The sequence below is a fragment of the Catenulispora sp. GAS73 genome, assembly GCF_041262085.1.
GTDB lineage: Bacteria > Actinomycetota > Actinomycetes > Streptomycetales > Catenulisporaceae > Catenulispora.
On record NZ_JBGCCM010000017.1, the window covers coordinates 114,984 to 171,260 of the forward strand.

The window sequence follows — 56,277 nt, forward strand, 5'->3', positions numbered from 1 at the left end:
CGCCGGCCGCAGCCATCCCGACCATCGTGGCCGCACCTGCCGAACCCTGGGCCGGCAACTGCTGCGTCTCAGCGCTCGACGCCGCCACCTCGGCGAGGGCCGCCGTGACCGCTGCGGCACTGGCCGCCTCGATCGCAGCAGCCTGGTTCGCCTCGGCAGCCGCGGCGGCCTCAGCGCGTGCCGCCTCAAGCTCGGCTTCGTGCGCGACCGCCGCCTCGGCGAGCGCCGCCACCACCGCCGCGGCCGTCGCCGCCTCGATCGCAGCAGACTGATTCTCCTCGGCAGCCGCGGCGGCCTCAGCGCGTGCCGCCTCAAGCTCCGCCTCGTGCGCGACCGCCGCCTCGGCGAGAGCCACCGCCACCGCACCCTCGATCGCGGCGGCCTGCCCGACCTCGACGGCCTCCAGCTCCTCGTGATGCCGCGCCTCGACCTCGGCCACCGCGGCCGCGACGGCCGCGGCCAGCACGACTTCCTCGGCCTCGACGTGGCTCTCGGAGCGCACGGATTCCGACGCGTGCCGCTCCTCGACCGCGGCCAACGCGGCACGATGCCGTTCCTCGGCCTCGGCGATCGCAGCGGCGACGGCGGCACCGGTCGCAGCGGCAAGCGCCTCCTCGCCGAGCGCCGCGTGCTCAGCCCGCGTGGATTCGAGCTCGGCGACGTGCCGCTCCTCGACGGCGGCCAACGCGGCGGCCGCGGCAACGGTCGCGGCTTCGAGCTCCGCGGCGTGCGCGGCACGAGCCGCCTCGGACTCGGCGCCGTGGCGCTCCTCGGCCTCCGCGACGGCGGCGGCCACAGCCACCCCGGTCGCAACCTCAAGTTCAGCAGCGTGGGCAGCGCGCGCGGCCTCCAGCTCCGAGCCGTGGCGCTCCTCGGCCTCGGCGACCGCTGCCGCCACCGCGACACCAGTCGCAGCCGCCAACGCCTCCTCGCCAACCGACGCATGCTCAGCCCGCGTCGACTCCAACGCCGCCGCATGCTCAGCCCGCGCAGCTTCCAGCTCTGCGGCGTGACGCTCCTCAGCTTCCGCAACCGCTGCGGCCACCGCCACACCAGTCGCAGCCGCCAACGCCTCCTCGCCAACCGACGCATGCTCAGCCCGCGCCGACTCCAACGCCGCCGCATGCTCAGCCCGCGCAGCTTCCAGCTCTGCGGCGTGACGCTCCTCGGCCTCGGCAACCGCTGCGGCCACCGCCACACCAGTCGCAGCCGCCAACGCCTCCTCGCCAACCGACGCATGCTCAGCGCGCGTCGACTCCAACGCCGCCGCATGCTCGGCGCGCGCCGCTGCCAACTCCGCCGCGTGCCGCTCCTCGACCGCGGCCAGCGCCGCAGCGGCGGCGGCTGTCGCCGCCTCAAGCTCCGCGGCGTGCCCGGTGCGGGCGGCCTCCAGGTTCAGGCCGTGCCGCGCCTCGGTCGCGTTCAGCTTGTTGCGATGCCGTTCCTCGGCCTCCGCGATCGCCGCCGCCACTGCGGCACCAGTCGCCGCCGCCAGCGCCTCTTCGCCGACCGATGCGTGCTCGGCCCGGGTCGACTCCAGCGCCGCCGTGTGCCGTGCCTCGGCGGCCTCCAGCTCCGAGTGGTGCGCGGCCTCCGCCTCGGCGAGTGCCAGCGCGACCGCCGCTTCCGATGCCGCCGCCACCGCCTCGTCGTTCGAGGCCGCCTGCGCCGCCTCCACTTCTGCGAGCGCCTGCGCCACGGCCGCCGCGATGGCCGCTTCTGTCAGCTCCGCGGTCGCGGCCTGCTGGTCGGCCAGGGCTGTGGCGACCGCCGCCTCGCGTTCGGCCGCGTGCCGTTCCTCGGCCTCGGCCAGGGCCGTCGCGATCGCCGCCGCCGACGCCGCCGCGACCGCCTCGTCGCTGACCTGCGCGTGTGCCGCCTCGGCCTCCGCCAGCGCCGCGGCCACCGCGGCCGACGTCGCCATCGCGAGCACGTCCTCCGACGCCTCAGCCATTGCCGCCTCGGCGTCTGCCACAGCCGCGGCGACCGCCGCCGCCTTGGCGGCTTCCGCCTCGGCGACCGAGATCATGTCGCCCTTGCGCGCGCCGCCGGCCGTCGGGCTCACCGCGGGCGTCCACGCACCCGAGTCCGCGTCCTCGACGCTCGCGCCCAACGACTCCGACCGCGCCGCCGCCAACGCCAGCGCCGCTTCGGCCGCCGCCGCACGCTCCGCCACGATCCGCGGCGTCGCCAGCTCCGCGACCGGCTGTGCCTTCAGCGCCTCGACGACGTCCGCCATCGACGGCCGCGTGCCCGCCTGCTCCGACAAGCTCAGCGCGAACGTCTCCGCGAGCCGGGAACCGCCGCCGAAGTACTCGGTCAGACGTCCGACGGCTATCTCACGCCGGTACGCCAACAGAATCGCCGCATCGTGCGCCGCCCCGGAGACCGCGATGCCCGCCGCACCTTCAGCACCGGCCGCTCCGGCAACCAGTCCCACGCCCGCCGCCGTGCCGGCGGCGCCCGCCGCGCCGGCCGCCCCGGCAGCTCCAGCGGCCCCAGCCGCCGAGCCAGCGCCCGCGACCTCGCCCCGCGCACGCACCAAATCCTCGTGCACGAGCTCCCAGCCGAACACGCCCACATAAAGCAGCCACGCCAGCCCGTACACGTCATCGGCAGCCGTGGCCGCCGCCCCGCCGAGCCGCACCTCCGTCAGGAACCCGCTCGGAACCTCGGCGGCCACCGCGGCCGCGTCGCCCTCGAAAGCGAGCCCCAACGCGAGGTCCAAGAAGATGTCGCTCTTACCGCCCACCCACACCGAGTCGGTGTGCAGCCAGCCGTGCACGAGCCCGACGGAGTGCACGCGCTCGAAGACCTCGGCGACGTTCAGCGCGACCGAGCCGATCTCCGCGGACGTCAGCGCGCGCTTCATCAGCCGCGACGTCAGGGACGAGCCCTTGTCCTGGTCGTAGACGGCGAACTCGATGTAGCTGTCGCTCTTGTGGATCAGCTTGTGGGAGTGCTGGTCATGGTCGGTGACCACGCGGTCCTCGTGCGCGATCCGCTTCTGCCCGGCCTCGCGCACCACCGCGATCGCCGGGTGCTCGACGTGCGTCAGCGCCGCGACCGCGTTCTCCAGCCCGCCCGAAGCCGTGATCTGGATCCACACCCGGCGCCGGCGCACCGAGTCGGAGGCAAGCCACAACTCGCCGATCCCGCGGTGCCACAGCCGCCGGGACAAGGTGTAGCGACCAGCCAGGACGATGCCCGCGGAGACTCCCGATATACCTGCCACGGCGGCTAATTGTGCACAGTGTTCGAGCCCTTGCACAGCGCGCGGACAGCGCCCAGAAGCGTATTTTCGTCTAGACGCCCCGGGCGTTCACCGAACCGTCTCTCACCTGCGTTCCGTCGCTATCACCACGGCCACTCCGACCACCACGATCAGGCCTCCGACAACCACGGCCAAGGTGATGGTCTCGCTCAGGAACAGCGCGCCGAGTGCGACAGCCACAACAGGGTTGACATATGCGTATGTTGCGACAGTGGATATCGGCGCGTTCTTCAACAGCCATACATAGGACGAGAACGCCACAAGGGATCCCGCGCCGACGAGATAGACGGTCGCCCAGACGGAGGTTCCGGTGACGGCGCCGGGATGGAAGTGCTCGCCGTGCAGCGCCGCCGCGATCGCGCAGCCGATGCCGCCGAACACCATCTGGTACGCCGAGGCCACGAACGGGTCCTTCGGCGGCGTGAGCCACACCTTGGACGCCACCGAGCCGAACGCCCAGCTGATCGAGGCGATGAGCACGAGCACGACGCCCAGGACGTAGTTGTGCGCGCCGCCGCCTCCGGGCCGCATCAGGACCACGAGCCCGGCGAACCCGATGAGCACGCCGACGAGCATGCGTCCGGTGGGCCGGTCCTTGGCCACCGCCCGCCACACCACGATCCACAGCGGCACGGACGCCACCAGCAGCGCGGACGTGCCGGACGGAATGTACTGCTCGGACAGGACGACGAAGCCGTTGCCGCCGAGCAGCAGCAGCGTGCCGATCAGCGCGGCGGAGGCCAGCTGCCGCCCCGTGACACGCAGCGCCGACGGGCCGCGGCGGATCGCGAGGAAGGCGAGGAGGATCAGGCCCGCGAGGGTGAAGCGGAGCGCTGCGGACGACAGCGGCGGGATGGACTCGATGGCGTAACGGATCGCGAGGTAGGTGGAGCCCCAGACGAAGTAGACGGCGGCGAGGGCGATCCACGCCGTCGTCGTCATGTGCTGGGTGGGGGCGACCGGACGCTTCGGCTTGTCCGGCTTCTGGCTTGCCTGTGCCGCTCCGTCCGAGTGAACGGCGCCCGAAGCGATCGTCATACCCCTGATCCCTTCACGGTCCTGACCATATGCCGCCAGCCTGCGGGATTCGCGGGGTCAACGACAAGGGCCACTCGCATACGAGTGGCCCTAGCGGCGTTCGGACGCGACGTTCTGTGCGCCCCGGCAGATCAGCGCCCGGTGGCTCAGCCCAGCGCGCGCAGCAGGTCGGCCAGCAGGTCGTCGACGGACTCGATGCCAACCGAGAGCCGGATCAGGTCGTTCGGCACCTCCAGCGGGGAGCCGGCGGCGCTGGCGTGGGTCATGCGGCCGGGGTGCTCGATCAGGGATTCGACGCCGCCGAGCGACTCGCCGAGCGTGAACAGCTCGGTGCGGCCGCAGACGTCGACCGCCTCCTTCTCGCCGCCAGCCACCCGGAAGGAGATCATGCCGCCGAAGCCGGACATCTGCTTGGCCGCGACCTCGTGGCCGGGGTCGTCGGGCAGGCCCGGGTAGTGGACGGCCGTCACCTTCGGGTGCGCGACCAGGGCCTCGGCGATGCGCTGGGCGTTCGAGCAGTGCCGGTCCATGCGCACCGCCAGGGTCTTGACGCCGCGCAGGACCAGCCAGGCGTCGAAGGGGCCGGCGACGGCGCCCATCGCGTTCTGGTGGTAGGTCAGCTCCGCGCCCAACTCCTCGTCGGCCACCACCAGGGCGCCGCCGACCACGTCGGAGTGGCCGCCCATGTACTTGGTGGTGGAGTGCACGACCACGTCGGCGCCCAGCGCCAGCGGCTGCTGCAGGTAGGGCGTGGCGAACGTGTTGTCGACGACCAGCAGCGAGCCGGTCTCGTGCGCGACGCCGGCCAGCGCGGCGATGTCCGCGATCCCCAGCAGCGGGTTCGAGGGGGTCTCGACCCAGATCGCCTTGGTCTTGCCGGGCACCACCGCGGAGCGCACGGCGGCCGGGTCGGACATGTTCGCGGCGGTCCAGCCCAGACCCCAGCGCGACAGGACCTTGGCGAACAGGCGGAACGTGCCGCCGTAGGCGTCGGCCGGGATCACGACGTGGTCGCCGGGCACGCACACCGTCCGCAGCAGGCAGTCCTCCGCGGCCAGACCGGAGGCGAAGGCCAGGCCGAGGCGGCCGCCCTCGATCGCGGCGAGGCAGTCCTCCAGCGCCTTGCGCGTCGGGTTGGCACTGCGGGAGTACTCGTAGCCACCCCGGAGGCCTCCGACACCGTCCTGCTTGTAGGTGGAGACCTGGTAGATCGGGGGGACGACGGCGCCGGTCAGCGGGTCCGGGTCCTGGCCGGCGTGGATGGCCAGGGTCTCGAAGGCGGCGTGGGCGTGGGCGTCAGATGCGGACATGGTCTTTAGGTTACGCGTTCGGGGCCGGCCGACCCGGTGTGGCAGGCGTGGTGCGCGGTGGCGCGGACGCGGTGCGAACGGGATGCGGCGCGTGGACGACGTGGGGGGTGTGCGTCGCGTGGGTCAGCTTCGCGGCCGGGGCGATCTGGGCCAGGGCGGAGGCGGGGCCTTCGGCTATCCGGGCGTCGGCCATCCGACGTACCCGCCGCCGTTCCAGGAGCCGAGCCCGCTGCCGCACGGCGTACAGCAACACGGCGGCGCCGATGACGATCACGAGGCCGAACATGACGATCAGGTCCTGCCACGAGCCGGCTTCCGCGACCCCGTGGTGCGGTCCTGGCGTGCCTATCTCCACCGGCGCGCTGGGGACGTAGGGCGTGTTGTCCCCGGCGAGGCCGAGCACTCCGCGCGCAGGGCCGAGCCCGTTCAGCGCTCCCGCGATCAGCGAACCCATCGGCAACCTCCCGAGCCCCAGCCATATCACCTGAAGAGGACAATACCGATCTTTATGGACACTGCATCCTGACGCAACCTTGCGGACAGCCGCGCGTCAATGCAGGTGACAGAACATTAATTCGGAAGGGAACGATGATGCGCTCACGCATCGCCACGGCCGCGGTCGCCGCGTCTCTGGTCGCGGGTCTCGCGGCATGCAGCACCACGTCGAAGGCTCCGGCGGGCGGTGCCCCGGCCGCGCCGAGCGCATCGTCGAGCACGACGGCACCCGGCGGGGACGCCACGTCGTCGGCTCCGGCCGTGCCGGCGGCGGCAAGCTCGTCAGCCACCACGGCTGCGGCGGCTTTCACCCCGGCCCAGCTGGAGACGATGCGCGCCAGAGTCGCCGCCGTCTACGGCCAGGCCTACACCGCTACCGGCTTCCACCACGCGCAGCCGCCCGTGAACCCGAAGGAACTCGCCGCCGACTTCGCCGACAAGGCGACGATGGACGCCGTCTTCGGCACCGGGGCCGCCGGCTCGGACCGCCCGATGGACTGCGGGACGGCGAAGTACAACGGCATCGTCCTCGGCGCCGTCCAGTCCTCCGGCGACGCCGCGACCATCCCGGTCGCCCTCTACGACAACGCCAAGGCCGGCGCGGCCGAGATCACCGTGACCGTGGATCCGACCTCCGGCGTCATCAAGAGCGTGGCGTGCGGCGGCGCACCCAAGCCGGCCGACTTCCCCGGCGTCGCGCCGGTCGCGGCGTACTACGGGGCGATGGTCTCCGGGGACGCCACGGTGCTCAACGACAAGTCGGACCCGTACTTCACGCCCGCGTTCGCCGCGTGGAAGCCCGCCGACGCGAACTACGAAGTGGCCTCGTGCTCCCAGTACGTGCCGGACCTGTGGGCGGTCGCCCTGACTGGAACGTCCGCCTCGACCAGCACCTGGGACTTCGACAAGGGACAGGTCACGACCCTCTCCTTCCCGAGCGCGCCGACCGCCCCGACCGGCTTCGACTCGTCGCTGGCCGTCGACCTCGGCGCGGCCAAGATCTCCCGCGTGAGCTGCTACTCGAACCCGCCGAAGGCCGACCCCACGCACGCCGCGGACTACGTGAACCGGCTGATGGAGACCTACCGCCTGGCCGCGGACCAGAAGTCCCTCGGCGTGGACGCGCAGGCCGAGATCCGCCCGTTCTTCGTCTCGGACGCAGCCTTCACCACGGCCTGGAACAGCACCGGCACCGTTCCGCTGTTGTGCAGCAGCACCGTCCCCGGTTTGGTCGAGACGGTGGACAACCCGACGGGAACCGCCTCCGGCTCCAGGACCACCTTCAGCATGGCGACCTGGCGGCAGTGGCACCCCGACACCTCGGGCCAGGAGCTGAGCAAGTTCACGCTCGTCATGGACGCGAGCACGTTGAAGATCGTCTCGGTCACCTGCACCAAGTAACCGTCAAAACACAGAACCCGGCCGCCTCGCTCACGATGAGCGAGGCGGCTCTGTCTTCGGCGCGGCAGCGCGCGCCTCATGCAGCTCCCGATGAGCCTGCGCCAATGGCTGACCGGCGAGCCGCGCCCTGATCCCGGCGTCGAAGTTGGGACACTGTGTGACGTCCTTGTGCCGACAGCGCAGCCCGTGACTGATGGCGTCGCGTGCCGCCTGCGCGCGGGCGATCTGCTCGTCGAGTGCCGCGAGCTTGCGCCGGGCGATCCGCTGCCATTCGCCGGCCTCACCGGATGCCATCAGCGCTTTCTGCTCGGCGAGGCTGAAGCCGGCGTCGCTGTAGAGCAGGATCATGCCGACCGCGTGGGTGGCCGATTCGGGATAGCGCCGCTGCCCGGAGACCCTGGCCGGCGCCGGCAGCAGGCCGAACTCCTCGTAGTAGCGCAGGGCCGAGGCGGTAACTCCCGTACGACGTGCCAGTTCGCCGATGGTGAGTCGGTCACCAGACCTGTTGACTTCAAGTGGACTTGAAGTCTTTGACTTCCGGCCATGAGAAATCGCCATGAGGGAAGCGTCCCACGACCCCGGCCGCGGCTGGATACCGCCGCCGCGGAGTACCTGGTCGGACGTGTCGGAATCGCTGCCGTCCGCGCGCTGGACCGCGACGTCGTCGGCCAGGGTCATCATCCGCACGGCGCGGCCGGCAGCGTGTCCGGCTGGGTCTTCGCGCACCGTCCGTCCAACCGGCAGCGGAACCGGTGGGTCGTCTCGCTGCTGCACTTGGGGCCGACCAGCCGAGTCCTGGAGATCGGTTACGGCCCCGGCGTCGCGGTCAAGGAACTCGTCCGCAGCGGCGCCGGCCACGTCTACGGCGTCGACCACTCCGCAGTGATGCTCCGCCAAGCGTCCAGGCGCAACGCCGCCGCGATCCGCGCCGGCCGCGTCACCCTGGTCCGAGCGCCTGTCGATCAGCTCCCGGCATCCTTCAACGGCCCCTTCGACGCCATCTTCGCCGTCAACTCCCTCGGGTTCTGGCCCGCACCTGTCGACCAGCTCACGGAGCTGCGCCGACGCCTCGCATCCCAAGGCCGCATCGCCATCGCCTCACAACCCCGCTGTCCCGGCGCGACAGCGGACACGGCCCGCGCCGCAGCCCAAGAGATCGAGAACCTGTTGCGCAGCGCAGGCTTCACGCAGATCGCCACCGAGACCCTGCCGCTCAGCCCGCCGGTGATCTGCGTCCTGGCCGCAGAGTAGAGCGGAAGAGAAGAGTTCGGACCAGACAAGCCCGGCTCAGAACAACGTCGGTGGCCCCACCGGCATCGGCTCCGCCAAAGCCTCCACCTCCGGCACCCGCCGCCGCACATCCTCATGGAACCGCCGAGCAAGCACCGGGGCGTCGGCATTGTCCGGCGTATGAATGAACACTGTCGGAGAGCGCCCCTCCCGCAGCCAATCGGCGGCGATATCAGCCCACGGCTGCCACCCGGCGACAGTGAGCTCGGCATCATCACGCCCGATATAGCGCACAACCGGAAAGCGCGTCAGAGCACGGGTACGGCGCGGAAGACGCGGCTTCTTCGTCCACGCCTCACGTTCCGCATCGGTGGTCGGCGGGGTTTCGTAAAGCACTGTCGTGTCGAACGGAACCCACTCCGCATCTGCCTCGCTCAGTAGCTTCTCCAGCTCCTGCACACTCTGCTGGTTCTCGAAGAATGCAGGGTGACGTACCTCCACCGCATAGCGGTAGCCCTTCGGAACGCGGCTGAGGAAAGCGGCCAGCGTCGGGAGCTCCGCAGGACCGAAAGACGCCGGTAACTGGATCCACAAAGCGGCATGGCGGCCTAAGGGCTCGATCGCTGTAAAGAAGTTATGGAGAGCGCCCTCAGGAGCGAACACATCGGGAGCCAACCGTCGTTCGTGCGTCACCGGCTTCGGAAGCTTGAGCAGAAAGCGGAAGTCCTCCGGGGCTTGCGCGGCCCACATCTCGACCGTGGCGCGGGACGGCGTCGCATAGAAGGTGGTGTTGCCCTCCACGGCGTTGCACCACGTCGCATAGGCGGCGAGACGCTCGCGCGGCGGCAGGGGATGCGGCAACAGCCGCCCCTGCCACGGCCCCAACGTCCACATCGCACAGCCGACGTGCAATTTCATGCCGTCGAGCGTAGCGAACCGTCGTCGGCGTCGAACTGTACGCATCCACCCTGGCGTTCCCCAGAGCGTCCACCCGCCGTCCGCGTGGTTTGGGCAAACCGGCCGCGCACCAGTGCTTATATGAGGGGCATGGCGCTCTTGTCCCTGCTGCGTGCCCAGGCCGCGCGCATCGATCGTTTCCAGCAACGCCACCGCGTGCTGGCGTTCCCGGTGGCGGTGTACCGGGAGCTGCAAGCGGCGAAGGCCGGCTATCTGGGCGCCATGCTCACGTTCTACGCGTTCGTCTCGCTGTTCCCGCTGCTGCTGATCCTCACCACCGTGCTCGGCACCGTCCTGCGCTCGAACCCCAAACTCCAGCAGGATGTGCTGAACTCCGCCCTCGTCGACTTCCCGGTGATCGGCGACCAGCTGAAGAACAACATCCACAACTTCGGCCGGAACGGCGTCGCGCTGGCGATCTCCATCGTCGTCACCGCGATCGGCTCGCTGGGGCTGGCCAACGCCGCGCAGTACGCGATGAACCTGCTCTGGGGCGTCCCGGAGGACCGGCAGCCGAAGTTCCCCCAGGACTGGCTGCGCAGCCTCGGCATCATCGGCACGATGGGGCTCGGGGTCCTGTCCACGACCGTGTTGACGGCACTCGGCGAGTGGGCCGGCGGCCACGTCTTCACCGGCAGCCTGCGGGCCGGCCTGCTGGCCGCCTCGTTCGTGCTCACCGCGCTGCTGTTCTGGCTGGGCATGCGCGCCGCCACCGCGAAGGAAGTAGACGCGCGTGACCTCCGTCTCGCCGCGATCCTCACCACGTTGTTCTGGCAGGGCCTGCAGTACCTCGGCGGCTTCATCGCCGCGCACCAGCTGCGCCACGCCTCGGCCCTCTACGGGGTGTTCGGACTGGTCCTGGGGCTGCTCGCCTGGATCTATCTCCAGGCCCGGCTGACCCTGCTGGCAGTGACAACAGACGTGGTCAGGGCCCACCGCACCTGGCCGCGGTCGATGTTCGACTGATCGGATCGTCCGTCAGTTGGCGCATGGCGATATACGCTCCGTGACCCTCGACAAATCCCGATCAACACCAGATGATCGCTACACGAGTCCGGATCTTCCATGCGTTGATACCGGGTTCTCTCTAAGAGGCGATCAAGCGAGCCGGTCCCGTGGTACTGCACGGATCGCGTAGGATCGCCTGAATCCCACCTAAGTTGTAAGGAACCGATGCGATGCGCCTGCTCGATTCCGCCCGCATCGGCCTGGCCGCGTTGTGGCCGCACAGCCTGCGAGAGCAAATCGACCACTTGCGTCCCGGCAAGATCATGCCGAACAGCATCCCGCGCAAGACGCTGGCGGTGTCCATCGCTCTGAGTGCCGCTCTGGTCACCAGCGGTCCCGCGCACGCCGCGATCGCCTTCAGCCCGCTGCCGAAGCTGCCCACGCTCAGCGCCTCCTCGCTGACCGAGCGCTACGACCTGAACCGCGCGGCGATGGCCAAGGCCGCCGACGAGGCCCAGTTCGGCGGGGAGCCGGCGCTGGCGCACGCGCTGCGCAACCTCGCGGTTCCGAACCGTGACTTCCTGTCCTTCGACCCCTCCGGCGACGGCCGGGGCATCGAGGTCGTCGGCGACCTGGTGCACGCCCAGCGGATCGCGGTGGTCGTGCCCGGCGCCGGCAACACGCTGTCCAACTTCGACAGCGCCAAGGGCCCGGGGGTCGGCGCCGAGGCGCTGTACCACCAGGCGCAGGAGCTGGGTGCGGGCAAGTCGCTGGCGGTCATCGGCTGGCTCGGCTACGACCCGCCGGCCGTGGACAGCATGCACATCGCCATGCTCGGCCACGCCGACGCCGGCGCGAAGGCGCTGAAGGCGTTCCTGGCCCAGATCAGGACGGTCAACAAGGCGCCGGTGACGCTGCTGTGCCACAGCTACGGCTCGGTGGTGTGCGGCCAGGCCGCGCCGCACGTGAAGGTCACGGACATCGCGGTGTTCGGCTCCCCCGGCATGGGCGTCGGCTCGGTGGCCGACCTGAACACCACGGCGCGGGTCTGGGCCGGCCGCGGGACCAGCGACGGCATCGCGGACGTCCCGCACGTCCAGGTGGACCTGCTGGGCGTCTCCGTGGGCTTCGGCGACGACCCGGTCGACCCGGCGTTCGGCGCGCGGCTGTTCGACGCCGGCAAGGGCGGCCACAGCGACTACCTGCGCACCGGGGACACCGCGCTGCGGAACCTGGCGCTGATCGCCATGGGCCGCGACGACGAGGTGTCCACGCCGCAGAGCGGGAGCTGACGCGGAGCCGGGTGGCGGATTTATGACATCGCACCCGCATCCCGGCGACGCCGCACTCGGCCCCACTCCCGACGGTTACCGCTACTTCCGCCGCTCGATCCCGCTCGCGCACTCCTTCGACCCGAAGGACGCGGCGCTGGACCGCGCCTTCGAGCGCGCCCGGGCGATGCTCCGGGCCTGGGGACCTCAGCTCGGAGCCGGGATGCGGGTCGAGGTCGAGGTCGAAGCCCAGGGCCTGTCCGCCCCGCTTCCGGCCCCCGCGGTCGGCCTCGAAGCGCGGCTGATCTCGCGAGTCGCCGGAGTGATCCCGCTGCGCGCTCCCCTCCGCGTCATCAGTGCGGAGTTCGACAGCGCGGACCACGCCGGGTACGCCTACGAGACGTTGCCAGGACACCCGGAACGCGGACGGGAAGCCTTCTACGTGACGCGCACAGAGGGGCTTGTGGAGTTCACTGTCATGGCGTTCTCACAGCCCGCCGCTTGGTACTCGCGACTAGGCGGTCCCGTGACGCGCATAATCCAGAACCGCTATACGAACAAGTACCTGTTGGCCATGGCGGTCCGTCCTCGATAACCCGCTACACCGTCGGCACCAATTCGAAGAAACGCTGTAGCGCTTTCGCATCTCCGTTGGCTACCAGAGGCTCTCCAGGAATGCGGTGCCACAGGAACAGCAAGAGCTCTGACGCAGTCCCGGCAAGTTCCACATCCGCCGCCTCGTCGTCGGCGAGCGGACGCGGACCGTCCGGGTCGAGCGCGATGGACCACGCGCCGGAGCCGTCGGTCTGGCGGAAGCGATAGCTCTCGCCCTTCATCGGCGGAACCTTCTTCGCGGTGCGGCGGCGGAAGGGCAGCACGACGTCCAGGAACTGGGCCACGCCGTCAGCCGCGAGTTCTTTGTCCACAGCCTGGGGAGAACCGATCGCGCCCTCCAGATCCCAGCGGTGCACCGCCGCCTCGATGGCCTGCATCCGCAGCCAGAAGGCGACGCCGGGCTCGCCTCCCCAGGTCCAGACGACCGTCTTCGGGTCGGTCGTGCGGAAGGTCGCGGCCAGCTCCGTCGCCCCCTCGGCGAACCAGTCGGCCAGGTCCTCGCCGGTCGCGTCGGCAGGCGCCCTGAACATCGTCTTCCGGTCCGGCGGGGGCGACTCCAACCGCTCCACGATGATGTGGTTCACGATGCGGTGTACGTGGCCGAGATGCCCCACCAGATCCGCGGTGGTCCAGTCCGGACACGACGGGACCGGCAGCGGGGTGTCGGGCATCGCCGCCATCAGGGCGGCACGATGGAAAGCTGTTGTTTCCCTCTCGAAGTGCGCAATCAGGTCCACTACTTCACTCTCCCACCGACTGTGCGCCCTGCCTAGGAACACGCTTTAGTGCCACACGCGGTTTTTCCGCAGTGCTCTCCGCTTCAGCGAACCGTTCAGCAGCAACAGCAGGAGTCCGAGGACCGCCGCGCCTCCGGCGGCGGCGAAGATCTTGTCCCGGCGGGACGGCAACAGCCCGGCCTTGGCCGTGGCAGCCGCCTTCGTGGAGTTCTTCAGAGCTTCTGTAGTCATGTGCCCTGGAGAGGACTGCGCAGGGGCGGCGGATGAGGAGCTACCGCTCGTCGCCGGAGCCGCTGTCGTAGGCGTCGGAGCGGGTACGGGGAGGGAAGCGGCCAAGGGAGCCGCGCCGGAGAGCAGCGGGTTGTCCTTCGCGACCGGCGCACCAATGCTTAGCGCCGCCAACGGATTGACGATGCCGTATCCGTACGTGTTGTTGCGCTGTAGTCCTGTAGCGCCACCGGCCTTTGTGGCGGTCGCCAGGAGAGCACGGATGGTCTGTCCGGCAGTCCAGTCCGGATGCATCGCACGGACCAGAGCGACGGAGGCGGTCACGTACGCAGAGGCCTCGCTGGTGCCCTTCGCGGTCTTCGGCACTCCGTTGGCGTCCTCTACAGGGATCCCCACTCCAGGGGCCGCCAGAGCGACCTGCGATCCGTAGGACGAACCCGACCACCGCGTACCGGTGTCGTCGATCGCGCCGACCGCCACCACCCCGGGATAGGCCGCCGGGATGATGACGTGTTGTGCCCCGTAGTTCCCGGCGGCGGCGACCACCACGACGTCCGCGGCCTCAGCCTGCTTCACGGCGGCCGCCATCTCCGGCGTGTCCGCGGTGCCGAGCGACATGTTGATCACCTTGACGCGCTGGGCGACCGCGTACTTGATGGCGTCGGCGATGTGTACCGGGTCCGAACCGGTCTCCTGCTGCATGCGCACCGGCAGGATCTTCGCTTCGGGCGCCAGGCCGTGCAGTCCGTCGCCGGCGCCGGTCCCGGAGATCAGGACGGCCATCGTGGTGCCGTGGCTGTCGGTGTCGGTGTCGACGTGCGCGATGCCGCTGCTGTCCGGACCGAGCGAGAAGTCCGCGCCGGGGAGGAGGTTGTCGCGGGTGTCCCCGAGAGGGGAGACTCCGGAGTCCACCAGGCCGACCGTGACGCCGGCGCCCTTGGAGTGCTGCCACACCTGGTCGGCCTTCAGGTAGGTGAGCGGCCATTGGGATGCGGCTTTGGGCACGGCGTCGTCGGCTCGCACTGTAGTCGGCATGCCCGCCAAAGCGACCATGCCACAGACACCCATGAGCAACCCCAAGCGGTGCGACATGCGCAATAGGATCGCGTGTCATACCAGATAACGCAAACCTCTGTGAAGATCTTAATAGACCCTTTTCCGACACTAGGCGGAAATCACTTACCGTTTATGATTCAGTCCATGGCCCGTTACGAGTACCGCTGTCGCGCGTGTGGCGACACTTTTGAGTTGTCCCGACCTATGTCCGAGGCGTCCGCGCCTGCCGTGTGCCCCGCGGGCCACGACGACACCGTCAAGCTGATCTCCGCGGTCGCCGTGAACGTCGGCGGCGGGAACAAGTCCGCCGCAGCATCCGGCAACGCTGGCGGATGCTGCGGCGGAGGCTGCTGTTCTTAGGAGCTCTCGCGAGCTCCTAAGAACGGAGCAGCAGCGGGCTGAATGCCGAGGGAGGCTCTCAGCCCATGTGGGGGTATCGGTGGTCGACCGGCGGCACGAAGGTCTCCTTCACCGTGCGCGGGCTCAGCCAGCGCAGCAGGTTCTGCGCGGAGCCGGCCTTGTCGTTGGTCCCGGAGGCCCGGCCGCCGCCGAACGGCTGCTGGCCGACGACCGCGCCGGTCGGCTTGTCGTTGACGTAGAAGTTGCCGGCGGCGAAGCGCAGCTTGTTGTGCGCCTCCTCCACGGCCGCGCGGTCCGTGGCGAACACGGAGCCGGTCAGCGCATAGGGAGTCGAGCTGTCGACCAGTTCCAGGACTTCGCTATAGCGCGCGTCGTCATAGACGTGCACAGCGAGGATCGGACCGAAGAACTCGTCCGTGAAGATCTCGTGGTGCGGGTCGTCGCCGACCAGGACCGTCGGCTGCACGAAGAAGCCCTGCGAGTCGTCCGCCGTGGCGCCCGCGAGGATCTCGACCTTGCCCTCGGCACGGACCCGCGCGAACAGGTCGCTGTGCTTGGTGAAGGCCCGCCGGTCGATCACCGCGCCGCCGAAGAAGGAGAAGTCGGTGACGTCGCCGTAGGTGATGGTCCCGGTGACGTCGGCCAGCTGCTCCCGCACGCCGGACTCCCACAGGGAGCGCGGGATGTAGGCGCGCGAGGCCGCGGAGCACTTCTGCCCCTGGTACTCGAACGCGCCCCGGACCAGCGCGGTGACCAGGGCGGCCGCATCCGCGCTGGGGTGCGCGACGACGAAGTCCTTGCCGCCGGTCTCGCCCACGATCCGCGGGTAGGAACGGTAGACGTCCAGGTTCTCCGCGGTCTGGCGCCACAGGGTCTTGAACGTCTTGGTGGAGCCGGTGAAGTGCAGCCCGCCGAACTCCGGGTCGTTCAGCGCGACCTCGCTGACCGCCAGGCCGTCGCCGGTGACCAGGTTGATGACGCCGGCCGGGAGCCCGGCGGCCTCCAGCAGCTCCATCGTGTACTGCGCGGCCAGCTGCTGCGTCGGCGAGGGCTTCCAGACCACGGTGTTGCCCATCAGCGCCGGCGCGGTCGGCAGGTTGCCGGCGATGGCGGTGAAGTTGAACGGGGTGATCGCGGTGACGAAGCCGTCCAGCGGCCGGTAGTCGGTGCGGTTCCAGACCCCGGCGGAGTTCGCCGGCGGCTGCTCGGCCAGGATCTGCCGGGCGAAGTGCACGTTGAAGCGCCAGAAGTCGATGAGCTCGCAGGCGCTGTCGATCTCCGCCTGCTGCGCCGACTTCGACTGGCCGAGCAGGGTGGCGGCGTTGACGGTGTCGCGCCACGGGCCGGACAGCAGGTCCGCCGCGCGCAGGATGACCGCCGCGCGCTCGTCGAAGGGCAGTGCGCGCCACGCCGGGGCCGCCGCCTTGGCCGCCGCGACGGCGTCCGCGACGTCGGCCGCGGAGGCGTTGGCGGTGTCGCCGAGGACGTGCTTGTGGTTGTGCGGCTGGACGACCTCGACGCGCTCGCCGGAGGCCATCCGGCGCCGTCCGGCGATCGTCATCGGCAGTTCGTGGCGCTCGGCCGCGAGCTCGGCGACGCGGCGCTGCAGCGACTCGCGCTCGGCCGAGCCCGGAGCGTAGGCGCGGACCGGCTCGTTGACCGGAGCGGGGGTGTGGGTGATGGCATCCATGGCGGTACTGGTTGTCCCCTCTGTCGGTGCTCTGGGCTCGTCGGGATGTGCTCGGGGCTCGGTCAGCGCCTGACGAGCGAGTTCAGGAAGAACATGACGTTGGCCGGGCGCTCGGCGAGGCGGCGCATGAAGTAGCCGTACCAGTCGTCGCCGAAGGGCACGTACACGCGCATCGTGTCGCCGCCGGCGACCAGGGCGTGCTGCTCGGTGGTCCGGATGCCGTGCAGCATCTGGAACTCGTGGCTGTCCTGCTTGCGGCCGGTCTCGGCGACCAGCGCGTGCGCGATGTCGATCATGCGCTGGTCGTGGCTGGCGATCATCGGGTAGGCCGAGGAACGCATCAGGGTCTTCATGGCGCGCACGTACGCCTTGTCCACTTCGTGCTTCTCCTGGTGCGCGACGGAGGCGGGCTCCATATACGCGCCCTTCACCAGCCGGACCCGGGAGCCGGCGGTGGCCAGGTCGGTGATGTCGCCCTCGGTGCGGAACAGCGCGGCCTGGATCGCGACGCCGACCCACGGGAACTCTCCGCGCAGTTCACGCAGCGCGCCCAGGGTGGCGTCGACCGTGGTGTGGTCCTCCATGTCCAGCGTCATGGTGGTGCCAGCGTCGCGCGCCGCCTCCGCGATCGCTATAGCGTTCTCCAGCGCGATCTTCTCGGCGTCCTTGGGGAGCTTCTGGCCGAGCGCGGAGAGCTTGAGCGAGACCTCGGTGCGGTGCGCAATGCCGAGGTCGGCGAAGCGCTTGAGCATCTCCAGGTAGGCGTCGCGGGTGGCGGCGGCAGCGGCGGCGTCCTGGGTGTCCTCGCCGAGCCGGTCCACAGTGACCGCCAGGCCCTGCTCGACCAGGTCGCCGATCACCAGGCTGGCCTGGTCGAGGTTGTCCCCGGCGACGAAGCGGTCCACGACGCGGCGGGTCAGGGGGACACCGGTGATGATCCCGCGCATCTTGGCGCTGCGGGACGCGGCGAGAAGCGTTTGGCTGAGCATGGCACGAAGGTAGGACGGCAGGTCCGGCGGGGATATAGACGACTGCCACGATCAGTGTCCGATTTCGTCATACACTTGTCTGATGGCGACGCCGACCACCGATCAGCTGCAGGACCTCGTCGACTTCATCTCCCAGCTGGCCTCGTCCTCGGCGACGCTGGAGGACCGGGACTTCGACCTGGTGGCGTTCGCCTCCCAGTCCGGCGGTCTCGACGTCATCCGACAGCGCTCGATCCTGCAGCGGCGGTCGACGCCGGAGGTGCGGGCCTGGTTCGAGGGGTTCGGGATCGCCCGGAGCGAGCGGCCGGTGCGGACGCCGGCCGACCCGGAGCACGGAGTGCTGCCGCGGGTGTGCCTGCCGGCCCGGTGGAACGGCGTGACCTACGGATACGTGTGGCTGCTCGACGAGGACGGCCACTTGGACGACGCACTGCTCGCGAGCGCTATGCACGAGGCGTCCAGGGCCGGCGCACTGTTGGCGCAACAGGCGCGGGTCAGGGAGCGGACCGAGGAGCGTCTGCAGAATCTGTTGTCCCCCGAGCGCGCCGTCGCGGAGCAGGCCGCCGAGGAGATCTCCGAGCTGGGGCTGGTGGACCGGGGGCGGAGGATCGCGGTCGTCGTCCTGGAGACGCGCACTCAGGACTGGCAGTCCGTCCCCCTGAACCTGTGGCGGCTTCCGCGGTCGGTACTGGCGGCCCGGGAGACGGATCACATCAGTCTGCTAGTTCCGGAACCGCACTCCGTCGCCGATATCGCGGAGCGCGCGCTGGAACTCTATAGAGAACGTCTGGAGAGCGATGCGCGGGACGACGTATTAGTGGGGATCGGCGCGCCGCGCGAGGATCTGGCCGAGGCTCGGGCCAGTTGGCGGGAGGCGCGGCTCGCGGTGCGTGTCGGGCGGGCGGTTCCGGCGTTCCGGCCGACCGCGGTGTGGGCGGATCTGGGGATCTACCGGCTTCTCGCCTGCGGTCCGCAGAGGGAACTCAGGGACGCGGTCGTGGATCCCGCGGTGCGGCGGCTTCTGGAGGAGCCGGATCTGCTCGTCACCGTGCAGACGTACCTGGATCACGCGGGAAGCGCGCAGCACACGGCCGCCGCGCTGAGCATCCACCGGCAGACGCTCTACCACCGGCTGGAGAAGATCGAGAGGATCACCGGCCTCGACCTGGCTGACGGTCGAGACCGGTTGCGGCTGCACCTGGGGGTGTCGCTCGCTCCGCTGGTGGGCGGGTGAGGCTCAGCTGCCGAGGGAGACCGAGGCCTCGTGTCCGAGGAACCCGAGCAGGTCCTGGCGGCTCACCACGCCCTGCGGCTTGCCCTCGACCAGCACCACCGCGGCGTCCGCCGCCTCCAGCGCGGTGACCAGCGCCGACACCGGCTCGCCGGAGCCGACCTGGGGCAGCGGCGCGGACATGTGCTCGTCGAGGCGGTCCTCCAGCGAGGCCTTCTCGTAGAACAGCGCGCGCAGCAGGTCCCGCTCGACGATGGAGCCGATCACCTCGGCGGCCATCACCGGCGGCTCCTCCTTGACCACGGGCATCTGCGACACGCCGTACTCGCGCAGCGTCTCGATCGCCTCGCCGACGGTCTCGTGCGGGTGCATGTGGACCAGGTCCGGCAGGCCCTGGCCCTTGCGCGCGAACACCTCGGCCACCGTCGGCTCCTCGGTGCCCGGGTTCAGGAAGCCGTAGTCGGCCATCCAGTCGTCGTTGAAGATCTTCGACAGGTAGCCGCGGCCGGAGTCCGGCAGCAGGACCACGACGACGTCGTCCGGCCCGAGCCGCGCGGCGTACTCCAGGGCGGCCACCACGGCCATGCCGCAGGAGCCGCCGACCAGCAGGCCCTCCTCGCGGGCCAGGCGGCGGGTCATCAGGAAGGAGTCCTTGTCGGACACCGCGATGATCTCGTCGGCCACGGTGCGGTCGTAGGCGGTCGGCCAGAAGTCCTCGCCGACGCCCTCGACCAGGTAGGGACGGCCGCTGCCGCCGGAGTAGACCGAGCCCTCGGGGTCGGCGCCGATCACCTTCACCGCGCCCTCGGAGACGTCTTTCAGGTAGCGGCCGGTGCCGGAGATGGTGCCGCCGGTGCCGACGCCGGCGACGAACGCCGTGATCCGGCCGTCGGTCTGCTCCCAGAGCTCCGGGCCGGTGGAGTGGTAGTGCGAGGCCGGGTTCTCAGGGTTGGAGTACTGGTCGGGCTTCCAGGCGCCGGGGATCTCGCGGACCAGGCGGTCGGAGACGTTGTAGTAGGAGTCCGGGTGCTCCGGGGCGACCGCGTACGGGCACACGACGACCTCTGCGCCATACGCACGCAGTACGTTGATCTTGTCAGTGGAGACCTTGTCCGGGCAGACGAAGACGCACTTGTAGCCCTTCTGCTGCGCCACGATGGCCAATCCCACACCGGTGTTGCCGGAGGTGGGCTCCACGATGGTGCCGCCGGGCTTCAGCGCGCCGGAACGCTCCGCCGCCTCGATCATCCGCAGCGCGATCCGGTCCTTCACCGACCCGCCGGGGTTGAAGTATTCGACCTTGGCGAGGACGGTCGCCTGGAGTCCTTTGGTGACGTTGTTCAGCTTCACCAGCGGGGTGTCCCCCACCAGATCGACCATGGACTCGGCGTACTTCATCGGCGGTGTCTCCGCTTTCTCTGGGATCCGGAAGATTTGGGAACCGGCAATTCACGGTGGTCGTTCGGTGCTTTACAGGGTACGTTGCACAACCTTCTCTCCGTAGCCAACAGGGCGCGGGGTAAGGTCGGCGGAACGGCGGACATACTTCAGAAGAGGCTTGCAGGAGGTGTGCCGACGATGACCGAGCTCACAAGGCTGGGTGTCGCCAAGCGTGTCGCCGCTGCCGCCGCGTTGAGCGGCGGGGGGATCGGGGTCCTCACGGGCGGCGCCATCGGACTGATCGTCGCCGAGGCGAAACTCGCCCGGCGTGCCATCGGCCCCGCGAAGGGGGATCCGCCGCGCGCGGACGGCGTCTACGGCGCGTGGTACGCCGCGCCGGGCGTCGACGTGATCCGCATCGCGGTCCTCGGCGACAGCTCCGCGGCGGGATACGGCGTGACCGAATCCGCCCGCACCCCCGGCGCGCTGCTGGCGTCCGGCCTGGCCGAGGCCGCCGGCTCCCCGGTGCGGCTGCACAACGTGGCGAAGGTCGGAGGGCAGTCCTCGGACCTGGGCTGGCAGCTGGAGCGCGTGCTCGCCTCGGGAGCGGACGGCGGAAAGGCTCCGCACGTCGCCATGATCATGATCGGCGCCAACGACGTGACGCACCGCGTCAAGGTCGCCGAGTCGGTGCGCTTCCTGGGCGACGCCGTGCGCCGGCTGCGCGCAGCGGGCACCGAGGTCGTCGTGGGCACCTGCCCGGATCTGGGCACCATCCGCCCCGTGGCGCAGCCCCTGCGCCGCCTGGCGCGCCGGTGGTCCAGGCAGCTCGCCGCGGCGCAGACAGTGGAAGTGGTCTCCGCCGGCGGCCGCACCGTCTCCCTGGGCTCGCTGCTCGGCCCGGAATTCGACGCCCGCCCCGAGGACATGTTCGGTCCGGACCGCTTCCACCCCAGCGCCGAGGGCTACGCCGCCGCCGCCATGGCCCTGCTCCCCTCGGTCGCCGCCGCCATCGGCCGCTGGCCCGACGCCGAGACCGGCGAACCGGACACCCTCGAACCGGCCCGTGGCGAAGCCCGCATGCCCCTGGCCCGCGCCGCCGTCCTCGCCGCCCGCCACGGCGGCACCGAGGTCGGCCGCGAGGTCGGCAGCGCCGCCCGCGCCGGCTGGGGCATCCTGCGCCACCGGCGGCGGCAGCAGATCGCCGAGCCGGTGGTGGTGGAGGAGCTGGAGGGGGCTTCGGGGCCCGAGGGGACGGCGGGGGACGCGATGCTGGCGGACAGTGCCGCCGCGTCAAGGGCTACCGCTTCGCGGACCACCGGCACAGAACCCGGCGCGGGCGCGCCGGAATCGGCGTCCGGCTGAACCCCTTACCGCAGATATAAGGGTGTTGATAGGTGAGCACGTGCCGGTTCCCACGAACCGGCCGGCTCACCGCGAGTGCCCAGAGCGGGAGTCGAACCCGCAACGCCCGAAGGCCGCGAGGTTTAAGCTCGCTGTGTCTGCCTGTTCCACCATCTGGGCCCGAAGAGATCACCGGGATGATCCTTCGGGCTTCAGCGTAGCGAGAACTCCGCGAAAGCGTGATCGAGTTCCAGCGCTGGTCCGCAGAAGGTCCTGTTCGGGCGCAGGTCGCAAGGGGCGCTGCGCACAACGGGGAGAGGACTTTCACCGGACTTCCGGTTGGCGTTCCAGCGGAGTTCGCGTGGCTCGGGGCGGGGTTCGGCGGGTGCGGAGGCATTCAGGGGACACGGGGCTCGCGGTGCCGGTCGCCGCGGGACGAGGCGGTGCCCCGCGACGTGTTTTCGCGCACAGTTACAGAGCCCGCGGCTCCCGCCGGGGGCTCTGTGGGTTCTCCGGTGGGGGGCTTTTATCCGAACGCGCGCGCTGCGCGCTTCAGGTCCATCTCGTGGACGATCGCGTTGGCGTAGCCACGCGGGAGGTCGTGCTCGGCTCGGAGCCAGCTGACCCGCTCCTCGAAGCGGGGGAGGGACGGGCCTTCGTCGACCAGCTGGAACCAGGTGTCCAGGCTGCGGCCGGTGGCTGCGGGGATGCGGGCGAGCAGGTTGCGATGGGTCTGTTCGGAGTGGTGGATCGTCATACGGGCGCCTCCGCGAATGGACTGGGCATACGGTCCGTGTGCGCCAGCGTGCCTGAGGGTCGGGCGACTGGCAAGAGGAACGGGACCTGGCGATTCCGTCGCCAGGTGAATCCGGGCGGTCGGTGACGTGCCGCGACGTTCCCGCGGCATTCGCCACCCGTATCCTTCCCGGATGACTTCCAGCACCAAACCGGGGGAACACAGTGCGGACAAAGAAGCTTCGCCCGCGGAGGTCCTGGCGGAGGAACTGACCCGGCTCGCCGAGGGCTACCGCCGGCTGCCGCACTCGAAGTTCTCGCTCCGGCTGGAGCCCTACGGCGACCGCGCACAGGCCGGCCACTGGCTTGCCTCGCAGGTCACCATGGTCGCGCAGGGGATAGAGCGCTGGGACAGCCCGCAGCCGCCGAGCTGGCGGGACCTGCCGACGCTCGGGGTGTTCGCCCTGGGCGACCAGATCGCGGTCGTCGGCAACGACCTGGTGGCCGCCTACCGGGCCCTGAAGGACCCGCGCGAGACCCTCATCTGGACCCCCGGCGACGGACGAGTCCCCGCGGAGAAAGCGATGGCGGCCGTGCTGGAAAGCACGACCGCCTTGCGGAGAGCCCTCTGACCTAGCTCAGCCGCTCCAGGATCAGCGCCATGCCCTGACCGCCGCCGACGCACATGGTCTCCAGGCCGAACTGCTTGTCGTGCCACTGCAGCGAGTTGATCAGGGTGCTGGTGATCCGCGCGCCGGTCATCCCGAACGGGTGGCCCACGGCGATCGCGCCGCCGTTCACGTTCAGCTTGTCCAGGTCGATGCCCAGGTCCTGGTAGGACGGGATGACCTGCGCGGCGAACGCCTCGTTGATCTCGACCAGGTCGATGTCGCCGATGGACATCCCGGCGTGCTTCAGCGCGTTCCGCGTGGCCTCGACCGGGCCGATGCCCATGATCTCCGGGGACATCGCGGTGACGCCGGTGGCCACGATCCGGGCCAGCGGGGTCAGTCCGAGTTCGCGGGCCTTGGTGTCGGACATGATCACCACGGCCGCGGCGCCGTCGTTCAGCGGGCAGCAGTTGCCGGCGGTGACGGTGCCGTCGGGGCGGAAGACCGGCGCCAGCGTCGAGGTCTTCTCGTAGGTGACGCCGGGGCGCGGGCCGTCGTCCTTGCTGACCACGGTGCCGTCCGGCAGCGTGACCGGGGTGATGTCCTTCTCCCAGAAGCCGTCGGCGATCGCCTTCTCGGCCAGGTTCTGCGAGCGGACGCCGAACTCGTCCTGCTCCTTGCGCGAGATGCCCTTGAGCTGCGCCAGGTTCTCGGCGGTCTGGCCCATCGCGATGTAGACGTCCGGCAGGGTGTCGTCCTCGCGCGGGTCGTGCCAGACCTTGCCGCCGGCCGCGAACTCGTTGGTGCGGTTCACGGCGTCGGTGAACAGCGGGTTCTGCGTGTCCGGCAGGCCGTCGGAGGAGCCCTTGACGTAGCGCGAGACGGTCTCGACTCCGGCGGAGACGAAGACGTCGCCCTCGCCGGCCTTGATGGCGTGGAAGGCCATGCGCGTGGTCTGCAGCGAGGACGCGCAGTAGCGGGTGATGGTCGCGGCCGGGAGGTGGTCGTAACCCAGCAGCGTGGCCACGACGCGGCCCATGTTGTAGCCGGACTCGCCGCCCGGCAGGCCGCAACCCAGGTACATGTCGTCGATCTCGCGGGGGTCCAGCGCGGGCACCTTGTCCAGCGCGGCCCGCACCATCTGCGCGGTGAGGTCGTCGGGCCGGATGGAGGTCATCGAGCCCTTGAAGGCGCGGCCGATCGGGGAACGCGCGGTGGAGACGATCACTGCCTCGGGCATAAAGGTCACTCCTTGCGAAGGGGTCCGGGTCGCCTGCCGGCTTCAGGGCCGCGCGGTCGGCGCCGCGATGGGGGTCGGAGCCAGCGTAGTTCGCCAAGCTACCGCTTGGTAATGCCAGGTGTGGGAGAACACACCGGGGAGAACGCGACGCTTGCCCACACTGAGCACAGTAGGCCGCCGCCGGGCTTTCCACCCACATTCCACCCCCGGTTGGAAGCGTCGGACGGCCGGGAGGCGAGAAGATCGGGACATGGCAGCGCTGAACGTGAACATGATGGACCGCAAGGCCTACTTCTGGGGCATCCAGGCGCTGCGCACCGGCGGTCTGGTCGCGCTGAGCCTGACCCTGTTCGGGGTGAACCCCAAGCCGGGGCTGCACGAGCGCGGACTGGCGATCACCTTCGCGCTCGGCGTGGTGGCGGTGGCGTGGATCGGGATGATCACCTTCGACATCCGCAAGTGGCCGCTGGAGTACCCGCTGGCGCTGCTGTCGGTCAGCGGCGGCCTGCTGTCGATCCTGCAGCAGGGCCCGGCGATCGTCGTCCCGGCGGTCGCGGCGTTCTCCGCGGGCTCGAACCTGGCGCCACCGGTCTCGACGGCGGTCACGGTGGCCGGGGCGCTCTCGCTGACCGTGTCCGCGCTCGTCATCGGCGGCTCGACGACCGCGGTGCTGGGCTTCACCGTCATCCTGGGCACCGCACTGGCCATGGGCATGATCCGCTACGCCATCGCCCAGCGCGCGAACCAGGCGGAGCAACTGCTGGAGCAGACCCTCCGGGCGTCGGCGGCCGAGACCGCGGCGGCGGTCCTCAGCGAGCGCACCCGCATCGCCCGCGAGATCCACGACATCCTGGCGCACTCGCTCGGCGCCCTGGCGATGCAGGTCGAGGCCGCGCAGGCACTGCTGACGCAGGAGAACCCGGACATCGAGAAGGCCGTGCGCTGCGTCGAGCGCGCCGGACAGCTGACGCGCGAAGGCCTGGTCGAGAGCCGCCGCGCGGTCCACGCACTGCGCGAGGACATCGGCCCGCTGTCGGAGATGATCGGCACGATGGTCGAGGCCGACGGCGGCACGATGACCACGATCGGCGAACCCCGCAAACTCCCGGCGGACGCCGCACTCGCCCTGTACCGCACAGCGCAGGAAGCGGTGACGAACGCGCGCAAGCACGCCCCGGGCAAGGCGACAGCGGTACACCTGCGCTACGACCCGGACGCGGTCCGCCTGACGGTGACCAACGAACTCGCCGAGTCCGACGCCGCACGCCCGCTGACGAACTCCGGCGGCGGCTACGGCCTCAACGGGCTGCGGGAGCGCATGGAGCTAGTCGGCGGCAGCCTGGACGCCGGGCGGGAGGGGGACGACTGGTCGGTGCGGGCGGTCGTGCCCGGCTGAGGGCGCTGGCCGGCAAGTTCCCGGACGCGCACGCAACCGCAGCAGCCAGTCCGACCGGATCCGAACACGAGCACGAGCAGCTCGCTCGCCCCGAGCCGAAGGCGCCGGACTGAGGGCGGCGGGCGGCGAGCACGCAACCGCAGCAAGCAGTCCGTGCCGGGGCCGAGCGCGAGCGCAGCACCGGAACAGCTAGCGCGCCAGACCGAGGACGCCAGCCGGCGAGCACGCAACCACGGCGACCGGTCCGTGCCGGGGCCGAGCGCAAGCACAAGCACGAGCACCGGAGCAGTCGCTCGCCCCGAGCCGAAGGCGCCGGACTGAGGCGGCGGGCGGCTCGCTCGCGAACCGGCTGGCAAAGGGCGGCATGCGGACACGCCCGCGGCGGCTGGTTCGTCGGGCTGAGCGCGGGCGCTCTCCCCGCCCGACGATGAGCCAGGGCGCGCGCCGTGCGGCCATCTGCGGGACAATCCCACGGTGACCGAGATCCGTGTACTCATCGCCGACGACCAAGCCGCGGTCCGGGAAGGTCTCGCGCTGCTGCTGGAGACCATGTCCGAGGTGAGTGTGGTCGGGCAGGCCGGGGACGGGCTGGAGGCGGCGGCGCTGGCCGCGGAGCTGGCTCCGGACGTCGTGCTGATGGATCTCAACATGCCGCGCGCCGACGGTATCGAGGCGACCTCGACGATCCTCGCGGCGAATCCGGACATCCGCGTCGTCGTCCTGACCACCTATGAGGACGACGCCTCCATCGTCGGCGCCCTGCGGGCCGGCGCGCTCGGCTACCTCACCAAGGCCGCGACGCGGGCCGACATCGAGCGTGCGGTGAAGGCGGCGGCGGCCGGGCAGGCGATTCTCGATCCGGCCGTGCAGCGGCAGTTGCTGGCAGCCGCTACCGGCGGCAGCGCGAGCACGGCCGCCGGAGCCACCGCCAACGGCGCCGCCAGATCCCCCGGCGCGGAACCCGAAGCCGCCGACGACCTCAGCCCTCGCGAGGCCGACGTCCTGCGCCTCATCGCCGCCGGCCACTCCAACCGCGAGATCGCCAAGAAGCTCTTCGTCGGCGAGGCGACCGTGAAGTCGCACATCAATCGCATCTTCACCAAGACCGGCTGCCGCGACCGCGCGCAGGCCGTCCAGTACGCCTTCACCCACGGCTACGCCGACCCCGGCACCAAATAAGTCCAGTAAAAGCAGGCCTCAGCCCCGAGGCCACACCGCCAACGCCAACTCAGCCGTCTGCGAGAGCTCTGATTCGCTCGCGCCATCCCGCGCGCGCTGCGACATCCCCTGGAACACGGCGGCGTAATACGCGGCGAGCGCATCGACATCCGTCGACGCCGGCAACTCCCCGGCACGCTGCCCGGCCCGCAACCGGTCAGCCATCATCGCGATGTTCCGATTCCGCTGATCCCGCAACATCTCCTGCACCTCGACGTTCGCCGGCGAGACGTTGGTCGCGGCGTTGATCGTCATGCACCCGGCCGGATGAACCGGATCCGGGAACACCCGCGCCGCCTCCCGCAGCATCCGCGCTACAGCACCGAAGGCCGTCGCCTCCTCAGCGAAAGCCACCTTCACGAACGCCCCGTAGGGCGACTCCCCATACGCGACCAACGCTTCCCGGAACAACGCCGGTTTGTCCCCGAACGCCGCGTACAGGCTCCCGGAGCGGATGCCCATCGCCTCTGTCAGATCGCTGATCGACGTCGCCTCGTACCCCCGCTCCCAGAACAGCCGCGTCGCAGCCGTCACCGCGGCCTCGCGGTCGAAGCCGCGCGGCCGACCGCGGCGGGAACCGGTACCGGCGTCGGCATCGGCGTTGGAAGAAGCGCTCACCGAACCATTGTAGAACGACCGACCAAAAATTGTGCTAGCGTGCCGCACAACGACTTCTTGGTCGATCACTCAAAAAAGGGGAGACCATGTCCTTGCAGGGAAAGCACGCCCTGGTCACCGGCGGCAGCCGCGGCATCGGCAGGGCGATCGCCGAGCGCCTGGCGCACGACGGCGCCACCGTCGTCCTCACCTACGCCCGCGACCACGCGGCGGCCGAGGACACCGTGGCCGGCATCGAGAAGAAGGGCGGGACGGCGATCGCCCTCCACGCCCCCTTCGGCAGCCACGGCGACGCCGACCGGCTCTGGCAGGCCTACGACGAGGCGACCGGCCGCGCCGGCGTCGACATCGTCGTCAACAACGCCGGCATCGGCCGCAGCTCCGACCTCGAAGGCCTGACCGAGGACGAGTTCGACGAAGTCTTCGCGGTCAACGTCCGCGCGCCGCTGTTCGTCGTGCGCGGCGCCCTGCCCCGGCTGCGCGACCACGGCCGCGTCGTCAACATCTCCAGCGGCGTCAGCCGGGTCGCGAAGCCCGACATCATCGCCTACGCCGCGACCAAGGGCGCCCTGGACAACCTCACCCGCAACCTGGCCGTGGCCCTGGGCCCGCGCGGGATCACGGTGAACTCCGTCGCGCCGGGCATCATCGACACCGACGTCAACGCCGGCTGGCTACGCGGGAACGCGGAAGCCGAGCAGTGGGCGACGTCGATCTCGGCGCTCGGCCGCATCGGGCAGCCGGACGACGTCGCCGCGGTCGTGGCGTTCCTGGCGAGCGAGGACGGCCGCTGGGTGAGCGGCGGCGTGGTCGACGCCACCGGTGCCTCAGGACTCTGACTCCTCCGAGCGGAGGCACCAATAGAGAGTCCTTATATATAGGAGACGCCTCCAGGCACGCTTCTGGGCACGCTTCCGGGCACGGCCCCCGTCATGCCTTCAGATAAGCCAGCACCGCCAGCACCCGACGGTTGTCGTCCGAGGACTCCGGCAACCCCAGCTTCATGAAGATGTTGGAGGTGTGCTTGGCGATCGCCCGCTCGGTGATCACCAGCCGCTCGGCGATCGCCGCGTTCGACCGGCCCTCGGCCATCAGCGAGAGCACCTCGCGCTCCCGGTCGGTCAGCTCTGCCAGCGGCTCCTTGCGGGCCCCGCGCGCCAGGAGCTTCGAGATCACCTCGGGGTCCATCACCGTGCCGCCGGCCGCGACCCGCTTCACCGCGTCCACGAAGCTGTCGGAGTCGAACACCCGGTCCTTGAGCAGGTAGCCGATCGCGCCCGCGCCGTCGGCCAGCAGCTCGCCGGCGTAAAGCTGCTCGACGTACTGCGAGAGCACCAAAACCGGCAGGCCCGGCACGGCCTGCCGGGCCTCCAGCACCGCGCGCAGTCCCTCGTCGGTGAACGTCGGCGGCATGCGCACGTCCACCACCGCCACGTCGGGGCGCTGAGTCACCAGCGCCTCGACGAGCGCGGGGCCGTCGCCGACGGCCGCCGCGATTTCGAACCCGTACGCCTCCAACAGGCGGATCATGCCGTCCCGGAGGAGGAAGAGGTCTTCGGCGAGGACGACGCGCACGGCAGCTCCATGGTCACTACGGTCGGTCCGCCCTGCGGGCTGCTCAGGGCGAGGATCCCGTCGAAGGTAGCAAGCCGGCGCTCGATCCCGTGCAGTCCGCTGCCGCGCGCGGCGTCGGCGCCGCCGATCCCGTCGTCGCTGACCGTGATCTTCAGCAGCCCGGACACCACCCGCATGTCGATCCACACGTGCGAGGCGTGGGCGTGCTTGGCCACGTTGGTCAGGGCCTCGCTGATCGCGAAGTACGCCGCCGACTCCAGCGGGGCGTCCAGCCGGCCGGGTACCTCGGCGTGCACCTGGACGTCCAGCGGCGAGTCCAGGGCCGTGGCCCGCACCGCGTCCACCAGGCCGCGGTCGGCCAGCACCGGCGGGTGGATGCCGCGGACCAGGTCGCGCAGCTCGGACAGGGCCTTGGCCGAGGAGTCGCGGGCCTCCAGCAGCAGCTTCTGCGCCGCCTCGGGGTCGCGCTCAAGCAGCTGCGAGGCCGCGTTGAGGTGCATGCCCATGGCGACCAGCCGGGCCTGCGCGCCGTCGTGCAGGTCGCGCTCGATCCGGCGCAGTTCGGCGGCCTGAGTGTCCACCGCGTCGGCCCGAGTCTGGGTCAGGTGCCGCATCCGCGCCTCGACCTGCGCTGGCGTCGGGGCCAGCAGGACGCGGGACCAGCGGGCGTGCCACTCCAGCATCTTCGGCGCGATGGCCACGCCCAGGGCGATCTCCAGGACGCCGAGCGCCGCCGGGGCCCAGCGCAGGCCCTCGTTGCCGTGGTGGACGTGGATGAAGCCGTACCAGTCGTTGAAGCCGTGGTTGACGAACAGGTTCCAGAGGGCACTGATGACGATGCCGTACAGGCCCTCGGCCACCAGAGCGATCGGGAGCACGGCCAGGAACGCCCCGACGACCGGGTCGGTCATCACCCACGCGGCGTCCCGCCAGAACGCCGGGTCGGTCCCGTGAAACCGGACCTTCTCCCAGTAGCCGGAGAACCCGCTGCCGAACTCGGGGGCGGCCCGGTAAGGCTCGGGGATCTCGATCCCCCGCCAGGCCCGCACCTTCTTGCGGCGCAGGTCGGCCAGCCAGCGCAGGTAGACCGCGACCGGCGGGATCATGAGCAGGCCGAGCCCGATGCCGGCCAGACCGGCCACCAGCGCCAGCGCGACGTAGGCGAGCAGCATCGGGACCAGCATCACGAAGAACCAGAACCCGCCCTCCAGGACGGCGCTCCATCGCTTGTTGGTGTTCGTCATGTCCTCAAGTCTCGGGTTCGGGCCACGGCCGGGCGAGGGGCTTACACACCCAGTGTGGGGTGTACCTACCTACACCTCCAGGAGGGGTACTACAGCCCGTGACCGTCGGCGCCCCGCCCGGCGAGGCTGTGGGGCATGTGGACGACCATCGTTTCCGGCGTCGCTCTCGCCGCCTCGACGCTGTCCGGCTCCGTCGCGCACGCCGCGGCCGCCAACGCCGCCCCGGACCTCTCGGGCGTCGGTCCGCTCATAGACCGGACCGTCGCCGCGCAGCTCGCGACGGACAAGATCCCCGGCGCGGCGGTAGTCGTGGTGGCCGGCGGGCAGACCGTTTTCGCGCAAGGCTACGGCGTCGCCGACACCGCCACCAACGCGCCGGTGGACCCGGTGCGCACCGAGTTCTTCACCGGCTCGGTGGCCAAGGTCTTCACCGCCACCGCCGTCGCGCAGCTGGTCCAGCAGGGCAAGCTCGATCCGGACGCGGACGTGAACACCTACCTGAAGGACTTCAAGATCCCGGACGGGTTCCCGGGCCACCCGGTGACCGTCCAGAACCTGATGACCCACACCGCCGGCTTCGACGCGGACCCGTTCGGCGTGGCGGTGAGCGACCCCACGAAGGTGCCGCCGCTCGGCCAGTTCCTCCAGGACAGCAGGCCGGCCCGGGTGCGTCCGCCCGGGACGCTGGCCGCGTACGACAACTACGGCGTCGCGCTGGCCGGATACCTGGTCCAGACGGTCTCCGGCGAGCCGTTCGCGCAGTACATCCAGGACCACGTGTTCCAGCCGCTGCAGATGGACGCCTCGACCTTCCAGCAGCCGCATCCGGCCGGTTTCGACGCGAACCTGGCCAAGGGCTACCGTCCCGAGGGCGGCGGCTGGGTCGCCGAGGACGGCCAGTACGGCGGCTGGTCCCCGACCGGTGCGGGCACCGCCGCCACCGCGACCGACATGGGCAAGTTCATGATGGCGCAGCTGGCGAAGGATCCGCGGCTGGGCAGCGGGGTCGCGGATCTGATGCAGCAGCGGCACTTCACGATGGACCCGCGGCTGCCCGGCATGGCGTACCTCTTCGAGGAACGGCCGCGGGACGGCCAGCGGATCCTGTTCAAGGACGGCGACGTCCCCGGATTCCACAGCGACATGGCGCTGTTGCCGGACAAGGGCGTCGGCATATACGTGATCTACAACGGCGACGGCACCGACCGGATCGCGCAGTGGGATGGCAAGGCCCTGATCAATCAGATCGTCGACACGGCTTTTTCCAACAGCACAGCCTTCCCGAACACCGCCACCCCCATCGCCCCGACTGCCGCCAAGGACCCGAAGCTCGGCAGCTACGCCGGCACCTACCGCAGCGACCAGGTGAGCCGGGGAGACCTCACCCGGGTCGCGGGGCTGGTGTCCTCGGTGACGGTGTCCGCCAACGGCGACGGCACCGTCACCACCAACGGGCTGTCGCAGAACCCGAAGATCGGTGACCAGCGCTGGATCCCGCTCGGCAGCGGCGAATTCGCCGAGCAGGGCGGCCAGGACCGGCTGGTGTTCGACGGCCACGGCCACCTCGCGACCTCCATCGATCCCACCGACGCCTACTACAAGCTGGACTGGTACAACTCCCCCACGCTGCACCTGCCGATGCTCTACGGTGGCGCCGGGATCCTCGCGGCCGCGTTCCTCGGCTTCCCGGTCCTGGCTCTGGTGCGGCGCGTGCGGCAGCGGCCGACGCACTCGCGGTGGGCACGGGGCGCCCGGATGCTCGCCTGGGTCGCCGGTGGGCTGGCCACGCTGTTCGTCGCGGGGTTCGTGTCGGTGACCGGGGACAGCGACGCGTTCTACGAACAGCTGATCCTCGGGTCCTCAACACTGACCTCGCTGTTGGTGGTGAACGCGCTGCTGGCCCTGTGCACCGTCGGGCTGATCGCCGGGAGCGCCGCGGCGTGGAAGCTGGGCTGGTGGCGGCCGGTCGGGCGGATCGCGTACTCGCTGACCGCGGTCGGCGCCGTGTCCTTCCTGGCCGTGGCGTTCACCTACAACCTGGTCTGGCCGTAGTCGGCACGGTCAGAACCCTGAGACGACGGATCAGACCTCGAAGAAGGCCAGGTCCAGCTCCGCCAGCCGCTCCGGATCGGCCAGGATGTCGATCTCCTTGATCCGGCCCTCCACCACGGTGAAGCCCATGACCGCCACCGGCTTGCCGTCCACGACCGTCACCCGCCCCGGCGCTCCGTTGACGAGCGCCGGTCGGGCGTGGGCCGCGAAGCGGGCGAACATCAGCGCTTGCTTGGCCACCGCCTCGGCGCCGCGCAGCAGCTTCAGGCCGGCCGGCAGGCTGCCGTAGTCGGCCCGCAGCACGACGTCCGGGTCCAGCACCGCGACCAGCGCGGCGAAGTCGCCGCCCCGGGAGGCCGCGGAGAAGGCCCGGACGACCTCCTTCTGGCGGCTCAGGTCCGGATCCGGCACCGCGTCGGCGCCCTGGACACGGCGCCGAGCACGGCTGGCCAGCTGGCGTGCGGCGGCCGGACTCTTGTCGACGATCGCCGCGATGTCCTCGAAGGGGACGGCGAACATGTCGTGCAGCACGAACGCCAGGCGCTCGGCCGGTCGCAGCGTCTCCAGGACCACCAGCAGGGCCAGGCCGACGGAGTCGGCGAGCAGCGCCTCGTGCTCGGGGTCCAGGCCGTCCTCCGGCGAGATGATCGGCTCGGGGATGTGGACGGCCTCCAGCGACTCCTCGCGGCTGCGCGCCTTCAGCATGGTGAGGGCGACGCGGGCGACGACCGTGGTGAGCCAGCCGGTCAGGTTGTCGATGGCGTCGGCGCGGGCGCCCCGCTGACGGCTCAGGCGCAGCCAGGACTCCTGGACGGCGTCGTCGGCCTCGGACAGGGAGCCCAGCATCCGGAAAGCGACGGCCCGCAGATGGCGCCGGTTCTCCTCGAAGCGCTCGGCGAGCCATTCGGTGCTGTCGCTGTGCACTGCCGTCCCCTATCGGTCATACGCCCGCATCGTTTGCGGTCGTTGCTATGACCTTTCCGCGGCGCGGTTTGTGACATCGGCGACGGCCGGGGCGGCGGAGTCGGCGGAGTCGGCCGGGGCGCCGGCCAGGACGGCGGCCAGCCGGGCGGTGTCCTCGCCGAGACCGGCCTGCTCGTAGGGGATCCAGCGGTGGTCGTCGACCTCGTCGAGCTGGAGCTCGACCGTGGCCGTGCCGGGGGTTCCGTTGAGGCGGAAGGCGTAGCGGAAGTCGAAGTGCCAGTGCTCTGGTTCGTCCTTGGCCGGGTTGGCCGGGATCCGGTGCGCGTCGATGGCCAGCGGCAGGTCCGGGTCGCCCAGCAGGGTGACGTGCTCGGTGCCGAGGCCGGTCTCCTCCAGCAGTTCGCGGCAGGCGGCGTCGGCGAGGCTGGCGTCCTCGGGCTCGGTGTGGCCGCCGGGGTTGAGCCAGCGGTTGAGGCTCTTGTGCGCGATCTGCAGGAGCCGGCCGTCGGCGTCGACGACGAAGGCACCGGTGGTGACGTGGCCCGGGAGGGTGCGGCGGTGGGTCAGGTGGGTGCTCTCGGCGAGTGCGTCGGTGCACGGCCGGAGGCGTTCGGCCTGGTCCGGGGAGTGCTCCAGGTAGCGTGCGACGAGATCGCGGATCCGGGCGTCGGACACGCGTGCGGGCGGCGGTGCTGGGTACATGCTCGTCATGGTCCCACCGACCGGGTGATAGAAAGCCGTCCGCCGAGCGTTCACCGACCAGATGGCGGACCTGCGCGCCTGCTGTACATCGGGCTGCGTACAGTCGGGGGACCCCGGCGGCCAGGGGAAGATCGCCCCGAGTAAAGTGATCTTCTCACCCATCCGGCACAAATCGCCCTGGTCGAGATGCGCCGGTCCGCCGCACGTTCCACGCTGGACGCAAGTCCGGCCGGCACCGCACCCGCCCACCGCCACGGGAGATGAGACAACCGCCATGAGCCGCCCCAAGATACTCGTCGTCGGCAGCGGCTTCGCGGGCACCGAGTGCGCGCACAAGCTGGAGAAGAAGCTCTCCCTCGATGACGCCGAGATCCGCCTGGTGTCCGCGGTCAACCACCAGCTGTACCTGCCGCTGCTGCCGCACGTCGCCTCCGGCGTGCTGACGCCGCAGGCGGTCGCGGTCTCGCTGCGCCGGATGCTCAAGACCACGGTCCTGATCCCCGGCGGCGCGATCGGCATCGACACCGAGACCAAGTCGGTGGTGGTGCGCAAGATCGACGGCGAGGAGATCGTCGAGCGCTACGACTACCTGGTGCTCACCCCGGGCAGCGTGACGCGGCAGTTCAACATCCCCGGCGTGGACAAGTACGCGGTCGGCGTGAAGACGCTGGCCGAGGCCGCGTGGATCCGGGACCACGTGATCGCCCAGCTGGACCTGGCGGCGGTGGCCACGACGGACGAGGAGCGCGAGTCCCGGCTGCAGTTCGTGGTGGTCGGCGGCGGCTACGCGGGCACCGAGACGGCGGCGTACCTCCAGCGGCTGACCACCGAGGCGGTCAAGCGCTACCCGAACCTGGACGGCAGCCTGGTCAAGTGGCACCTGGTGGACATCGCCCCGAAGCTGATGCCCGAACTCGGCGACAAGCTCGGCGAGAAGGCGCTGAAGATCCTGCGCAAGCGCGGCCTGCACATCTCCCTCGGCGTCTCGGTCGCGGAGTGCACGGAGGACACCGTCACCCTGACCGACGGCCGCGTCCTGCCCTGCCGCACCCTGATCTGGACCGCCGGCGTGGCCCCCAGCCCGCTGATCGCCACCATGGGCGCCCCCACCAACCGCGGCCGCCTGGTGGTCAACCCCGACCTGACGGTCCCGGACCTGCCGGGCGTCTTCGCCCTCGGCGACGCGGCGGCCGTCCCGGACCTGGCCAAGGGCGGCGACGCGATCTGCCCCCCGACCGCCCAGCACGCGATGCGCCAGGGCTGGGCCGCGGCGGAGAACGTGATGGCGGCGGTCCGCGGCTTCCCGCTGAAGGACTACCGCCACAAGGACCTCGGCCTGGTCGTGGACCTCGGCGGCCTCAAGGCGGTCAGCAAGCCGATGGGCATCCCCCTGTCGGGCCTGCCGGCGCAGATCGTGGCCCGCGGCTACCACATCATGGCGCTGCGCACCTTCGCGGCCCGTTTCCGCACCGCCGCCGGCTGGCTGCTGAACTCCCTGGTCGGCGACGACTTCGTCCGCACCGGCTTCCAGGCCGAGCGCGCCGCGTCGCTCCGCGACTTCGAGTACACGGACGTGTACCTGACGCGCGAGGAGATCCTGCAGCGGACGCGTGGCACGGCGGCGGCGATCGCGGCCGAACCACAGACGCCTGCTTCGGCGGCCTAAGGGGTCACCGCCGACCCCGCCGCGGGGCATCGTGACCGATTCGTTATCAGCCCTATGACAACCAGTCTCCGCCCGACCCGTCATGTCGATGTGAGCAAAATCCATCACGAAGGGGTTGTCATGGCGCGGATGCGTATCGCTGAGATCATCGCAGTAGCCGCATTGGCCGGGAGCCTTGCCGCGTGCGGCAGCAGCAGCTCGAAGCCGACCGCGGCAGCGGCCACCAGTACGTCGACGAACCAGGCCGCGCCGGTGTCGTCGGCCACGACGACACCGGCGAGCGGCGCCACCAGTACGACGGCAGCGAACGCCGCCACCACCTCGCCTTCCGCCCGGCCGACCACCCAGCCCAGCGCCAGGAGCAGCTCGACCACATCGAACGCGGGCGGCGTCGCCAACGCGGGTGACCACGTCACGGTCGTCGGCACGCTGCAGTACCTCGCGCCCGGCAAGTTCCTCGTCCACCCCGACGATGGCAGCACGGACCGGGGGTTCTACGTCTCGGACGCCACTCGGATCCTGGGCGCGGCCGCGATCTGCGGCGGACCCAACGGCAATGTGACCATCGGCGGGGATGACTACGGCACCACGAAGTGCACCGAGGACCAGCTGGAGACGGCCGCGAAGACCGACAGCGTGAAAGTCCGGGTCACCATGAACCGGAAGACCGGTGACGTGGCGTCGGTCGAGGAGAAGTACCACCCCTGATCCCCCCACCTCGCGTCGCGCGCGCCGGCCGGCACCGGCACCGACCCGGCAACTGATGTTGTCGGCTTGAGCCGGTGCCGGCGCGTCGCGAACCACGGGGCGAACGCCGCCCGACGCGGCGTCGGTCAGCCCACCGCGATCGCGAACAGGTGCTGCGACGTCGCGCCCGAAGCCACCAGGTTCGGCAGCGTCACCGAAGCCAGCGTCTTCCCCGGCGGCAGCGCCACCGTGTACGCCCACACCGAGAACGACCCGGTCACCGTCGTCGTGCTCCCGTTGTACGCCGACGTGTGCTGGTTCGCGTACGTCGCCGTCGCGACCGCCGTGTCGCCGGCCGCCGGGGTGGTGTCCGTCCAGTCCGACAGCGTCAGCGTGAAGGGCTGCGACGTGCCGTCCGTGAAGTGCAGCGTCCCGCTCTCGTTGACGCCGTGCGTCGTGCTGAAGCCCAGGAACCCGACCTTCGTCCCGCTTCCCGTGACCGCGATGGTCTGGCCGGTGGCGATCACGTTGTCCGTCGCGTCCAGAGCCTGCGGGTGCCAGGGTCCGAAGTCGACGCCCGCCGCCGTGACATCCGCGCCGGCGCCAAGACCAGCGTTGGCCAGCGCCGTCGCCGAGTAGCTCTTGCCACTCTGCGTCGCCGAGTTCAGGCTTCCAGCCCAGCGGTTCGCGTCGGAGGTGACCGCCGTGTCGTTCAACGCCGCCGAGAACGGCAGAACACTGTCATCGCCCGACCCGTTGTAAGCACCGCGGTTCGGGGCGGCGGTGGCGGACACCGCGTTGCCGAAGAAGTCCTTACCGCCGTTGTTCGCCACGACCACGCCGCTACCGAGCTCCGGCGACGTCGTGTGCAGCTTGATCGCCAGCGTGCCCGCCGCATCATTGATCAGCTGCGGGTCCGCGGTATGCGCCGCCGAGTCACCGGACGACGGAGCCGCCACGCCTCCGAAGTACGTGTTGGAAGCGAACCGCGCCGAAGAATCCGACGCCCAAGACGCCGTCGGAGCCACGAAGATGTTGTTCTGCCACACCACGTTCCCGCCGAGCGTGTCCGTGATCGGTTTGCCCGGGCAGAAGAACGTGTTGTTGTAGATGTAGTGCGTCCCGGTCCCGGTGCTGGAGTTCGTGAACCGGCAGTCGTCGCGCGAGATGTTGTACCGCAGCACCGCGTTCGTCGTCGTCGCCGACCCGCCGCAGCCGGACAGGCAGTCCAGGTAGAAGCCGCCGGCGTTGTTGTACGAGTAGTTGTACTGGTACAGGCACGTCCCGGTGTTGTTCATGTCGCAGTCCCACGCGGTCGCGTCGTTCACCACCCCGGTCTGCGATCCCACGGTGTTGTACTGGAACGTCGGGTTGTTCGAGTGGTACGGCCACATCCCGGCGAAGTTCCCGGCCGTGAACGGATACGCCCCGAGCCCCAGATCCGTCGCCGTGTTGTACTCCACCAGCGGCGAGTCGCTGTCGTGCACCACGATCCCGTCGCCGCCGGCGTCGGTGACGGTGTTGTGCCCGATGTAGACGCCGGTGCTCATCGCCGAGGTCTCGCCCTCGACCTTGATGCCGCCGCCCCCGGTGTCGTGCACGTTGTTGTTCGTCACGGACACGCCGCTGAACACGCCGGACCCGGTAGCCACCCGCACGGCTATGCCCGCCGAGTACGAGAACCACGACGCGTTCGTCCCGGTCTTGTCGCCCCAGCCGGCCACGTTCGCGACCTCGTTGCCGGTGATGGAGATCCCGGCCCGGTTCGCCGGACCTGCGACCTCGACCAGGATCCCCTCGTGCTGCGCGCGAGTGGACGAGCTGTTCTGCACCTTCAGACCACTGATGGTCCAGTAGCTCTGGTCGACAAGATGCACTGTGGCCTCGGTCGCGCCGCCGCCCTCGATCACCGGCGCGGCGCCGGAACCGTAGCCGTTGATCGTGATCGGCGAACCCGAGGCGCCGGAGCCCTGCGGGGTCAGCGTGCCGTCGCACGTCGTCCCGGCCTTGAAGGACAGCGTGTCGCCGGCGCTGAAGACGTGTCCGTCAGGATCCGTGAGGGCGTTCCACGGCGATCCGAAGGACCCGTCGCCGCCAGAAGCGGCCGAGCAGTCCACGTAATAGACGGTCCCGGCTGCGTGCGCGGTCGGGACCGTCACGGCCAGTAGGCCGACGGCGCCGAGGGTCATCGCCCCCAGCGCCGAGAGCGAAGCGCGCAGTTGCGCTTTCACAGGTACGTACCTCCAGTGGGATGGTGGTGCGTGAATGAAGAGACTTACTTCCCCGCTCCGAGAGTCAGGCCCTCGGTGATCCGGCGCCCGAGCCACGCGTAAAGCGCGAGCATGGGCAGCACCGCGATGGACACCCCGGCGAACATCACGCCGAAGTCCTCGCCGGTGAACTGCTGCTGCGTCAGGAAGTTGACCAACGCCAGCGGCAGCGTGAAGTTGTCGTTGGTCTGCAGGAACATCAGCGCCAGGAACGTCTCGTTCCAACAGGCGATCGCGACCAGCGTCAGCGCCGTCATCAGCCCGCCGCGCGCCAGCGGCAGCATGATCCGCCAGAACGTCATGCCCGGCCCCACGCCGTCCAGCGCCGCGGCCTCCTCCAACTCGCCCGGGAGCGAGGCGAAGAACGACATCAGCAGGTACACCGTGAACGGCAGGTTCACCACGATGTAGAGCACGATCAGCCCGGCCAGGTTGTCGATCAGGTGCATCTTGGCCATGATCGAGTACAGCGGCAGCACGATGATCTGCATCGGGATGCCCAGTCCCAGCACGAAGTACATGCTCACGCCGCCGGAGACCCGGTTCTGGTTCCGGCCCAGCACGTACGCCGCCGGCGAGGCCAGCAGCACGGTCCCGGCCGCGGCCACCACGACCACCACCACCGAGTTCACGAACGCCGGCCCGAAGCCGCCGTCGTGCCAGGCCTTGCTCCAGTTGGAGAACTTCAGCTCGGTCGGCAGCCGGAACGGGTGGTTCAGCACGTTGTAGCTCGACTTGAGCGAGCTGAGCAGGATGAACAGGAACGTGAACGCGCAGAAGGCGACGAACACCCAGATCAGCGCGGCGCCCGGGAGCCGGGCCCAGGGCACCCGGCGGCGGCCGGCGGGGGCCGCCGCCGGGGTCTTCGGGTCCCGCTCCGCGCTCTCAGCGCGGGACCCGGTCGTTGCGGTGCTCATGGTCGTCCCGCCCTCCCTCACAGTTCGAGCCGGTCGCGGCTGGTGACCCGGCGCAGCACCACGACGACGACCACGACCGCGACCAGCGTGACGACCGCGCCGGCGCAGGCCCGGCCGAAGTCGTAGATCGGGGAGGTGCCGCCGATGGTCTCGCCGTAGACGTACATCGCCGACGTCCACTGGTTGGTGGTCGGCAGGTTCCCCTGCGAGCCGGAGAAGGCGAGGATGAACTCGAAGATCTTCACCGTGCCGATGGTCCACAGCACCGCCGCGGTCCCCACCACGTCCCAGGACATCGGCAGCGTGATGTGCCGGAAGCGCTGCCAGGAGTTGGTCCCGGCGAGCTTGGCCTCTTCGTAGTAGTACGGCGGGATCCGGTCCACGCCGGCCATCAGGATCGTCACGTAGTACCCGGTGTTGATCCAGACGATCGCGAGCAGGATCGCGTTGAACTGCCACTGCGGCTTGAGCCAGTCCACCGGGCCCATCCCGAAGGAGTGCAGGCCCTTGTTCAGCATGCCGTCGTGGTTCAGCAGGAAGTCCCAGAACGCGGCCAGCGCCACGCCGGAGACGATGTGCGGCAGGAAGATGAAGCCCTGGATGAACTTGCGGCCCTTCATCTCCCGCAGCATCAGCATGAAGGCGAAGCTCAGGACGAACAGGAAGATGCCGCACCCGAACAGCAGCTTCATGGTGTTGAAGAAGGCGTCCTTGAACGCCGGGTCGTGCCTGAGGTGGTCGTAGTTCAGCGTGCCCTTCCACCGCGGGTTCGAGAACCCGTCCCAGCTGGTGAAGCTCGCGTAGAACGAGTACACGGTCGGCACCATGAACAGCACCGTGTACAGGATCAGCGCGGGCGCCAGGAACGGCCCGAAGACGCGCCGGCGGCGCCGGGCCAGGGGCGAACCCTGGAGCCGGCCCCGCCGGACACCGACGGTGGCGCTGGTCACGACGCGGACTTCCAGTAGTCGATCGTGCCCTGCTTGCCGTTGGCGACGAACTTCGCGGCGTTGTCCTGGCCGGTGACCAGCCGGATCATCTCAGGGTTCAGCATCTTGTTGGTCCAGTCCGCGTAGTCCACGGACAGGTGCGCCTGGTCGGCGTAGACAGTGCCGGTCAGTGCCTTGCTCATGGAGGCCAGCTGGGCCGGCGGGTCGATGTCGGCGCGCGGGGTCAGGTTCAGTGCCTGGGACGAGATGCCGGACAGCTCCTCCTTCTTCATGAAGAAGGCGATGAACTTCTCGGCGGCGTCGGAGTGCTTGGCGGTCTTGGGGACCGCGAAGCCGAAGAAGTTGATGCCGGTGTCGGTGTTGCCCGAGTCCAGCGCCGGCAGCTGAATGCTGTCGAACTTGAAGCCGGCGGTGGCGTTCGGCGCGGCCTCCGAGGGCACCCAGGTGCCGGACAGGTAGAAGGCGGCCTGGCCCTTGGCCCAGTCGCCCTCTTCGTCGATGCTCTTGCTGGACTCGTAGCCCTTGAGGAAGTCGCCCTTGTCCCGCAGGTCCTGGACCAGCTGCGCGGCCTTGAGCACCTTCGGGTCGTCCCAGGCGGCGCCGGTCTTGTCGCTCGCCAGCTTCTTCAGGCCGTCGGTCCCGAGTTCGCGTTGGAGGGTCAGCAGCACCCAGTACTTGTCGTCGCCGGGGACCGCGACCGGCGTCATGCTCATGCCCTTGGCCTTGGCGAACAGGGCCAGCAGGTCGTCCCAGGTCTTCGGCGGGTTCGCGGCCAGGTCGGGGAACTTGGAGGCGTCGAACCACAGGCCCTCGGAGGAGACCTCGTAAGGGGCGATGAACGGCTTGCCGCTCTTGTCGTTGAGGAACGGCTTGTAGCTGTCCGGGATGATCTGCCCGATGGTCTGCGACTCGCCGCTGACCGGCGTGCTGTACAGCGTGCTCAGGTCGGCGGTCGCGTCCTTGGCGACCAGCGCGCCGAGCGCGTTGACCGACTGGTCGACCAGGTCCGCCGAGGAGCCGGTGCGCAGGGTCGGGGTGAGCTTGGTGATGACGTCGCGGCCCTGCCACTGGATGCTGACCTTGATGCCGGTGGCGGCGGTGAAGTCGTCGGCGGCCTTCTTGATCACCTTGGCCTGCGGCTCGTTCTGCTGCCACATCGACCAGTAGGTGAACGAGGTGCTGCCCGAGGCCTGGCCGCCGGAGGACGTACCGGGCTTGCTGGAGCTGCCGCAGGCCGACAGGCTCGCGGCCGAGACGGCCACCGCGGCGGCTATGACGCCGGCTCGGTAGACGTTCTTACTGGTACGCATATCGGGTCTCGCTCTCTGGTGAGGGTGGCACACAAGATCTATCAAGATGCTGTCACGCTATGGACGGCAGGGTCTCAGGTCGTACCAGGCCGAGCAGGGCTTGCCCGGTCGCCAGGCGCAGCAGTTCGGCCAGCACGAAGTCGCCCAGGCGCCGCACCTCGCCGCCGATCGAGCCGGCCACGTGCGGGGTCAGGATCAGGTTCGGCAGGTCGAACAGCTCGGAGTCGGCGGGCAGCGGGTCCGGGTCGGTGACATCGGCGACCGCGAACAACCGGCCGGTCCGCAGCTCGTCGGCCAGCGCCGCGGTGTCCACCAGGGCACCGCGCGCGGTGTTGATCAGCGTCGCGCCGTCCTTCATCAGGGCCAGCCGGCGCCGGTCCATCTGATGCCGGGTCTCGGCGTTGCTCGGCGCGTGCAGGCTCACCACGTCGCAGGCCGCCACCAGGTCGTCGAGCCCGGCGGGTACGGCACCGAGCTTGAGGACCTCCTCGTCCGGCACGTAGGGGTCGTGCACGAGGACGGTCGCGTCCAGGACCCGCAGCATCTCCACGACCCGGCGGCCGACGCGGGACAGCCCGACCACTCCGACGACGCGCCGGTGGTTGCCGACCGGACCGAAGTCCTGCGACCAGTGCTGCCAGTCCCGGCCGTCCCTGCCCGCACGAAACGCGCGCTCCATCTCCGGCAGCCGCTTGCCCGCGCTGATCACCATCGCCAGCGTGTACTCGGCCACCGGGACCGCGTTGTCGGCGACCGCGGAGGAGACCACCAGCCCCCGCGCCCACGCGGCGCCGGTGACGTGGTGCTTCACGCTGCCGCCGGAGTGCAGGACGGCGCGCAGCGCGGGCATCCGGGCCAGCGCCGCCTCGTCCAGCACCGGGCAGTCCCAGCCGGTGATCAGCACCTCGGCCCGCTCCAGCGCGGCGGCCACCCGCGGATCGCCGAAGTCGGTGACCACCAGTGCCGGATCGACCTCGGCCAGCCCGGCCAGCCGGGCCTCGGCCGCCGCGTCGAACAGCAGCGGACGCAGCGCCGGGCGCATGGCCAGGACGACGGTCGGACGATCCATGCCTCGGTGGCGCCTTTCGGATGTGACGGCAAACGAACAACGGGGACCAGTGTCAGAACAAGGTAACCGGAAGTCAATACGTTCGATGAGAATCGATGAGAAACAAACAAAAACGTAACTACAACTTGCCGGAACGCCAGCGCACCCCCATGCTGTGAACGGTTCTGACTGATAGCTTCTGCTCCGGGAGGTGGTCCGTGCTCGCCGCCAGACGGCACGCCCTGATCCTGCGCCTGGCCCGCGAACGCGGGTCGGTGCAGGTCGCCGAGCTGGTCGGCATCCTGGGGGTGTCGGACGTGACCGTCCGCCGCGACCTGGACCAGCTGGCCAAGGCCGGACAACTGGACAAGGTGCACGGCGGCGCGGTGCTGCCCGCCTCCGCCGAGCCGGTGCCCCCGGCGCGGCCCGCCCAGGACCCGGCCGAGGAGACCGACCTGCCGGTCGTCGGCGCCTTGATCCCGAAGTCGTCGTACTACTTCAACCGGGTCGTCGACGGCATGCGCCGGGTGCTGCGCGAGCCCGAGGGGCGGCTGCTGGTCGCGGTCTCGGACTACCAGTCCGGGCAGGACCTCTCGCTGGCGATGGGGCTGGTGGACTCCGGGGCGCGGGCCGTGCTGCTGGCCCCCACCGACGAGGTGGAGTGGGCCGGCGCGCTGGGCGTGCCGACGGTGCTGGTGGAGCGGCGGTCGTACGGCCCCGCCGCCGCGACGACGTCGTGGGTCCGCACCGACCACGAGACCGGCGCCGGACTCGCCGTCCGGCATCTGCACGAGCTCGGGCACCGCCGCATCGCGATGTTCGCCCGCGGCGAGACGCCGACCTCGCGCAGCGTGCTGAGCGGCTTCGAGCAGGCCGCCGCGGCGCTGTCGCTGCCGGAGATGCCGCGCATCATCGGCAGCACGGACCTCGACGGCTGGCCGAAGTGGGGACCGGAGCAGATAGACGCGCTCGCCGAGCGGCTGCGCGACTCCGACGCGACCGCGCTGTTGGTCCACTCGGACGAAGACGCGTTGGCGTTGCTGCAGAACGGCTTCGCGACGCGCTTCGCGGTGCCGCGCGAGATCTCGATCGTGGCGTACGACGACGAGTTCTCGGCGTTGACGCGGCCGGCGTTGACCGCGGTGTCGCCGCCGAAGGAGTCCGTCGGCGAGCTGGCGGTGCGGACGCTGCTGGATCTGGTGCGCGATCCGAGCGCTCCGGCCCGGCACGTGGACGTCTCGCCGCGGCTGATCGTGCGCGAGTCGACGGGGGTCGCCCGCTCGGCGTAAGGGGATCGGCTCGCTCTCGCCGTGCCGTGCCGTGCCGGATCAGCTACAGGTTTCCGCGCCAGCCGTTGTCGCCGTGGTGCCGCCTCAGGATCCGGGCCGGCACACCGCCGATCAGGCAGTGGTCGGGGAACGATCCGCGCACCACCGCGCCGGCTGCCACGGCCACGTTCCGCCCGAGCGTGGTCCCCGGCAGGATCACCGAACCGACGCCGAGCCAGCAGCCGTCGCCGATGGTCACCGGCTTGTCCTCCGGGTCCTGGCGGCCGATCGGGGTGTCCAGCGCGGTGTAGCCGTGGTTCTGGTCGGTGACGTAGACGTACGGACCGAAGAAGACGTCGTCGCCGATGTCCACGCGCAGGTGCGCCACGATGTGGCTGCCGCGGCCGATCGAGCAGCCGCGGCCGATGCGCAGCACGATCTCCTCGCCGAAGTCCTCCCCCGGCCAGCCCACCGCCAGGCTCACGCCCTCGCCGACCAGCGTGCCCTCGCCGATCGCCATGTACTGCTCGTTGTAGAGCGCGCCGAGCGGGAAGGACAGTGCGGCGCCGGGGCCGAGATGCGCGAAGCGGTAACGGCCGGGATTGGTGGAGGTGACGCGGCCGCGCACCCGGGCCCAGTCCCAGACGCCGCGTATCGCGGCGGCGGTGAGCCGGTCCATCCAGCGGGGACGACGGGGCACTGGGGTCTCTTCTCGACATGATCACATCAGGGGGGATCGCGGTCAGCATACGGCCGGCGCGGACGGGCCGCGCTTTGTGGCCGGGGCCCTGCATTGTGCCCGCCGTGGGCCGGTCGCCGCACGGTAAGGTGTGCCGTCCCGTTGCGCCTTCCGACGCTTTCCGATGCTCCGCCCGGAGGACTCCCGCCGATGACCGTCCCCGACGCGACCGTGCCGGTCACCACCTGTTACCGGCACGACGGGCGCGAGAGCCACGTGCGCTGCACCCGCTGCGATCGGTACATCTGCCCCGACTGCATGCGTAGCGCTTCAGTAGGGTTTCAGTGCCCTGAGTGTGTCCGCGCGGGAAACAAGGATGTGCGCCAGGCGCGGACGGTGTTCGGGTCGCCGGCCGCGTCCGACGGTGCCCGGCCGGTGGTCACCATCGCCTTGATCCTGCTCAATTTCGCGGTGTACGCGGCGGAACTGATGCAGCACTCCGTCGTGGACAAGCTCGGCATGCTCTCCGACGCCATGCGCGGGCCGAACAACGCGCTCTACGAGCCCATGGCGTCGCCGCCGCCCGGGTACCACCCGATCGGGGTGGCGCACGGCGAGTGGTACCGGATGATCACGTCGGCGTTCGTCCACATCCTGCCGAACCAGCCGCCGCTGGGGCCGATGCACATCTTGTTCAACATGCTCTCGCTGTGGATGTTCGGCGTCGTGGTCGAGCAGCAGATCGGGAAGGTGCGGTACATCGCGGCCTATCTGCTGTCGGCGCTCGGCGGATCAGTGTTCTGCTACTACCTGACCGCCCCCTACACGCAGTCCATCGGGGCCTCGGGCGCGATATTCGGCTTGATCGGCCTGTACTTCGTCCTCAGCCGCAAACTGCACTTCGATCCCCTCGGCGGTCGGCGCCAGCTGGTCATCGCCGTCCTCTGGCTGGTCCTGGCCTCGCGCTTCACCTCCTGGCAGGGACACCTCGGCGGCCTGGTGACCGGCGCGGTGATCGGGCTGGTCTACGTCTACGCGCCGCGCGCCCGGCAGGTCGCCGTCCAGGCGGCGGGCTTGGTCGCGATACTGGCTGTGTTGATCGGCGCGACAGCGGTGCGGACATCGGCGCTGCACACGTCGGCCGAGGAGGGCTTGGTGAGGCATGGAAGAGCCGCTGATGTGGCAGGTGGTCCAGCAGCAGAGGGCTTGGCTGGACTCACATCCGGACACTGACCCGGCGCTCGCGGTCCCGCTGCGGGTGCTGAAGGTCGCGGAGGAGGCCGGCGAGGCCGCGGCCGCACTGATCGGCACCACCGGCCAGAACCCGCGCAAGGGCCGCAGCCACACCGAGGCCGATCTGGCGGCAGAGCTCTGCGACGTCATCACGGCGGCGGCAGTCGCGCTGGCGACGGTGGTCCCCGACCCCGAACGAGTCCTGCGGGACCACATCGGGCGGGTCTACATGCGCTCGGTGGAGGCCGGCGCACCCCGGCTGTCGGAGATCGGGACCGGCCAGGACCGCGCGGCGTGGGCGGCATCCCTGCCGAAGGTGATCGTCGGTGCCACGATGCTGTTCTTCGACGAGGACGGCAAGGTCCTGATGGTCCGGCAGTCCTACCGCCCCACCAAGACCTGGAGCTTCCCCGGCGGCGGCGTCGAGGAGGGCGAGTTCCCCGCCGCCGGCGCCCGCCGCGAGGCGCTGGAGGAAGTCGGCCTGGATGCGGAACCCGGCGCACTGCTGATGGTCGACTGGCGCCCCCGCGACGCGGAGCGTCCGCCGCTGATCCACTACCTCTACGACGGCGGCGTCCTCGGCCCCGAGGACATCGCGCGCATCCGACTGCAGGACGGCGAGATCGACGAGTACGGGTTCTTCGACCTCGACGGCGCGCGTGAGCGGCTGCCCTCGCACACGTTCGACCGCTTGGAACACGCGCTGGCCGTGCGCGAGGGGCGGATCGCGGTGCAGGATCTGGAGGAGGGAAAGATGCGGCAGGCGCGATGAGCTGGAGCAGCGTTCGACACATCGGCCCGCACACCACACAGCGCTCCTTCCTGATCCATCGCCCGACCGAAGACGTCCCCGCCACCGTCTGGACTCCGACCACGCGCCCAGGACCACCTCTCCCCTTGGTGCTGCTCGGACACGGCGGTAGCGGCCACCGCCACAGCGAGCGGATCGTGGCGTTGGCCGCCCGCTTCACCTCGACCGGCTACGCGGCGGCAGCGATCGACGGCCCCTTCCACGGCGACCGCGTGCAACAACCGCTGACCCCGGCGGAGTACCAGGCGCGCGTCGCCGACGAGGGCATTGAAACCGTGCTGGACCGAATCGCCGCCGACTGGGTCGCGACCACGACGCACCTCGCTGAAGCCGGAATCGCCGACGGAATGCGGGTGGCATACGTCGGGTTGTCGATGGGCACCCGCTTCGGCCTCCCCGCCGCAGCCGCACTCGGACCGTCGCTGCGCTGCGCGGTCTTCGGAAAGTTCGGCCTGGAGTCGAGCACTGCGTTCAATCCGGCGCTCCACGTTCCAGACCGTGTGCGCCGCGATGCTTCGGGGATCACCGCGCCGGTCTTCTTCCACGTGCAGTGGGACGACGAGCTCTTCCCGAGGTCAGGGCAACTCGACCTGTTCGACGCCTTCGCCGGCCCCGACAAGGAGCTTCACGCCTTCGCGGGACGCCACAGTCACACGCCGCAGCATGCTCCGGGGCTGTGGCGGTCGTTCGTCGAACGGCATCTCGCGCCGGCCTGAGGCCGGTCGGGAGCACAACCTCACCCCGATCCCGAACCCGATCCCAACCTCGACCGCTGCCGAGGAATCCCGCCCAACCGCTCCCGCACCATCTCCGCCTCCGGTCGCCGCGCCGCCTCGAAAACCGCCAGCGCCTCGCGCCACGTGGCCCGGGCAGCGCCGTGATCTCCCCGGTCGCGAAGCGCGTCGCCCAGCCGCATGGATGACAGCGCCGCCTGCGTCCGATCCCCCTCCCCGAGGCACGCGTCGATCGCCCGCTGGTAGCACGCCAGCGCCTCATCCAGCTCACCGAGCCAGTGGTGCACCAGCGCCAGGCTGTCCCACAGAATCCCGACGTGGTCCCGCCGGTCGGTCGCGAGCTTGATCCTCAGTGCCTTGCGACAGCACACCAGCGCCTCCGGCAACCGCCCGAGGTGCGCGTAGCTCCAGCCCAGCGCGTTCAGCCCCATCGCCTGCCCGTGGGGATCCTCGGCGGCCTCCGCGTATGTCAGGTACTCGTTCAGCAGCGCGACCGCCGCCGCCAGATCCCCCTGCACCACGCGCACGTTCGCCACCGTCCGCTTGGTCTCCGCGATCCCCTGAGCGTGCCCGGCCCCGACATACAACTCCAGCGCGAGGTCCAGGTGACGCAGCCCGCCCTCGGGATCGCCCAACCGCGGCAGGTCACGGCCGAACATCCGGTGCACATGCGCCTGCGCGACCGGGTCCGCCAGCCGCCGCGCCGCGTCCAACGCCAACCGCGCGTTGGCGACGTCCTCCTGCAGGCGCCCGATCCGCGCCAGACCAGCGGACAGCGCGCACGCCAGCTGCCACAGCTCGACGTCCAACCCCGCCGCGGCCACCGCCGGAACAAGAGCGCTGAGAACCTCGCGCTCCCTGTCGAACCACGCGATACCGCCGGCCGTGTCGGTGATCGACGTGCTCACCGTGTCCGGCCCGGGCGGCGGCAGGTCCGCCGGAGACGGCACCGCGACCGTCGCGCCGTACATGTTCGCGCTGACCGCCGCCCGCAGGTAGTGGTCCACGAGCCGCCGGAACGCCGCGTCCCGCTCCCCCTCGCTCTCCTCCGCCGCCAACCGCTCGGCGGCGAACGCCTCCAGCAAGCTATGGCGCCGATACCGGCCGTCCGCATCCGCCGTCGCCATGTTCATCGACACCAGCTCGGTCAGCGTGGCCTGCGCGTCGGACACCGGCAGCCCGGCGACCGACGCCGCCGCCCCCACGGACGAATCAGGACCCGGATGCAGCGCCAACAGCCGATACAAGCGCGCCGCCCGCGGACTGAGCTGGTGATACGACCACGACAGCACGGCGCGCACGTTCACCGCCGTGTCCCCGCCGTCCAGCGCGCCGAGGCTGCTGCCGATCTCGCTGAGCTGCGCGGCCAGCTCCTCCAACGGCGTGTGCGGCCGGACCCACGCCCGCCCCGCCGCCACCACCAGTGCCAACGGCAGGTGAGCACAGTGCTCTGCGATAGCCGCGACCGCGTCCTCGTGACCGTCGGTGCGTGCGGCCCCCAGCCGCAGGTTCAGCAACTCCCGCGACTCGTGCGCCGACAACGGCTCCAGGCTCATAGTGCGCGCGAAATCGATGGTCACCAGGCTGGCCAACGCATTCCGGCTGGTCGCCAGCAACTGCGCGGGGCCGGCCGGCGGCAGCAGCGGACGCACCTGGTCGGAGTGCCCGACGTTGTCCAGCACGATCAGCACCCGCTTGTCGGCCAGGACCGCCCGGTACAACGCGACCCGACCGGCGGCCGTAGCCGGCATCCGATGCTCGGGAATCCCGAAGCAGTCCAACAGGATCCGCACCGATTCATCGACGGTCAGCGGCGCCCCGCGATCGGCGAACCCTTTCAGATCCAGGTAGATCCGGCCGTCCGGAAACGCCGACGCGGACCGGTGCGCCCAGGTGAGTGCCAACGCTGTTTTACCGACGCCGGCCATCCCGACCAGCAGCGTCAGCCCCGGCAGCTCCGGCGGGTGGTTGCCGTCCATCGCCTCGTTCAGCCGCGCCAGCTCGGCGGCGCGGCCGACGAAGCGGCGCGGCGGCGGTGGCAGCTGGTCGGGGAACGGCGGGTCCGTCGAGGACAGTTCGGCGTCGCGGACCGCGGCGAGCGCCCCCGGCATCGGCAGCTCCGGCACCGCCTCCACCGGCCGGGACCGGCTTCGCGGGCCGAGCAGCTCCTCCACCAGGGTGCTGACACCGGCGCCGCGCAGGGTCTGTTCGTAGAAGCGGCGCAGCGTCGGGGAGGGTTCGGAGCCGAGTTCCTCCCGCAGCCGCAGGCGCACCTGCCGGTACCACTCCTGCGCGTCGGCGTGCCGGCCGGCGCCGTACAGGGCCAGAAAATGCCGCTCGTGGAATGGCTCGTTCAGGGGATGCATGCCGGATAACGCCCGTAAGGAGGGCAGGATCGCGTCGAAGTCGCCGCACGCCAGATGCGCGTCGATCCGCAGCTGTTCCAATCGGATCCGTAGTTCGTCCAGATACGGCAGGTGCTCGCCGCGCAGCTCGTCCGACTCGACGTCCGCCAACGGCTCGCCGCGCCACAGCGCCAACGCCGTGGTCGCGGCGTCCCGGACCTGCGACCAGCGGCCCTCGGCGGCTGCGGCGCGGGCCCGGCACTCCAGCTCGGCGGCGCGCACGTGGTCGATCTCGTCGCCGGGTTCGGGGGCGAACAGGTAGCCGCGGCCTTCGTGCCGGACGCGGGCGGCACCTTCGGGGCCGAGGACCGCGCGCAGCCGGGAGACGTACGTGGCCAGCCCGGAGCGCGCGCCGGCGACCGGCCGGTCCGCCCACAGCGCTCCGACCAGCGCGTCGAACCCGACGACCTGTCCGGGGCGCAACAGCAACGCGGCCAGCACCGAACTCTGCTTCCCCGCAGGTACCGGAACTTCAATGCCGGCCTCGTCCCAGACCTTCAAAGACCCCAACACCGCGTAGCGCACGTCCCCGTTCCCTTCGACCCCACTCGGCGCCCGCGCAATGCGCGCGCAATCCGGTGCCGCCATCATGGGCAAAAACATTGTCGAATGTCGAGGAGGTTCCACCATGGCCAGCCAACCCGCGTACCAGCTGACCACCCAGGTGTGGCGGATTCCGGCCGGACCGTTCGATTTCGTCAACAGCTTCGCGATCGTGGAGGACGACGGCCGGGTCTCGCTCGTCGACACCGGCATGCCGAGCTCGATGAAGCGGATCGAGGCCGGGCTGAAGGCGATCGGCAAGAGCGTCCCGGACGTGCACCGCATCGTGCTGACCCACGCGCACGGCGACCACGCCGGCGGCGCCGCGAAGCTGAAGGAGCGCACTGACGCCAACATCTCGATCAGCACCATCGACGCCCCGTTCGCCCGCGACGGCTTCGCCCCGCCGCGCGACGGCTCGACCCTCGGCGGCAAGTTCCTGAACCTGCTGGGGCGCAAGGGCAACAAGTTCGCGAAGGTGATCATCGGCGAGGAGTTCGCCGACGGCGACGTCCTGCCGGTCGGCGGCGGCCTGCGCGTGGTGCACACCCCCGGCCACACGCCCGGGCACGTGGCGCTGCTGCACGAGGCCGACGGCGTGCTGATCACCGGCGACTCGATCTGGAACGTCCGCAAGATGGGCTGGGGCGTCCGCGCCTTCTGCACCGACATCAAGCTGAACCAGAAGACCGCGGACGTCCTCGGCGAGATGGACTACGAGATCGCAGCTTTCACCCATGGCAAGCATGTGACCCAGAACGCCCGCGAAACCGTGCGGCGATTCCTCAAGGAGGCAAAACGCGCATGACCGACCTGCACACCGACCGGCTCCGCCTGCACCCGCTCACGGTCGAGGAGGGACGCCGCATCGTCGACGTCACCCCCGCCGCCGACGACTCCTGGGCCGAGGACTTCCCGATGCAGGACGACCGCGACGGCGTGAAGGGCTTCCTCGGCGCGGCCGAGGCGGGCCACGACGCGGGCCCCTTCGGCTGCTACCGCATCGACCGCGACGGCGCCGCGATCGGCACCATCGGCTTCTACGGCCCGCCGGACGAGGACGGCCAGGTGATGTTCGGCTACGGCCTGGTCCCCGCCGCGCGCGGAGCCGGCTACGCGACCGAGGCGCTGGCCGGGCTGGTGGCCATGTGCCGGTCGCACGACGCGGTGCGCGCGATGGTCGCCGACACCGAGGCGAGCAACGTGGCCTCGCAGCGAGTGCTGGACAAGACCGGGTTCGCGCTGGTGAAGGAGGAGGGCGGGATGTACTACTACCGGCTTGAGGTCGCCGGGGACTGAGCCCGCGACCCGACCGGGAACCGGGGCCGGGGCCGGGGCCGATTCGCTGCCCCGGGCTGCCGGCCTTCGGCGGACATGGCGCATGCTGGCAGGCGATTTCGGGCCGCCATCACCCGCGAAATCGCCGAGGCAGCTGTTCTCCGTGTCGGTGCCTGCCGCCGGTCGGCTGCCTGCATGCGCAATCTCGCTGCGGCCGACCAGGCGAGCCCGGCCGGCACCATCGCGAGCGTGTCGGTACCTACCGCCGGTCAGCCGCCTGCACGCGCAACCTCACCGCCGCCGACCAGGCGAGCCCGGCCGGCACCATCGCGAGCGTGTCGGTACCCGCCGCCGGTCAGCCGCCTGCACGCACAATCTCACCGCCGCCGACCAGGCGAGCCCGGCCGGCACCATCGCGAGCGTGTCGGTACCCGCCGCCGATCGGCCGCCTGCACGCACAATCTCACCGCCGCCGACCAAACGAGCCCGGCCGGCACCATCGCGAGCGCCGTGCCGCGCGCCAGCTCAGCCCGGCGCCGTCCGAAGCGGACCTCACCCCGCCCCGACCGTCGATTCCCGCACCACCAGCTCCGTCGCGATCACCACCGGCCCCGCCGCGTCTGCCGCCCCTGCCGTCTCCACCGCCCTCGCAGCCGCCCCGCCGTCCAGCGCCGCGGCCAGCATCCGCGCGGCCTCGGCGCCCATTTCGCGCAGCGGCCGGCGTACCGCTGTCAGCGATGGTGCGGTATGCGCGGCGTGGCCGGCGTCGTCGAAGGTCACCACCGCCACGTCGTGCGGGACCGGCCTGCCGACCTGGCCCAGCATCTGCAGCACGCCCGACGCCGACAGGTCGTTGTGCGTGAACACCGCGTCGAACTCGACGCCGTCGGTCACCGCGCTCGACACGGCCACGCGGCCCGATTCCCCCGAGTAGTCGCCGGGGAACTGGGCCTGCGGCGGCACCGGGAAGCCCGCCTCCGCGAACGTGTCCGTGAACGCCGTGACCCGCGAGACCGCGCAGTCGTAGCCCTCCGGTCCCCCGACCACCAGCGGTCGTCGCCGCCCCAATGCCAGCAGGTGCTCCGCCGCCTGGCGGGCGCCCGGCTGGTTCCCCGTGGCCACGACCGGTGTGCCGGGGCCGGCGTCGCGGTCGCTGATCAGGACCACGGGCAGGCCGGCGGCGGCCATCTTGGCCACCGCGGGCGCGGTCTCCTCCGGCTCGATCACCAGCAGGCCGTCGAAGGCGTTGGCGTCGACGTGGCCGGCGAAGCGGCGGAAGGAGTCGTCGCCCAGGCCCCGGGTGAACAGCATCATGCCGTGTCCGCTGCGCTCCATCGAATCCGCGACACCCTGCATGACCTGCGCGATCCACGGCCGCGTGAGCGTCGGCGCGAGCACGCCGACCACCCCGGTCCGGCCCTTGGCCAGCGACACCGCCCGGGCGCTGGGCACGTAGCCCAACTCCTTGACGACCCGCCGCACCCGGGCCTCCGTGGCCGCGTCCGTCTCCCCCTTGCCGTTGAGCACCCGCGACACCGTGGCCTTGCTGACCCCGGCCCGCAACGCCACATGGGCGATGGTGACCCGCATTCCGTTCCCCCGTCCTACATAAAATCCCCGACAGGATTGTGGCACGCCGAACACCGCGCGTGGCCCACATGGTGAAACCAGTGACGGCGGGGCCACGCGTGGTGGCTCCGCCGCGCGGCCCGGGATTTCAGCCTTCTGACTTTTGCTCGTCCCTAGCCGCCGGGCTGGGAATCCATCGGCCGCAGCTGTCCTCCGGTGTCGAGGATGCCGAGGCCGCTGCCAGTGGTGGCGGCCGCGCCGGTCAGCACGACGGCCGCGGTGTGCTCGGGCGCCGCGGCGGTCTGCCGGACGTTGCCGGCGGGGTCCGCGACCGCGGCCTTCACGACGTGCCGCGTTCCGGCCACCAGCAGGTAGACCTTGCCGTCCGGGGCGCGCCAGCGGGCCTGCGCGACGACGTTCTGGCCGAGCGCGGAGCAGGTCCGGCCGTTCGCCTCGGTGCCGGTCACGGTCGCCGGGGCCTGGGCCGACGGCGGCAGGAACTCGCTGGTCGCCGAGCCGCTGCCGGACCATTGGTCGGCGCGCAGGCAGACCCATGACGCAAGGCCCTGAGACTCCGGCAGTGGCTGCTGCGCGAAGACCCAGGTGTCGATCTGCTTCACGTCCTGGCCCTGGAGCGCGGGCAGGTTGCAGGCCACTCGCGACTCGGCTCCGTAGGTGTCCGGGGTCGCGACCTCGCGCGGGGTCTGCGTCGGGTCGCTCTTCGGCGGTGCGGTGTACAGGAGGTGGGTGCCGGTCACGCCGCCGAGGTCCGTCATCGCGAAGGTCTGGCCGCCGGCGGTCGTGGACACGTGCAGTTGGAGCGCGGGCCAGGAGCCGCAGCCGGAAGTCGGCGGGCTGGGCACCGCGTTCGTAACGCCGTCGGAGACGGTCGCCGGGGACGCGGCGGCTGCCGGGATTCGCAGGTCCCTGACACTGACGCCGTCGACCCACGGGGCCACGAGCCACCGGTCGCCGGCGTCGGTCGAGCGGAGCACGACGGCTCCGGCCGACGCCGGGTCCGAGTCGTCGGCGCGGACCACGTCCAGGCGGACCGGGTCGTCGGCGGTCGGGGCGTCGGGGAGCGTGTAGCGGGCCAGGCGTGTCGAGTCGAAGAGCAGCACGACGGTCGCGCCGTCCAGGTGCCCGTTCCACAGCACGTGAACCGGCTGGAGCGGCGGGCCGGCGGCGGCGCCGGGACCGAGCTTGAGGACATCAGGGCGCTGTGTCGTCCACGCGTCGAGCGCCTGGCCGACCGCTGCGGATGAGGACCCGTCATCGCGCGCCGGCCAGACGCCGAAGTCCAGCCGCGGGCTCTGCTGCCACGCGCTGTCGTCCACCTGGATCGGCGCGTGCGCGGGCCCGGTGCTCGCGGCGTTGGCAGCCGCGTCCGCACCCGTCGACCCCGAGCCGCCGACCCCGATCACCACGGCCAGCACCACCGCCAGCGCGGCGACGCCGGCCACCGCCGCACCCCGGGCCTGGCGCCTGCGCCGTGACACGTCGGCGGGGCGGGTGTGCAGGGTGCAGGGGTCGAACTCCGACGATTCCAGGACGTCGGCCGGGTGTTCGGCGAGCAGCCGTTGCGCCGTCTCCATCGCGGCGGGCACGCCGCGTACGCCGGCGCCGGAGAGCAGCCCGGCCACCTCGTCGGCGCCGAGGTCTTCGAGCGCGAGCAGGACGTAGGCCATCCGCGCCGTGACGCTCAGCCCGCGCAGGGCGGCGTCCACTGCCAGCTCCTGCGATCCGCCGCCGAGCGGGAAGAGTCGCAGGCCCCAGACATAGGGCTGGTGCAGCGAGCGCGGCCACCAGGTCCGGCGCAGCACCGCGTTGACGACCGCCTGGCGCAGCGTGGCGTACGAGTCGCCGTCCGCCGGTCGCGACGAGCGCCGAAGCCAACGGCCGGGCAGCGCGAGCAGCCCGAGCGGACCCACGGGGCCCGCCGGGCCCGCGCCGCGGCCGGACAGCGAGCGCTGCGCTATCGCGTGCGCCGCCAGCACCCGGCCGTGCCGGTCGCCTTCCGGCGGCAGCGCCAGGTACGCGATGCGGACCAGGCGCGAATAGTGCAGCACCAAAGCCGCCTCGAGATCCTCCCGCCCGCCCGCGGGGCGGTCGCGATCGTCGAGCACGAGGGCTCTCCCTTCTCCGGGTTGAAGAACGAGTCAGGATGCGGATGGTCACCACGACATCCGCGCCACCCGTCCCGCTACCCCAACCCTGTCAGACCAAGAGCACTTCTTGTCAGCCGTTTGCCATGAGTGATCAACGCCCTCCTTGTCAGAGCCATCCACGAGACTGGTGAGTTATGGCTACCTGGCAACAGTTCGCAGACGCCGCCCCCGACCTGGCCACCGCGGTCCGGGCCCGCCTGACGGCGACGAAGCACCACGTCCTCGCCACCCTGCGCAAAGACGGCGCACCCCGCGTCAGCGGCACCGAAGTCGACCTCACCGAGGACGGCCACCTCCGCCTCGGCTCGATGGCGGACGCCCGCAAGGGCAAGGACCTCAAGCGCGACGGCCGCTTCGCCCTCCACGCCAACCCCGGCGACGGCTCCATGGACGGCGGCGACGCAAAGCTCTCGGGCATCGCGACGGCGCTGCCGGGCGACGGCCCCGACGACGCCTTCGAACTGGACCTGCACGAGGTGGTGCTCACGACGGTCGAGAACGACGAGCTGGTGATCCGCCTCTGGACGCCAGAGGGCGGCGCGCGAGAGATCCGGCGAAAGTAGGCGAACGCGGGCGCCGCGCCGGGATCGAACCACCTCGCCGCAAGCGGGCCTCAGGCGCGGTGCTCGCTCGCTCGACCACGCGCAACGCGGCGGCGCTCGCGCAGCGGTCTACCTAGCTCAGTGGGCAGTCAGCCGCCTGCCGAGCGCGGCGCGGCATCCGGCTGCTCACCCAACCCGGTGCCCTATCCCGCCGCGCACCGCCCGCCGCGCCCCGCGCAGCATCCCGCCGCCCGCCGCCCCCGCGCGCGGCCTCACCCCATAAGAATCCGCCGCGTCCGAGCCGGCGCGCCCGACGGCAGCTCCTCAAGA

At 70.7% G+C, this 56,277-nt stretch carries 50 protein-coding genes and 1 tRNA gene (2 of these 51 running past the window's edge); 22 read left to right on the plus strand and 29 right to left on the minus strand.

All coding sequences use genetic code 11. The features are described 5' to 3' along the window. The 4 genes from ABH935_RS25380 to ABH935_RS25395 form a co-directional block, all read right to left on the minus strand. Positions 1-3,235 carry the 5' portion of a hypothetical protein gene (locus ABH935_RS25380; RefSeq protein ID WP_370380424.1) on the minus strand. 1,190 nt of this gene lie to the left of the window's left edge, so only the first 3,235 of its 4,425 coding nucleotides appear in the window; it begins with the start codon at positions 3,233-3,235; the stop codon falls past the left edge of the window. 102 nt (positions 3,236-3,337) lie between these two features. Further along, positions 3,338-4,312 (minus strand): EamA family transporter, encoded by a 975-nt coding sequence (locus ABH935_RS25385; protein WP_370380425.1) that lies wholly within the window; start codon positions 4,310-4,312, stop codon positions 3,338-3,340. A gap of 146 nt (positions 4,313-4,458) precedes the next feature. Beyond that, positions 4,459-5,622: a cystathionine gamma-synthase gene (locus ABH935_RS25390; RefSeq protein ID WP_370380426.1), complete on the minus strand. Its 1,164-nt coding sequence runs from the start codon at positions 5,620-5,622 to the stop codon at positions 4,459-4,461. A gap of 10 nt (positions 5,623-5,632) precedes the next feature. Continuing rightward, positions 5,633-6,076, minus strand: a complete 444-nt coding sequence (locus ABH935_RS25395; RefSeq protein WP_370380427.1) for a hypothetical protein — start codon at positions 6,074-6,076, stop codon at positions 5,633-5,635. 137 nt (positions 6,077-6,213) lie between these two features. On the opposite strand from ABH935_RS25395, the gene ABH935_RS25400 reads away from it, so the two are divergent. Then, the gene (locus ABH935_RS25400) at positions 6,214-7,518 is read left to right on the plus strand and encodes a hypothetical protein (RefSeq protein ID WP_370380428.1); all 1,305 of its coding nucleotides are present in this window, start codon (positions 6,214-6,216) and stop codon (positions 7,516-7,518) included. Between the two features lie 30 nt (positions 7,519-7,548). Here the strand turns inward: ABH935_RS25400 and ABH935_RS25405 are convergent, their stop codons facing one another. Next, positions 7,549-8,076, minus strand: coding sequence for a MerR family DNA-binding transcriptional regulator (locus ABH935_RS25405; protein WP_370380429.1), 528 nt, complete (start codon positions 8,074-8,076; stop codon positions 7,549-7,551). On the opposite strand from ABH935_RS25405, the gene ABH935_RS25410 reads away from it, so the two are divergent. Further along, entirely contained in the window at positions 8,062-8,769 is a 708-nt protein-coding gene (locus ABH935_RS25410) for a class I SAM-dependent methyltransferase (RefSeq protein WP_370380430.1), read from the plus strand. The genes ABH935_RS25405 and ABH935_RS25410 overlap by 15 nt on opposite strands. A gap of 36 nt (positions 8,770-8,805) precedes the next feature. On the opposite strand, the gene ABH935_RS25415 is transcribed toward ABH935_RS25410, so the two are convergent. After that, positions 8,806-9,666 carry a DUF72 domain-containing protein gene (locus ABH935_RS25415; RefSeq protein WP_370380431.1) on the minus strand — a complete coding sequence of 287 codons (861 nt, stop codon included), beginning with the start codon at positions 9,664-9,666 and terminating at the stop codon, positions 8,806-8,808. A gap of 129 nt (positions 9,667-9,795) precedes the next feature. On the opposite strand from ABH935_RS25415, the gene ABH935_RS25420 reads away from it, so the two are divergent. The 3 genes from ABH935_RS25420 (at position 9,796) to ABH935_RS25430 (ending at position 12,519) form a co-directional block, all read left to right on the plus strand. Beyond that, positions 9,796-10,671: a YihY/virulence factor BrkB family protein gene (locus tag ABH935_RS25420; RefSeq protein WP_370380432.1), complete on the plus strand. Its 876-nt coding sequence runs from the start codon at positions 9,796-9,798 to the stop codon at positions 10,669-10,671. A 212-nt stretch (positions 10,672-10,883) separates the two neighbouring features. Beyond that, complete coding sequence (locus ABH935_RS25425; protein ID WP_370380433.1) at positions 10,884-11,945, plus strand: alpha/beta hydrolase; 1,062 nt, start codon at positions 10,884-10,886, stop codon at positions 11,943-11,945. Between the two features lie 22 nt (positions 11,946-11,967). Continuing rightward, positions 11,968-12,519 (plus strand): DUF1990 family protein, encoded by a 552-nt coding sequence (locus tag ABH935_RS25430; RefSeq protein ID WP_370380434.1) that lies wholly within the window; start codon positions 11,968-11,970, stop codon positions 12,517-12,519. Between the two features lie 4 nt (positions 12,520-12,523). Here ABH935_RS25430 and ABH935_RS25435 read toward each other — a convergent pair whose 3' ends face one another. Together ABH935_RS25435 and ABH935_RS25440 are read right to left on the minus strand one after the other, a co-directional pair. Beyond that, positions 12,524-13,219, minus strand: coding sequence for a maleylpyruvate isomerase family mycothiol-dependent enzyme (locus tag ABH935_RS25435; RefSeq protein WP_370380528.1), 696 nt, complete (start codon positions 13,217-13,219; stop codon positions 12,524-12,526). A 102-nt stretch (positions 13,220-13,321) separates the two neighbouring features. Then, positions 13,322-14,596 carry a S8 family serine peptidase gene (locus ABH935_RS25440; protein WP_370380435.1) on the minus strand — a complete coding sequence of 425 codons (1,275 nt, stop codon included), beginning with the start codon at positions 14,594-14,596 and terminating at the stop codon, positions 13,322-13,324. Between the two features lie 108 nt (positions 14,597-14,704). Here ABH935_RS25440 and ABH935_RS25445 point away from each other — a divergent pair, with 108 nt between their 5' ends. After that, complete coding sequence (locus ABH935_RS25445; RefSeq protein ID WP_194916207.1) at positions 14,705-14,920, plus strand: zinc ribbon domain-containing protein; 216 nt, start codon at positions 14,705-14,707, stop codon at positions 14,918-14,920. 58 nt (positions 14,921-14,978) lie between these two features. Here the strand turns inward: ABH935_RS25445 and pruA are convergent, their stop codons facing one another. Together pruA and ABH935_RS25455 are read right to left on the minus strand one after the other, a co-directional pair. Further along, positions 14,979-16,610: an L-glutamate gamma-semialdehyde dehydrogenase gene (gene pruA / locus ABH935_RS25450; RefSeq protein ID WP_370380436.1), complete on the minus strand. Its 1,632-nt coding sequence runs from the start codon at positions 16,608-16,610 to the stop codon at positions 14,979-14,981. Positions 16,611-16,672: 62 nt separating this feature from the next. Then, positions 16,673-17,599 carry a proline dehydrogenase family protein gene (locus ABH935_RS25455; RefSeq protein WP_370380437.1) on the minus strand — a complete coding sequence of 309 codons (927 nt, stop codon included), beginning with the start codon at positions 17,597-17,599 and terminating at the stop codon, positions 16,673-16,675. Between the two features lie 82 nt (positions 17,600-17,681). Between ABH935_RS25455 and ABH935_RS25460 the strand changes: the two genes are divergently transcribed. Further along, positions 17,682-18,833 (plus strand): PucR family transcriptional regulator, encoded by a 1,152-nt coding sequence (locus tag ABH935_RS25460; protein ID WP_370380438.1) that lies wholly within the window; start codon positions 17,682-17,684, stop codon positions 18,831-18,833. A gap of 3 nt (positions 18,834-18,836) precedes the next feature. Here ABH935_RS25460 and ABH935_RS25465 read toward each other — a convergent pair whose 3' ends face one another. Further along, entirely contained in the window at positions 18,837-20,228 is a 1,392-nt protein-coding gene (locus tag ABH935_RS25465; RefSeq protein ID WP_370380439.1) for a cystathionine beta-synthase, read from the minus strand. A 180-nt stretch (positions 20,229-20,408) separates the two neighbouring features. Here ABH935_RS25465 and ABH935_RS25470 point away from each other — a divergent pair, with 180 nt between their 5' ends. Then, the gene (locus tag ABH935_RS25470; RefSeq protein WP_370380440.1) at positions 20,409-21,575 is read left to right on the plus strand and encodes an SGNH/GDSL hydrolase family protein; all 1,167 of its coding nucleotides are present in this window, start codon (positions 20,409-20,411) and stop codon (positions 21,573-21,575) included. 76 nt (positions 21,576-21,651) lie between these two features. Here ABH935_RS25470 and ABH935_RS25475 read toward each other — a convergent pair. Both ABH935_RS25475 and ABH935_RS25480 read right to left on the minus strand, forming a co-directional pair. Then, a tRNA-Leu gene (locus tag ABH935_RS25475) sits at positions 21,652-21,734 on the minus strand. A gap of 346 nt (positions 21,735-22,080) precedes the next feature. After that, entirely contained in the window at positions 22,081-22,311 is a 231-nt protein-coding gene (locus ABH935_RS25480; RefSeq protein WP_194917529.1) for a DUF4287 domain-containing protein, read from the minus strand. Positions 22,312-22,483: 172 nt separating this feature from the next. On the opposite strand from ABH935_RS25480, the gene ABH935_RS25485 reads away from it, so the two are divergent. Then, positions 22,484-22,921: a hypothetical protein gene (locus ABH935_RS25485; RefSeq protein ID WP_370380441.1), complete on the plus strand. Its 438-nt coding sequence runs from the start codon at positions 22,484-22,486 to the stop codon at positions 22,919-22,921. A gap of 1 nt (position 22,922) precedes the next feature. Here the strand turns inward: ABH935_RS25485 and ABH935_RS25490 are convergent, their stop codons facing one another. Next, a complete protein-coding gene (locus ABH935_RS25490) occupies positions 22,923-24,140 on the minus strand; it encodes an acetyl-CoA C-acetyltransferase (protein ID WP_370380442.1) in 1,218 nt (405 codons plus the stop codon). A 250-nt stretch (positions 24,141-24,390) separates the two neighbouring features. On the opposite strand from ABH935_RS25490, the gene ABH935_RS25495 reads away from it, so the two are divergent. Both ABH935_RS25495 and ABH935_RS25500 read left to right on the plus strand, forming a co-directional pair. Then, positions 24,391-25,536, plus strand: coding sequence for a sensor histidine kinase (locus ABH935_RS25495; protein ID WP_370380443.1), 1,146 nt, complete (start codon positions 24,391-24,393; stop codon positions 25,534-25,536). 474 nt (positions 25,537-26,010) lie between these two features. After that, positions 26,011-26,715 carry a response regulator gene (locus tag ABH935_RS25500; protein ID WP_370380444.1) on the plus strand — a complete coding sequence of 235 codons (705 nt, stop codon included), beginning with the start codon at positions 26,011-26,013 and terminating at the stop codon, positions 26,713-26,715. An 18-nt stretch (positions 26,716-26,733) separates the two neighbouring features. On the opposite strand, the gene ABH935_RS25505 is transcribed toward ABH935_RS25500, so the two are convergent. Further along, positions 26,734-27,372, minus strand: coding sequence for a TetR/AcrR family transcriptional regulator (locus tag ABH935_RS25505; protein ID WP_370380445.1), 639 nt, complete (start codon positions 27,370-27,372; stop codon positions 26,734-26,736). Positions 27,373-27,458: 86 nt separating this feature from the next. On the opposite strand from ABH935_RS25505, the gene ABH935_RS25510 reads away from it, so the two are divergent. Beyond that, on the plus strand, positions 27,459-28,211 hold the full coding sequence (locus tag ABH935_RS25510; protein WP_370380446.1) for an SDR family NAD(P)-dependent oxidoreductase: 753 nt from the start codon (positions 27,459-27,461) through the stop codon (positions 28,209-28,211). A gap of 91 nt (positions 28,212-28,302) precedes the next feature. Here ABH935_RS25510 and ABH935_RS25515 read toward each other — a convergent pair whose 3' ends face one another. Next, positions 28,303-28,947 (minus strand): LuxR C-terminal-related transcriptional regulator, encoded by a 645-nt coding sequence (locus tag ABH935_RS25515; RefSeq protein ID WP_194917538.1) that lies wholly within the window; start codon positions 28,945-28,947, stop codon positions 28,303-28,305. Next, entirely contained in the window at positions 28,899-30,191 is a 1,293-nt protein-coding gene (locus ABH935_RS25520; protein WP_370380447.1) for a sensor domain-containing protein, read from the minus strand. The genes ABH935_RS25515 and ABH935_RS25520 overlap by 49 nt, the downstream gene beginning before the upstream one ends. Before the next feature lie 135 nt (positions 30,192-30,326). On the opposite strand from ABH935_RS25520, the gene ABH935_RS25525 reads away from it, so the two are divergent. Continuing rightward, positions 30,327-32,243, plus strand: a complete 1,917-nt coding sequence (locus ABH935_RS25525) for a serine hydrolase domain-containing protein (RefSeq protein ID WP_370380448.1) — start codon at positions 30,327-30,329, stop codon at positions 32,241-32,243. A 30-nt stretch (positions 32,244-32,273) separates the two neighbouring features. On the opposite strand, the gene ABH935_RS25530 is transcribed toward ABH935_RS25525, so the two are convergent. Together ABH935_RS25530 and ABH935_RS25535 are read right to left on the minus strand one after the other, a co-directional pair. Beyond that, the gene (locus ABH935_RS25530; protein ID WP_370380449.1) at positions 32,274-33,167 is read right to left on the minus strand and encodes a sigma-70 family RNA polymerase sigma factor; all 894 of its coding nucleotides are present in this window, start codon (positions 33,165-33,167) and stop codon (positions 32,274-32,276) included. A 45-nt stretch (positions 33,168-33,212) separates the two neighbouring features. Next, positions 33,213-33,869: an NUDIX hydrolase gene (locus ABH935_RS25535; RefSeq protein WP_370380450.1), complete on the minus strand. Its 657-nt coding sequence runs from the start codon at positions 33,867-33,869 to the stop codon at positions 33,213-33,215. 274 nt (positions 33,870-34,143) lie between these two features. On the opposite strand from ABH935_RS25535, the gene ABH935_RS25540 reads away from it, so the two are divergent. Both ABH935_RS25540 and ABH935_RS25545 read left to right on the plus strand, forming a co-directional pair. After that, positions 34,144-35,535: an NAD(P)/FAD-dependent oxidoreductase gene (locus tag ABH935_RS25540; protein ID WP_370380451.1), complete on the plus strand. Its 1,392-nt coding sequence runs from the start codon at positions 34,144-34,146 to the stop codon at positions 35,533-35,535. A 129-nt stretch (positions 35,536-35,664) separates the two neighbouring features. Then, positions 35,665-36,243, plus strand: a complete 579-nt coding sequence (locus ABH935_RS25545; protein WP_370380452.1) for a hypothetical protein — start codon at positions 35,665-35,667, stop codon at positions 36,241-36,243. A gap of 125 nt (positions 36,244-36,368) precedes the next feature. Here ABH935_RS25545 and ABH935_RS25550 read toward each other — a convergent pair whose 3' ends face one another. From ABH935_RS25550 to ABH935_RS25570, 5 genes are read right to left on the minus strand one after another with little or no spacing between them, the layout of a single operon-like run. Beyond that, the gene (locus ABH935_RS25550) at positions 36,369-38,453 is read right to left on the minus strand and encodes a right-handed parallel beta-helix repeat-containing protein (protein WP_370380453.1); all 2,085 of its coding nucleotides are present in this window, start codon (positions 38,451-38,453) and stop codon (positions 36,369-36,371) included. A gap of 44 nt (positions 38,454-38,497) precedes the next feature. Further along, on the minus strand, positions 38,498-39,409 hold the full coding sequence (locus ABH935_RS25555) for a carbohydrate ABC transporter permease (protein ID WP_370380454.1): 912 nt from the start codon (positions 39,407-39,409) through the stop codon (positions 38,498-38,500). Positions 39,410-39,426: 17 nt separating this feature from the next. Then, positions 39,427-40,359: a carbohydrate ABC transporter permease gene (locus ABH935_RS25560; protein WP_370380455.1), complete on the minus strand. Its 933-nt coding sequence runs from the start codon at positions 40,357-40,359 to the stop codon at positions 39,427-39,429. Next, complete coding sequence (locus ABH935_RS25565; protein ID WP_370380456.1) at positions 40,356-41,669, minus strand: ABC transporter substrate-binding protein; 1,314 nt, start codon at positions 41,667-41,669, stop codon at positions 40,356-40,358. Before ABH935_RS25565 ends, ABH935_RS25560 begins: the two co-directional genes overlap by 4 nt. A 52-nt stretch (positions 41,670-41,721) precedes the next feature. Next, a complete protein-coding gene (locus tag ABH935_RS25570) occupies positions 41,722-42,738 on the minus strand; it encodes a hydroxyacid dehydrogenase (RefSeq protein WP_370380457.1) in 1,017 nt (338 codons plus the stop codon). 197 nt (positions 42,739-42,935) lie between these two features. On the opposite strand from ABH935_RS25570, the gene ABH935_RS25575 reads away from it, so the two are divergent. Beyond that, the gene (locus tag ABH935_RS25575; protein WP_370380458.1) at positions 42,936-44,006 is read left to right on the plus strand and encodes a substrate-binding domain-containing protein; all 1,071 of its coding nucleotides are present in this window, start codon (positions 42,936-42,938) and stop codon (positions 44,004-44,006) included. Positions 44,007-44,049: 43 nt separating this feature from the next. On the opposite strand, the gene ABH935_RS25580 is transcribed toward ABH935_RS25575, so the two are convergent. Beyond that, the gene (locus ABH935_RS25580) at positions 44,050-44,685 is read right to left on the minus strand and encodes an acyltransferase (RefSeq protein ID WP_370380459.1); all 636 of its coding nucleotides are present in this window, start codon (positions 44,683-44,685) and stop codon (positions 44,050-44,052) included. 357 nt (positions 44,686-45,042) lie between these two features. On the opposite strand from ABH935_RS25580, the gene ABH935_RS25585 reads away from it, so the two are divergent. Genes ABH935_RS25585 through ABH935_RS25595 form a run of 3 tightly spaced genes read left to right on the plus strand, consistent with a single transcriptional unit; the run spans position 45,043 to position 47,424 of the window. Further along, a complete protein-coding gene (locus ABH935_RS25585) occupies positions 45,043-45,897 on the plus strand; it encodes a rhomboid family intramembrane serine protease (protein ID WP_370380460.1) in 855 nt (284 codons plus the stop codon). Further along, entirely contained in the window at positions 45,827-46,669 is an 843-nt protein-coding gene (locus tag ABH935_RS25590) for an NUDIX domain-containing protein (protein ID WP_370380461.1), read from the plus strand. The genes ABH935_RS25585 and ABH935_RS25590 overlap by 71 nt, the downstream gene beginning before the upstream one ends. Further along, complete coding sequence (locus tag ABH935_RS25595) at positions 46,666-47,424, plus strand: dienelactone hydrolase family protein (RefSeq protein ID WP_370380462.1); 759 nt, start codon at positions 46,666-46,668, stop codon at positions 47,422-47,424. Before ABH935_RS25590 ends, ABH935_RS25595 begins: the two co-directional genes overlap by 4 nt. Before the next feature lie 20 nt (positions 47,425-47,444). Here the strand turns inward: ABH935_RS25595 and ABH935_RS25600 are convergent, their stop codons facing one another. Further along, positions 47,445-50,372, minus strand: a complete 2,928-nt coding sequence (locus tag ABH935_RS25600; RefSeq protein WP_370380463.1) for a BTAD domain-containing putative transcriptional regulator — start codon at positions 50,370-50,372, stop codon at positions 47,445-47,447. 103 nt (positions 50,373-50,475) lie between these two features. On the opposite strand from ABH935_RS25600, the gene ABH935_RS25605 reads away from it, so the two are divergent. Both ABH935_RS25605 and ABH935_RS25610 read left to right on the plus strand, forming a co-directional pair. Further along, positions 50,476-51,198 (plus strand): MBL fold metallo-hydrolase, encoded by a 723-nt coding sequence (locus ABH935_RS25605; RefSeq protein WP_370380464.1) that lies wholly within the window; start codon positions 50,476-50,478, stop codon positions 51,196-51,198. Next, positions 51,195-51,689 carry a GNAT family N-acetyltransferase gene (locus ABH935_RS25610; protein WP_370380465.1) on the plus strand — a complete coding sequence of 165 codons (495 nt, stop codon included), beginning with the start codon at positions 51,195-51,197 and terminating at the stop codon, positions 51,687-51,689. The genes ABH935_RS25605 and ABH935_RS25610 overlap by 4 nt, the downstream gene beginning before the upstream one ends. Before the next feature lie 531 nt (positions 51,690-52,220). Here the strand turns inward: ABH935_RS25610 and ABH935_RS25615 are convergent. Together ABH935_RS25615 and ABH935_RS25620 are read right to left on the minus strand one after the other, a co-directional pair. Continuing rightward, on the minus strand, positions 52,221-53,258 hold the full coding sequence (locus ABH935_RS25615) for a LacI family DNA-binding transcriptional regulator (RefSeq protein WP_370380466.1): 1,038 nt from the start codon (positions 53,256-53,258) through the stop codon (positions 52,221-52,223). A 152-nt stretch (positions 53,259-53,410) separates the two neighbouring features. Beyond that, positions 53,411-55,363: a hypothetical protein gene (locus ABH935_RS25620; RefSeq protein WP_370380467.1), complete on the minus strand. Its 1,953-nt coding sequence runs from the start codon at positions 55,361-55,363 to the stop codon at positions 53,411-53,413. 176 nt (positions 55,364-55,539) lie between these two features. On the opposite strand from ABH935_RS25620, the gene ABH935_RS25625 reads away from it, so the two are divergent. Beyond that, the gene (locus ABH935_RS25625) at positions 55,540-55,968 is read left to right on the plus strand and encodes a pyridoxamine 5'-phosphate oxidase family protein (RefSeq protein WP_370380468.1); all 429 of its coding nucleotides are present in this window, start codon (positions 55,540-55,542) and stop codon (positions 55,966-55,968) included. Between the two features lie 251 nt (positions 55,969-56,219). Here the strand turns inward: ABH935_RS25625 and ABH935_RS25630 are convergent, their stop codons facing one another. After that, positions 56,220-56,277, minus strand: the final stretch of a protein-coding gene (locus tag ABH935_RS25630) for an Rrf2 family transcriptional regulator (protein ID WP_370380469.1). Its footprint extends 410 nt past the window's final position; only the last 58 of its 468 coding nucleotides appear in the window; the start codon falls outside the window, past its right edge; the stop codon is at positions 56,220-56,222.

Excerpts from the sequence above, each read along its gene's own strand:
- ABH935_RS25420 (WP_370380432.1), top strand. The coding sequence starts at position 9,796 with ATGGCGCTCTTGTCCCTGCTGCGTGCCCAGGCCGCGCGCATCGATCGT.
- ABH935_RS25520 (WP_370380447.1), bottom strand. The coding sequence starts at position 30,191 with ATGACGAACACCAACAAGCGATGGAGCGCCGTCCTGGAGGGCGGGTTC.
- ABH935_RS25610 (WP_370380465.1), top strand. The coding sequence starts at position 51,195 with ATGACCGACCTGCACACCGACCGGCTCCGCCTGCACCCGCTCACGGTC.
- ABH935_RS25490 (WP_370380442.1), bottom strand. The coding sequence starts at position 24,140 with ATGCCCGAGGCAGTGATCGTCTCCACCGCGCGTTCCCCGATCGGCCGC.
- ABH935_RS25555 (WP_370380454.1), bottom strand. The coding sequence starts at position 39,409 with ATGAGCACCGCAACGACCGGGTCCCGCGCTGAGAGCGCGGAGCGGGAC.
- ABH935_RS25395 (WP_370380427.1), bottom strand. The coding sequence starts at position 6,076 with ATGGGTTCGCTGATCGCGGGAGCGCTGAACGGGCTCGGCCCTGCGCGC.
- pruA (WP_370380436.1), bottom strand. The coding sequence starts at position 16,610 with ATGGATGCCATCACCCACACCCCCGCTCCGGTCAACGAGCCGGTCCGC.
- ABH935_RS25540 (WP_370380451.1), top strand. The coding sequence starts at position 34,144 with ATGAGCCGCCCCAAGATACTCGTCGTCGGCAGCGGCTTCGCGGGCACC.
- ABH935_RS25595 (WP_370380462.1), top strand. The coding sequence starts at position 46,666 with ATGAGCTGGAGCAGCGTTCGACACATCGGCCCGCACACCACACAGCGC.
- ABH935_RS25425 (WP_370380433.1), top strand. The coding sequence starts at position 10,884 with ATGCGCCTGCTCGATTCCGCCCGCATCGGCCTGGCCGCGTTGTGGCCG.
- ABH935_RS25455 (WP_370380437.1), bottom strand. The coding sequence starts at position 17,599 with ATGCTCAGCCAAACGCTTCTCGCCGCGTCCCGCAGCGCCAAGATGCGC.
- ABH935_RS25430 (WP_370380434.1), top strand. The coding sequence starts at position 11,968 with ATGACATCGCACCCGCATCCCGGCGACGCCGCACTCGGCCCCACTCCC.
- ABH935_RS25410 (WP_370380430.1), top strand. The coding sequence starts at position 8,062 with ATGAGAAATCGCCATGAGGGAAGCGTCCCACGACCCCGGCCGCGGCTG.
- ABH935_RS25385 (WP_370380425.1), bottom strand. The coding sequence starts at position 4,312 with ATGACGATCGCTTCGGGCGCCGTTCACTCGGACGGAGCGGCACAGGCA.
- ABH935_RS25570 (WP_370380457.1), bottom strand. The coding sequence starts at position 42,738 with ATGGATCGTCCGACCGTCGTCCTGGCCATGCGCCCGGCGCTGCGTCCG.
- ABH935_RS25545 (WP_370380452.1), top strand. The coding sequence starts at position 35,665 with ATGCGTATCGCTGAGATCATCGCAGTAGCCGCATTGGCCGGGAGCCTT.
- ABH935_RS25405 (WP_370380429.1), bottom strand. The coding sequence starts at position 8,076 with ATGGCGATTTCTCATGGCCGGAAGTCAAAGACTTCAAGTCCACTTGAA.
- ABH935_RS25445 (WP_194916207.1), top strand. The coding sequence starts at position 14,705 with ATGGCCCGTTACGAGTACCGCTGTCGCGCGTGTGGCGACACTTTTGAG.
- ABH935_RS25480 (WP_194917529.1), bottom strand. The coding sequence starts at position 22,311 with ATGACGATCCACCACTCCGAACAGACCCATCGCAACCTGCTCGCCCGC.
- ABH935_RS25605 (WP_370380464.1), top strand. The coding sequence starts at position 50,476 with ATGGCCAGCCAACCCGCGTACCAGCTGACCACCCAGGTGTGGCGGATT.
- ABH935_RS25615 (WP_370380466.1), bottom strand. The coding sequence starts at position 53,258 with ATGCGGGTCACCATCGCCCATGTGGCGTTGCGGGCCGGGGTCAGCAAG.
- ABH935_RS25565 (WP_370380456.1), bottom strand. The coding sequence starts at position 41,669 with ATGCGTACCAGTAAGAACGTCTACCGAGCCGGCGTCATAGCCGCCGCG.
- ABH935_RS25400 (WP_370380428.1), top strand. The coding sequence starts at position 6,214 with ATGCGCTCACGCATCGCCACGGCCGCGGTCGCCGCGTCTCTGGTCGCG.
- ABH935_RS25465 (WP_370380439.1), bottom strand. The coding sequence starts at position 20,228 with ATGAAGTACGCCGAGTCCATGGTCGATCTGGTGGGGGACACCCCGCTG.
- ABH935_RS25485 (WP_370380441.1), top strand. The coding sequence starts at position 22,484 with ATGACTTCCAGCACCAAACCGGGGGAACACAGTGCGGACAAAGAAGCT.
- ABH935_RS25440 (WP_370380435.1), bottom strand. The coding sequence starts at position 14,596 with ATGTCGCACCGCTTGGGGTTGCTCATGGGTGTCTGTGGCATGGTCGCT.
- ABH935_RS25435 (WP_370380528.1), bottom strand. The coding sequence starts at position 13,219 with ATGGCGGCGATGCCCGACACCCCGCTGCCGGTCCCGTCGTGTCCGGAC.
- ABH935_RS25415 (WP_370380431.1), bottom strand. The coding sequence starts at position 9,666 with ATGAAATTGCACGTCGGCTGTGCGATGTGGACGTTGGGGCCGTGGCAG.
- ABH935_RS25495 (WP_370380443.1), top strand. The coding sequence starts at position 24,391 with ATGGCAGCGCTGAACGTGAACATGATGGACCGCAAGGCCTACTTCTGG.
- ABH935_RS25535 (WP_370380450.1), bottom strand. The coding sequence starts at position 33,869 with ATGTACCCAGCACCGCCGCCCGCACGCGTGTCCGACGCCCGGATCCGC.
- ABH935_RS25625 (WP_370380468.1), top strand. The coding sequence starts at position 55,540 with ATGGCTACCTGGCAACAGTTCGCAGACGCCGCCCCCGACCTGGCCACC.
- ABH935_RS25590 (WP_370380461.1), top strand. The coding sequence starts at position 45,827 with ATGGAAGAGCCGCTGATGTGGCAGGTGGTCCAGCAGCAGAGGGCTTGG.
- ABH935_RS25390 (WP_370380426.1), bottom strand. The coding sequence starts at position 5,622 with ATGTCCGCATCTGACGCCCACGCCCACGCCGCCTTCGAGACCCTGGCC.
- ABH935_RS25470 (WP_370380440.1), top strand. The coding sequence starts at position 20,409 with ATGACCGAGCTCACAAGGCTGGGTGTCGCCAAGCGTGTCGCCGCTGCC.
- ABH935_RS25525 (WP_370380448.1), top strand. The coding sequence starts at position 30,327 with ATGTGGACGACCATCGTTTCCGGCGTCGCTCTCGCCGCCTCGACGCTG.
- ABH935_RS25460 (WP_370380438.1), top strand. The coding sequence starts at position 17,682 with ATGGCGACGCCGACCACCGATCAGCTGCAGGACCTCGTCGACTTCATC.
- ABH935_RS25510 (WP_370380446.1), top strand. The coding sequence starts at position 27,459 with ATGTCCTTGCAGGGAAAGCACGCCCTGGTCACCGGCGGCAGCCGCGGC.